The 54,746-nt window shown below is 61.9% G+C and carries 58 protein-coding genes, 1 tRNA gene and 1 pseudogene (2 of these 60 running past the window's edge); 34 read left to right on the forward strand and 26 right to left on the reverse strand.

The window, feature by feature from the left end; genetic code table 11:
- On the forward strand, positions 1–2,047 hold the 3' portion of the coding sequence (locus tag ACS0VV_RS02080) for a S8 family peptidase (RefSeq protein ID WP_483531082.1). Its footprint begins 314 nt before the window's first position; 2,047 of the gene's 2,361 nt are visible here — the last part of the coding sequence; its start codon lies beyond the left edge, outside the window; the stop codon is at positions 2,045–2,047.
- Here the strand turns inward: ACS0VV_RS02080 and gmk are convergent.
- From gmk to ACS0VV_RS02095, 3 genes are read right to left on the reverse strand one after another with little or no spacing between them, the layout of a single operon-like run.
- A complete protein-coding gene (gmk, locus tag ACS0VV_RS02085) occupies positions 2,044–2,694 on the reverse strand; it encodes a guanylate kinase (protein WP_483531083.1) in 651 nt (216 codons plus the stop codon). The two genes, ACS0VV_RS02080 and gmk, sit on opposite strands and share 4 nt — an antisense overlap.
- Positions 2,695–2,744: 50 nt before the next feature.
- Positions 2,745–3,101: a hypothetical protein gene (locus ACS0VV_RS02090; protein ID WP_483531084.1), complete on the reverse strand. Its 357-nt coding sequence runs from the start codon at positions 3,099–3,101 to the stop codon at positions 2,745–2,747.
- A gap of 17 nt (positions 3,102–3,118) precedes the next feature.
- On the reverse strand, positions 3,119–3,631 hold the full coding sequence (locus ACS0VV_RS02095) for an SspB family protein (protein WP_483531085.1): 513 nt from the start codon (positions 3,629–3,631) through the stop codon (positions 3,119–3,121).
- Positions 3,632–3,737: 106 nt separating this feature from the next.
- Here ACS0VV_RS02095 and hisB point away from each other — a divergent pair, with 106 nt between their 5' ends.
- The 14 genes and pseudogenes from hisB to pal all read left to right on the forward strand — a co-directional run bounded on the left by hisB (position 3,738) and on the right by pal (position 12,429).
- The gene (gene hisB, locus ACS0VV_RS02100) at positions 3,738–4,331 is read left to right on the forward strand and encodes an imidazoleglycerol-phosphate dehydratase HisB (protein WP_483531086.1); all 594 of its coding nucleotides are present in this window, start codon (positions 3,738–3,740) and stop codon (positions 4,329–4,331) included.
- Position 4,332: 1 nt separating this feature from the next.
- Positions 4,333–4,962, forward strand: coding sequence for an imidazole glycerol phosphate synthase subunit HisH (hisH, locus tag ACS0VV_RS02105; RefSeq protein WP_483531087.1), 630 nt, complete (start codon positions 4,333–4,335; stop codon positions 4,960–4,962).
- Positions 4,963–5,116: 154 nt separating this feature from the next.
- A complete protein-coding gene (gene hisA, locus ACS0VV_RS02110; protein WP_483531088.1) occupies positions 5,117–5,842 on the forward strand; it encodes a 1-(5-phosphoribosyl)-5-[(5-phosphoribosylamino)methylideneamino]imidazole-4-carboxamide isomerase in 726 nt (241 codons plus the stop codon).
- Complete coding sequence (locus tag ACS0VV_RS02115) at positions 5,842–6,030, forward strand: hypothetical protein (RefSeq protein ID WP_483531089.1); 189 nt, start codon at positions 5,842–5,844, stop codon at positions 6,028–6,030. The genes hisA and ACS0VV_RS02115 overlap by 1 nt, the downstream gene beginning before the upstream one ends.
- On the forward strand, positions 6,027–6,791 hold the full coding sequence (hisF, locus tag ACS0VV_RS02120; protein ID WP_483531090.1) for an imidazole glycerol phosphate synthase subunit HisF: 765 nt from the start codon (positions 6,027–6,029) through the stop codon (positions 6,789–6,791). Before ACS0VV_RS02115 ends, hisF begins: the two co-directional genes overlap by 4 nt.
- Positions 6,792–6,895: 104 nt before the next feature.
- On the forward strand, positions 6,896–7,069 hold the full coding sequence (locus ACS0VV_RS02125; protein WP_483531091.1) for a PEP-CTERM sorting domain-containing protein: 174 nt from the start codon (positions 6,896–6,898) through the stop codon (positions 7,067–7,069).
- Positions 7,070–7,108: 39 nt separating this feature from the next.
- Positions 7,109–7,429, forward strand: coding sequence for a phosphoribosyl-ATP diphosphatase (locus ACS0VV_RS02130; RefSeq protein WP_483531092.1), 321 nt, complete (start codon positions 7,109–7,111; stop codon positions 7,427–7,429).
- Positions 7,426–7,803 (forward strand): histidine triad nucleotide-binding protein, encoded by a 378-nt coding sequence (locus ACS0VV_RS02135; protein ID WP_483531093.1) that lies wholly within the window; start codon positions 7,426–7,428, stop codon positions 7,801–7,803. The genes ACS0VV_RS02130 and ACS0VV_RS02135 overlap by 4 nt, the downstream gene beginning before the upstream one ends.
- A gap of 86 nt (positions 7,804–7,889) precedes the next feature.
- The gene (locus ACS0VV_RS02140; RefSeq protein ID WP_483531094.1) at positions 7,890–8,345 is read left to right on the forward strand and encodes a YbgC/FadM family acyl-CoA thioesterase; all 456 of its coding nucleotides are present in this window, start codon (positions 7,890–7,892) and stop codon (positions 8,343–8,345) included.
- Positions 8,342–9,049 carry a protein TolQ gene (tolQ, locus tag ACS0VV_RS02145; RefSeq protein WP_483531095.1) on the forward strand — a complete coding sequence of 236 codons (708 nt, stop codon included), beginning with the start codon at positions 8,342–8,344 and terminating at the stop codon, positions 9,047–9,049. The genes ACS0VV_RS02140 and tolQ overlap by 4 nt, the downstream gene beginning before the upstream one ends.
- Positions 9,050–9,051: 2 nt before the next feature.
- A pseudogene (locus tag ACS0VV_RS02150) lies at positions 9,052–9,504 on the forward strand (ExbD/TolR family protein); the annotation flags it as partial.
- 82 nt (positions 9,505–9,586) lie between these two features.
- Positions 9,587–10,483, forward strand: coding sequence for an energy transducer TonB (locus ACS0VV_RS02155; RefSeq protein ID WP_483531096.1), 897 nt, complete (start codon positions 9,587–9,589; stop codon positions 10,481–10,483).
- On the forward strand, positions 10,483–11,856 hold the full coding sequence (gene tolB, locus ACS0VV_RS02160) for a Tol-Pal system beta propeller repeat protein TolB (RefSeq protein ID WP_483533480.1): 1,374 nt from the start codon (positions 10,483–10,485) through the stop codon (positions 11,854–11,856). Before ACS0VV_RS02155 ends, tolB begins: the two co-directional genes overlap by 1 nt.
- A gap of 45 nt (positions 11,857–11,901) precedes the next feature.
- On the forward strand, positions 11,902–12,429 hold the full coding sequence (gene pal, locus ACS0VV_RS02165) for a peptidoglycan-associated lipoprotein Pal (RefSeq protein ID WP_483531097.1): 528 nt from the start codon (positions 11,902–11,904) through the stop codon (positions 12,427–12,429).
- Position 12,430: 1 nt separating this feature from the next.
- On the opposite strand, the gene ACS0VV_RS02170 is transcribed toward pal, so the two are convergent.
- A complete protein-coding gene (locus ACS0VV_RS02170; RefSeq protein WP_483531098.1) occupies positions 12,431–12,592 on the reverse strand; it encodes a hypothetical protein in 162 nt (53 codons plus the stop codon).
- A 197-nt stretch (positions 12,593–12,789) separates the two neighbouring features.
- Here ACS0VV_RS02170 and ACS0VV_RS02175 point away from each other — a divergent pair, with 197 nt between their 5' ends.
- Positions 12,790–13,314: a J domain-containing protein gene (locus ACS0VV_RS02175; protein WP_483531099.1), complete on the forward strand. Its 525-nt coding sequence runs from the start codon at positions 12,790–12,792 to the stop codon at positions 13,312–13,314.
- A 22-nt stretch (positions 13,315–13,336) separates the two neighbouring features.
- Here the strand turns inward: ACS0VV_RS02175 and ACS0VV_RS02180 are convergent, their stop codons facing one another.
- From ACS0VV_RS02180 to ACS0VV_RS02195, 4 genes are all read right to left on the reverse strand, one after another.
- Positions 13,337–14,296: a hypothetical protein gene (locus ACS0VV_RS02180; RefSeq protein ID WP_483531100.1), complete on the reverse strand. Its 960-nt coding sequence runs from the start codon at positions 14,294–14,296 to the stop codon at positions 13,337–13,339.
- Between the two features lie 120 nt (positions 14,297–14,416).
- Positions 14,417–15,316: an ATP-grasp domain-containing protein gene (locus tag ACS0VV_RS02185; RefSeq protein WP_483531101.1), complete on the reverse strand. Its 900-nt coding sequence runs from the start codon at positions 15,314–15,316 to the stop codon at positions 14,417–14,419.
- Positions 15,313–16,644, reverse strand: coding sequence for a cystathionine gamma-synthase family protein (locus tag ACS0VV_RS02190; RefSeq protein ID WP_483531102.1), 1,332 nt, complete (start codon positions 16,642–16,644; stop codon positions 15,313–15,315). The genes ACS0VV_RS02185 and ACS0VV_RS02190 overlap by 4 nt, the downstream gene beginning before the upstream one ends.
- A gap of 148 nt (positions 16,645–16,792) precedes the next feature.
- Positions 16,793–18,247: an SLC13 family permease gene (locus tag ACS0VV_RS02195; protein WP_483531103.1), complete on the reverse strand. Its 1,455-nt coding sequence runs from the start codon at positions 18,245–18,247 to the stop codon at positions 16,793–16,795.
- 71 nt (positions 18,248–18,318) lie between these two features.
- Here ACS0VV_RS02195 and ACS0VV_RS02200 point away from each other — a divergent pair, with 71 nt between their 5' ends.
- Genes ACS0VV_RS02200 through ACS0VV_RS02210 form a run of 3 tightly spaced genes read left to right on the forward strand, consistent with a single transcriptional unit; the run spans position 18,319 to position 20,487 of the window.
- Positions 18,319–18,696, forward strand: a complete 378-nt coding sequence (locus ACS0VV_RS02200) for a VOC family protein (RefSeq protein ID WP_483531104.1) — start codon at positions 18,319–18,321, stop codon at positions 18,694–18,696.
- 32 nt (positions 18,697–18,728) lie between these two features.
- Positions 18,729–19,241, forward strand: a complete 513-nt coding sequence (locus ACS0VV_RS02205) for a hypothetical protein (protein WP_483531105.1) — start codon at positions 18,729–18,731, stop codon at positions 19,239–19,241.
- 46 nt (positions 19,242–19,287) lie between these two features.
- The gene (locus tag ACS0VV_RS02210) at positions 19,288–20,487 is read left to right on the forward strand and encodes a pyrophosphate--fructose-6-phosphate 1-phosphotransferase (protein ID WP_483531106.1); all 1,200 of its coding nucleotides are present in this window, start codon (positions 19,288–19,290) and stop codon (positions 20,485–20,487) included.
- 65 nt (positions 20,488–20,552) lie between these two features.
- On the opposite strand, the gene infC is transcribed toward ACS0VV_RS02210, so the two are convergent.
- Both infC and pdeM read right to left on the reverse strand, forming a co-directional pair.
- Positions 20,553–21,071: a translation initiation factor IF-3 gene (gene infC, locus ACS0VV_RS02215; RefSeq protein WP_483531107.1), complete on the reverse strand. Its 519-nt coding sequence runs from the start codon at positions 21,069–21,071 to the stop codon at positions 20,553–20,555.
- A 92-nt stretch (positions 21,072–21,163) separates the two neighbouring features.
- Complete coding sequence (pdeM, locus tag ACS0VV_RS02220; RefSeq protein ID WP_483531108.1) at positions 21,164–21,880, reverse strand: ligase-associated DNA damage response endonuclease PdeM; 717 nt, start codon at positions 21,878–21,880, stop codon at positions 21,164–21,166.
- Positions 21,881–22,037: 157 nt separating this feature from the next.
- Between pdeM and hemF the strand changes: the two genes are divergently transcribed.
- The 3 genes from hemF (at position 22,038) to ACS0VV_RS02235 (ending at position 24,112) form a co-directional block, all read left to right on the forward strand.
- Positions 22,038–22,895, forward strand: a complete 858-nt coding sequence (gene hemF, locus ACS0VV_RS02225; RefSeq protein WP_483531109.1) for an oxygen-dependent coproporphyrinogen oxidase — start codon at positions 22,038–22,040, stop codon at positions 22,893–22,895.
- Between the two features lie 66 nt (positions 22,896–22,961).
- Entirely contained in the window at positions 22,962–23,666 is a 705-nt protein-coding gene (locus ACS0VV_RS02230; RefSeq protein ID WP_483531110.1) for an FRG domain-containing protein, read from the forward strand.
- Between the two features lie 11 nt (positions 23,667–23,677).
- The gene (locus tag ACS0VV_RS02235) at positions 23,678–24,112 is read left to right on the forward strand and encodes a hypothetical protein (protein WP_483531111.1); all 435 of its coding nucleotides are present in this window, start codon (positions 23,678–23,680) and stop codon (positions 24,110–24,112) included.
- Positions 24,113–24,130: 18 nt separating this feature from the next.
- Here ACS0VV_RS02235 and ACS0VV_RS02240 read toward each other — a convergent pair whose 3' ends face one another.
- Entirely contained in the window at positions 24,131–25,063 is a 933-nt protein-coding gene (locus ACS0VV_RS02240) for a glycoside hydrolase family 16 protein (RefSeq protein ID WP_483531112.1), read from the reverse strand.
- Between the two features lie 9 nt (positions 25,064–25,072).
- Positions 25,073–25,984, reverse strand: coding sequence for a hypothetical protein (locus ACS0VV_RS02245; RefSeq protein WP_483531113.1), 912 nt, complete (start codon positions 25,982–25,984; stop codon positions 25,073–25,075).
- A gap of 190 nt (positions 25,985–26,174) precedes the next feature.
- On the opposite strand from ACS0VV_RS02245, the gene ACS0VV_RS02250 reads away from it, so the two are divergent.
- From ACS0VV_RS02250 to ACS0VV_RS02260, 3 genes are all read left to right on the forward strand, one after another.
- Positions 26,175–28,115, forward strand: coding sequence for a M1 family metallopeptidase (locus ACS0VV_RS02250; RefSeq protein ID WP_483531114.1), 1,941 nt, complete (start codon positions 26,175–26,177; stop codon positions 28,113–28,115).
- A complete protein-coding gene (locus ACS0VV_RS02255; protein WP_483531115.1) occupies positions 28,112–28,927 on the forward strand; it encodes a ThuA domain-containing protein in 816 nt (271 codons plus the stop codon). Before ACS0VV_RS02250 ends, ACS0VV_RS02255 begins: the two co-directional genes overlap by 4 nt.
- Before the next feature lie 69 nt (positions 28,928–28,996).
- Positions 28,997–31,078, forward strand: a complete 2,082-nt coding sequence (locus ACS0VV_RS02260; protein WP_483531116.1) for a RelA/SpoT family protein — start codon at positions 28,997–28,999, stop codon at positions 31,076–31,078.
- Positions 31,079–31,113: 35 nt separating this feature from the next.
- Here the strand turns inward: ACS0VV_RS02260 and ACS0VV_RS02265 are convergent, their stop codons facing one another.
- The 3 genes from ACS0VV_RS02265 to ACS0VV_RS02275 form a co-directional block, all read right to left on the reverse strand.
- Entirely contained in the window at positions 31,114–31,443 is a 330-nt protein-coding gene (locus ACS0VV_RS02265; RefSeq protein ID WP_483531117.1) for a DUF1905 domain-containing protein, read from the reverse strand.
- Complete coding sequence (locus ACS0VV_RS02270; RefSeq protein ID WP_483531118.1) at positions 31,440–32,675, reverse strand: peptidylprolyl isomerase; 1,236 nt, start codon at positions 32,673–32,675, stop codon at positions 31,440–31,442. The genes ACS0VV_RS02265 and ACS0VV_RS02270 overlap by 4 nt, the downstream gene beginning before the upstream one ends.
- A gap of 140 nt (positions 32,676–32,815) precedes the next feature.
- Positions 32,816–33,229, reverse strand: coding sequence for a metallopeptidase family protein (locus ACS0VV_RS02275; RefSeq protein WP_483531119.1), 414 nt, complete (start codon positions 33,227–33,229; stop codon positions 32,816–32,818).
- 147 nt (positions 33,230–33,376) lie between these two features.
- Here ACS0VV_RS02275 and ACS0VV_RS02280 point away from each other — a divergent pair.
- Positions 33,377–33,467: transfer RNA gene (locus ACS0VV_RS02280), tRNA-Ser, on the forward strand.
- A gap of 80 nt (positions 33,468–33,547) precedes the next feature.
- On the opposite strand, the gene ACS0VV_RS02285 is transcribed toward ACS0VV_RS02280, so the two are convergent.
- Positions 33,548–34,450, reverse strand: a complete 903-nt coding sequence (locus tag ACS0VV_RS02285) for a hypothetical protein (RefSeq protein ID WP_483531120.1) — start codon at positions 34,448–34,450, stop codon at positions 33,548–33,550.
- Positions 34,408–34,635, reverse strand: a complete 228-nt coding sequence (locus ACS0VV_RS02290) for a DUF6471 domain-containing protein (RefSeq protein WP_483531121.1) — start codon at positions 34,633–34,635, stop codon at positions 34,408–34,410. The genes ACS0VV_RS02285 and ACS0VV_RS02290 overlap by 43 nt, the downstream gene beginning before the upstream one ends.
- A 104-nt stretch (positions 34,636–34,739) precedes the next feature.
- Between ACS0VV_RS02290 and ACS0VV_RS02295 the strand changes: the two genes are divergently transcribed.
- Positions 34,740–35,699, forward strand: coding sequence for an IS1595 family transposase (locus ACS0VV_RS02295; RefSeq protein WP_483531122.1), 960 nt, complete (start codon positions 34,740–34,742; stop codon positions 35,697–35,699).
- 344 nt (positions 35,700–36,043) lie between these two features.
- Positions 36,044–36,283, forward strand: a complete 240-nt coding sequence (locus tag ACS0VV_RS02300; RefSeq protein ID WP_483531123.1) for a hypothetical protein — start codon at positions 36,044–36,046, stop codon at positions 36,281–36,283.
- A gap of 252 nt (positions 36,284–36,535) precedes the next feature.
- Here the strand turns inward: ACS0VV_RS02300 and ACS0VV_RS02305 are convergent, their stop codons facing one another.
- From ACS0VV_RS02305 to ACS0VV_RS02320, 4 genes are all read right to left on the reverse strand, one after another.
- Positions 36,536–37,033: a hypothetical protein gene (locus ACS0VV_RS02305; RefSeq protein WP_483531124.1), complete on the reverse strand. Its 498-nt coding sequence runs from the start codon at positions 37,031–37,033 to the stop codon at positions 36,536–36,538.
- An 89-nt stretch (positions 37,034–37,122) separates the two neighbouring features.
- On the reverse strand, positions 37,123–38,445 hold the full coding sequence (gene xylA / locus ACS0VV_RS02310) for a xylose isomerase (protein WP_483531125.1): 1,323 nt from the start codon (positions 38,443–38,445) through the stop codon (positions 37,123–37,125).
- Positions 38,446–38,456: 11 nt separating this feature from the next.
- Positions 38,457–39,893 carry a xylulokinase gene (gene xylB / locus ACS0VV_RS02315; protein WP_483531126.1) on the reverse strand — a complete coding sequence of 479 codons (1,437 nt, stop codon included), beginning with the start codon at positions 39,891–39,893 and terminating at the stop codon, positions 38,457–38,459.
- Positions 39,894–40,033: 140 nt separating this feature from the next.
- A complete protein-coding gene (locus ACS0VV_RS02320; protein ID WP_483531127.1) occupies positions 40,034–41,692 on the reverse strand; it encodes a solute:sodium symporter family transporter in 1,659 nt (552 codons plus the stop codon).
- A 168-nt stretch (positions 41,693–41,860) separates the two neighbouring features.
- Between ACS0VV_RS02320 and ACS0VV_RS02325 the strand changes: the two genes are divergently transcribed.
- Positions 41,861–42,685: a S1/P1 nuclease gene (locus ACS0VV_RS02325; RefSeq protein ID WP_483531128.1), complete on the forward strand. Its 825-nt coding sequence runs from the start codon at positions 41,861–41,863 to the stop codon at positions 42,683–42,685.
- A 56-nt stretch (positions 42,686–42,741) separates the two neighbouring features.
- Entirely contained in the window at positions 42,742–44,196 is a 1,455-nt protein-coding gene (locus tag ACS0VV_RS02330) for an AMP nucleosidase (RefSeq protein ID WP_483531129.1), read from the forward strand.
- 3 nt (positions 44,197–44,199) lie between these two features.
- On the opposite strand, the gene ACS0VV_RS02335 is transcribed toward ACS0VV_RS02330, so the two are convergent.
- From ACS0VV_RS02335 to ACS0VV_RS02350, 4 genes are all read right to left on the reverse strand, one after another.
- Complete coding sequence (locus ACS0VV_RS02335; protein ID WP_483531130.1) at positions 44,200–45,894, reverse strand: bifunctional metallophosphatase/5'-nucleotidase; 1,695 nt, start codon at positions 45,892–45,894, stop codon at positions 44,200–44,202.
- 94 nt (positions 45,895–45,988) lie between these two features.
- Complete coding sequence (locus ACS0VV_RS02340; RefSeq protein ID WP_483531131.1) at positions 45,989–49,438, reverse strand: TonB-dependent receptor; 3,450 nt, start codon at positions 49,436–49,438, stop codon at positions 45,989–45,991.
- 243 nt (positions 49,439–49,681) lie between these two features.
- The gene (locus ACS0VV_RS02345) at positions 49,682–50,605 is read right to left on the reverse strand and encodes an isopenicillin N synthase family dioxygenase (protein ID WP_483531132.1); all 924 of its coding nucleotides are present in this window, start codon (positions 50,603–50,605) and stop codon (positions 49,682–49,684) included.
- 9 nt (positions 50,606–50,614) lie between these two features.
- Positions 50,615–51,928 carry a NupC/NupG family nucleoside CNT transporter gene (locus tag ACS0VV_RS02350; RefSeq protein WP_483533481.1) on the reverse strand — a complete coding sequence of 438 codons (1,314 nt, stop codon included), beginning with the start codon at positions 51,926–51,928 and terminating at the stop codon, positions 50,615–50,617.
- A gap of 151 nt (positions 51,929–52,079) precedes the next feature.
- Between ACS0VV_RS02350 and ACS0VV_RS02355 the strand changes: the two genes are divergently transcribed.
- The 4 genes from ACS0VV_RS02355 to ACS0VV_RS02370 all read left to right on the forward strand — a co-directional run bounded on the left by ACS0VV_RS02355 (position 52,080) and on the right by ACS0VV_RS02370 (position 54,613).
- Complete coding sequence (locus tag ACS0VV_RS02355) at positions 52,080–52,739, forward strand: queuosine precursor transporter (RefSeq protein ID WP_483531133.1); 660 nt, start codon at positions 52,080–52,082, stop codon at positions 52,737–52,739.
- A complete protein-coding gene (locus ACS0VV_RS02360; protein ID WP_483531134.1) occupies positions 52,736–53,176 on the forward strand; it encodes a cytidine deaminase in 441 nt (146 codons plus the stop codon). Before ACS0VV_RS02355 ends, ACS0VV_RS02360 begins: the two co-directional genes overlap by 4 nt.
- Entirely contained in the window at positions 53,173–53,931 is a 759-nt protein-coding gene (locus ACS0VV_RS02365; protein WP_483531135.1) for an enoyl-CoA hydratase/isomerase family protein, read from the forward strand. The genes ACS0VV_RS02360 and ACS0VV_RS02365 overlap by 4 nt, the downstream gene beginning before the upstream one ends.
- A 166-nt stretch (positions 53,932–54,097) precedes the next feature.
- Positions 54,098–54,613: a c-type cytochrome gene (locus tag ACS0VV_RS02370; protein ID WP_483531136.1), complete on the forward strand. Its 516-nt coding sequence runs from the start codon at positions 54,098–54,100 to the stop codon at positions 54,611–54,613.
- 72 nt (positions 54,614–54,685) lie between these two features.
- Here ACS0VV_RS02370 and hemA read toward each other — a convergent pair whose 3' ends face one another.
- Positions 54,686–54,746, reverse strand: the 3' end of a protein-coding gene (hemA, locus tag ACS0VV_RS02375) for a 5-aminolevulinate synthase (protein ID WP_483531137.1). Its footprint extends 1,160 nt past the window's final position; the window shows 61 of its 1,221 coding nt (coding positions 1,161–1,221); its start codon lies beyond the right edge, outside the window — the gene reads right to left on this strand; it ends in the stop codon at positions 54,686–54,688.

The following is a 54,746-nucleotide window of genomic DNA, read 5'->3' on the forward strand; positions in this document are numbered from 1 at the left end:
GATTGATACCGGGATTGACCCTGACAATCCGGAATTTGCCGGACGCCTCTCCCCCGCCTCGATAGATATTGTGGCGGATCGCGGGCTCGAAGCGCCGGACGATCACGGGACACTCGTATCGCTTGTCGCCGCCGCCGCGCGCGACAATACCGGCATTCTGGGGATCGCTTTCGATGCGACGATCCTCGCCATCCGTGCCGATTCGGTGGGGAGCTGCCAGGAAAACGGGGCATCTTCCGACCTCACATGCTCCTTTTTTGACCGAGATATCGCTGCAGGAATCGACCATGCGGTGGCGAACGGGGCGAAGGTCATCAATATCTCGCTCGGCGGGTCCGACGGGATTTCCGCACAGTTGCGCACCTCGGTCATCAATGCAGTCGATGCCGGTGTCCTGATCGTCGTTGCCTCGGGCAATGACGGGATGGAGGAGCTGGACGGTTTCGGGCGACAATTGGCCGCTGCGGGCGATGGCGGGCTGATCATCGTGGGTTCGGTCGACGAGGACTATTCGGTTTCGGACTTCACCAACCGCGCCGGGCCTGATGCTGACAGGTTCTTGTCCGCCAGAGGCAGCAGCATTTGCTGCGTCTATCAGGACGGCCAGCTGTTCGTGGACGATGAGGGCTTTGTCTTCCTGTTTTCGGGCACCAGCTTCGCCTCCCCGCAAGTTGCCGGTGCCGCCGCCTTGCTGGCGCAGGCGTTTCCGCATCTCACCGGGCGGCAGATTGCCGAGATTCTCCTCGAATCCGCCTTCGATGCGGGCGCAGCGGGGGCCGATCCGGTGTTCGGGCGCGGCATTCTCGACATTGCAGCAGCGTTCCGGCCCTTGGGGGCCACCGCGATTGCTGGGCAGAATGTCGGCCTCGCGTTGCCAGACAGCACGGTGGTCGGCTCGCCCGCAATGGGCGATGCGCTGGCGAGGGCCTCGCTCCCCACGCTGGTGACCGACCGTTACCAGCGGGCGTTTGAGACCGATCTGGGCGGCACGGTGCGCAGCGCGGAACTGCGCCCGCGCCTGCATGGTGCGGTGGGTGGGCAGACGCGCTCGCTATCCGGCAGGGCGGGCGGGGCGAGCCTCGCCTTCACCATCGATGATCGCGGGCCGCAGCCATTACAGCTGACCGGCACCGATGCCGAAACCGCGCGGGTGCTGGCGGCACGGGTTGCGCTGCACCTCGCGCCCGAAACGCAGCTGGCCTTCGGCTACCGGCAGAGCGCGGATGGCGTGGTGGCGGGCTTGCAGGGGCAGGATCGCCCGGCCTTTATGATTGCCGGCTCTCCGCGCGGTGACAGCGGCGGACTGGAAAGCCACGATGCGGCGATTGCTGTGCGCCAGCAGATGGGCCCCTGGGGCCTGACCGTGAGTGCCGAAAGCGGCTCCACCTATACCGCCGCAACCGTGCGGCGCGCGGCGTTGTTACGCGGGCAACGGCTGGACGAGGACATGGCAAGCTTTGGCCTCGCGCTCGACCGTCGGCTGGGCACGCTCGAAACCGCCTTCAGCCTCACCTGGCTCGCCGAAGAGCAGACCGTGCTTGGTGCGCGCTTCCACGAAGGGTTCGGCCTTGCGGGCAGCGACACGCTGTTTGCCGATGCCGATATCGGCTGGCGCATCGATCCGCACTGGCGGCTGGGGGCAAGCTGGCGGCACGGTTTTACGTCGCTGCGCGATGCGCCGCTGGTGGGCGACGGGTCGCGGCTGGCCAGCTATGGCTGGAGCATGGATGTCGAACGTCGGGGCTTCCTAACATCGGACGACACGCTGGCGCTGCGCCTGTCGCAGCCGCTGCGGGTGAGCGATGGCGGTATCAACCTGCTTTTGCCGAGCAGTTTCAGCTACGAAACGCTGCAACCCGATGCCTATACGATCCGCACGCTCAGCCTATCGCCAGACGGGCGCGAGCTGACCGGCGAACTGGCATGGCGCGGACGGTTGCTGGACGGGTTCGGCGGTGCGAGTCTGTTCTACCGCCACCAGCCCGGGCATTTCGCCAGCCAGCCCGACGATATCGGCGTGGCCGTCCGGTGGTCGCGCGCGTTTTAGGCCGAGCGCATCAAATCGCGGGTAAAGTCGACAAGTCCCGTCTGCCGCGCGCGGCGCATCCGCTCGGCTTCGAGGATCATCCGCACCTTGGCGAAGCAGGCGTCGATATCGTCATTGACGACGACATAATCATAGCCGTCCCAATGGCTGATCTCGTTCCTCGCCCGTGCCATCCGGCTTTCGATTACCGCATCGCTATCGGTGGCGCGGCCGCGCAGCCTCTCCTCCAGCTCGTCAATGCTCGGTGGCAGGAGGAACACGCGGACAACATCCGTCTCCATCCGCTGGTACAGCTGTTGGGTGCCCTGCCAGTCGATATCGAAGAGGAAATCGCGGCCTTCCTTCAGGCCTGCCTTGATCTGCGCTTTGGGCGTGCCGTAATTGTTGCCGAAGACTTCGGCCCATTCAACGAGCTCGCCCGCTTCGACCATCCGTTGGAACTCGGCCTCGTCGATAAAGTGGTAATCCACGCCATCCACCTCGCCCGGGCGCGGCGGGCGGGTGGTGACCGATACCGACATGGCGATATCCGCGTCCTCTGCCAGCAGGCGGCGGGCAATCGTCGTCTTGCCAGTCCCCGAAGGCGAGGAGAGGATGAACATCAGTCCGCGGCGTTGAAGATTGTCCGATCGTGCCATTGTCCGCATGTGCCGTATCGTGCGGCCCGAAATCAAGCGCCGTTCGCTGCTATGCGCGGTTAATCGCCGATTTTGGGTATCCGCTTTGCTTTACGCTTGTGCTGGCTGCGATCGAACAGCGTCTTGGCGACAAGGCCGGTTCCCACCAGCGCGAGACCGGGCAATGATCGCGCCGCGAGCCGCGTGGCGGCAAAGCGGGTGACGCGGTGCGCTGTGGAACGGTCTTTCATCGCCTTTTTTGCGAAGGCCTGCGAGTATTGTTGGCCGAGCAAGGCTCGCGCTGCTGCCTCGCGCGATACAAAAGTGACAGCGCCGAGGACGATTTCGGCAATCAGCAGATTGGTGTCCGGATTGGGGCTGGGGCCAAGCGGAGACGCCGTATCGGGCGCATCACGCTGGTCATCCGCACTCGCCATCGCCTTACACTCCGTTGCTACTTCTTCCGCCCGAAATCGACCGTGACGACATTGGAGCCGTCTTCGCTGGTGGCGATATCAGCCAGATCGGGCCCATCCCCATCGCCGGAACCGTCATTGGTTGCATCGTCATGCTCGGCGGGCGTGTCGTCCTCCACCATGGCCTGGAATTGCAGCCCGAAATCGACCGCCGGATCAACGAAAGCAGTGATCGCGGCGAAGGGAATGTTCAGCTTTGACGGGATCTGGTTGAAGCTCAGCCCCACAGAAAATCCGTCTTCGCGCACGTCCAGATCCCAGAACTTGTTCTGCAAAACGATGGTCATTTCATCGGGGAAGCGTTCGCGCAGGGACTTGGGAATATCCACCCCCGGCGCGCCGGTTTTGAAGGTGATGTAGAAATGGTGCGTTCCCGGCAGCGATCCGCCCGTCTCCTGCACCGATCCGAGCACGCGCCCGACCACCGCGCGCAGGGCTTCCTGCACGATCTCGTCATAGGGAATAAGGCTATCGGGCGTGTTGTCGCTCATATGCGCTAGGTGGCGGCGGCGATTGCTCAGGTCAAGCGGCAATCGGCGGTTATGCGGGCTTTCAGATGGCTTGCACGCTGCAAGAGTCGGCCTATAGGCTCTCCCCATGCGAACAGGCCGGATAGAGCGAAAAACCAAGGAAACCGACATCCTCGTCGAGGTCAATCTCGACGGGACGGGGGCCTATGATGTCAGCACGGGCATCGGCTTCCTCGATCATATGGTGGAACAGTTCAGCCGCCATTCGCTGATCGACGTGACCATGAAAGTCGATGGCGACCTGCATATCGACCAGCACCACACGACCGAGGATTCCGCTCTGGCTCTGGGGCAGGCGCTGGCGGCTGCGCTGGGCGACAAGGGCGGCATCGGCCGCTACGGCGAAGCGCATTCGCCGATGGACGAGACCTTGGCGCGCGTCGTGCTCGATATCTCGGGGCGGCCCTATCTGGTGTGGAAAGCCCGCTTCACGCAGGAAAAGCTGGGCGAATGGGACACAGAGCTGATCGAGCACTGGTTCCATTCCGTCGCGCAAACGGCGGGGCTGACGCTGCATTGCCAGCTGCTCTACGGCAGCAACAACCACCACATTTGCGAGGCGATGTATAAAGGCTTTGCCCGCGCGATGCGGCAAGCGGTAGAGCTTGACCCGCGCAAAGGCGGCGCGGTGCCCAGCACCAAAGGTCAACTCGGCGGCTGATATGTCGGAAGCAATTGCGCTTATCGACTACGGCGCGGGTAATTTGCACTCGGTCTACAACGCGCTGAATGCGGCGGGTGCGGGCCATGTGGCGGTCACCGCCGACCCCAAGCTCGTGCGCGGCGCGCAGCGTATCGTGCTCCCCGGAGTGGGAGCTTTCGGCGCGTGCCGCAAGGGCCTTTGGGCGATCCCCGGCATGATCGAGGCGCTGGAAGAGCGGGTCATCGAGAAAGGCGTCCCCTTCCTCGGCATTTGCGTCGGGATGCAGCTGCTCGCCACGCACGGGCTGGAGCATGGGACGCATAAGGGGCTCGGCTGGATTGCGGGCGATGTAAAGCTGATCGAGCGCACCGATCCGCAGATCAAAGTGCCACATATGGGCTGGAACGATGTCGCGCTCACCCCGCACGCGCGGGCGCACCCAGTGATGGAGGCGGGCGAGGCCTATTTCCTCCACTCCTACCACTTCACGCCCGAGGATGGCGGCGATATCGCCGCGATGACCGATCACGGCGGCGGCCTTGTCGCTGCGGTGGCGCGCGACAATATACTCGGCGTGCAGTTCCATCCCGAAAAGAGCCAGCGTTACGGGCTGGATTTGTTGACGCGGTTTCTGGAGTGGCGGCCATGAGGCCCTCTCCAAGCTTCGCTAGCCTGCAAGCAGGCAAGCTGCGCTATCCTCTCCCGAAATGGGAGAGGAGTTGGGCCGCGCTCCTCCTCTCCCAATTCGGGAGAGGATACGAAGGCTTGGCGACGAAGGCGCCTAGCCGCAGTTGGAGAGGGATATGATCGTTTTTCCCGCCATCGACCTCAAGAACGGCGAAGTGGTGCGCCTTGCCGAAGGCGATATGGACCGCGCCACCGTTTACGGGGACGATCCCGCCGCGCAGGCGCTGATCTTTGCCAAGGCGGGGGCGGGGCATCTCCATGTCGTCGATCTCGACGGCAGTTTTGCGGGCGAGACAAAGAACCGCGAGGCGGTGGAGGCGATTGTCAAAGCCTTCCCCGGCTATGTCCAACTGGGCGGCGGCATCCGCAATGCGGAGCAGGTGGAGGCGTGGTTCAATCTCGGCGTGGCGCGCATCGTGATGGGCTCCGCCGCGCTCAAGAACCCCGAATTCGTCAAGGACATGGCGCGCGAATGGGAAGGCGGCATCGTTGTTGCCGTGGATGCGCGCGATGGCATGGTGGCGACCGAGGGCTGGGCCGAAGTTTCAGACGTTCCCGTCACCGACATGGCCCGCCGGTTCGAGGATGCGGGCGTTGCCAGCCTGCTCTTCACCGATATCGGGCGCGACGGGCTGCTGAAAGGCTGCAATGTGCAGGCGACGGTCGATCTGGCACGCAGCGTCGATATTCCGGTGATCGCCAGCGGCGGGGTGAAAGGGCTCGACGACATCCATATGCTCGCGCTGCAAGCCGATCAGGGGATCGAGGGCGTGATTACCGGGCGGGCGCTGTATGAAGGCCGACTCGATCTGGCGACCGCGATTGCGATGGCGAATAGGTGATGTGGCAGGCGCTATTCCATCTCGCGCTTGCCGTCGGCTTTGGTGTGTCAGTGTTTCAGACTTTGAAGACAGGCGTGACCTTCTTCGGAACTCGCGATGAGAGTGCGGGTAAATTCTGGGCAGTGATGTTCGTGTTATCGGTCGTTGCCATAGGCAATGGGTATCTCGCGGCGAGGGCCTTGTTGTGACCGTCCGCATCCGCGTCATCCCCTGCCTCGACGTCGCTGACGGGCGCGTTGTCAAAGGCGTCAACTTCGTCGATCTCAAAGACGCGGGCGATCCTGTCGAGCAGGCGCAGGCCTATGATGCGGCGAGGGCGGATGAACTTTGCTTTCTCGACATTTCCGCCAGCCATGAAGGGCGCGGGACGCTGCTCGATATCGTGCGGCGCACGGCGGAAGTGTGCTTTATGCCGCTGACCGTGGGCGGCGGCGTGTCGAGCGTGGAAGATGCGCGCAAGCTGTTGCTGGCAGGTGCGGACAAGGTCGCGGTGAACTCAGCCGCGGTGAAGCGTCCCGAAATCATGGCCGATATCGCCGACCGGATGGGCAGCCAATGCGCGGTCGCCTCCGTCGATGCGCGTAAGGTCGAGCCAGGTCGCTGGGAAATCTTCACCCATGGCGGGCGGCGCGAGACGGGGATCGATGCGCTTGAACACGCGGTCAGGCTCGCCGAGCTGGGCGCGGGCGAATTGCTTGTCACCAGCATGGATGGCGACGGGACGCAGGCCGGGTACGATCTCGATCTCACCCGCGCAATCGCCGATGCGGTGAGCATTCCGGTGGTCGCGAGCGGCGGCGTCGGCAATCTCCAGCATTTGGTCGACGGCGTCACCGAGGGCGGTGCGAGCGCGGTGCTGGCGGCAAGCATTTTCCACTTCGGAACGTACACAATTGCCGAGGCGCACGCGGCCTTGCGCGCTGCCGGATTGCCAGCGCGAGGCGTCTGATTCGATACGACAATTTACACCTTCGCAGTCTGCCAGTCCCATGGCGGGACAGAGCCCCCGTCGCGCTTGTGCAATGCGGCAAAAAGGCAGATTTTCTGCCACACATGATCCATTGGCTTCCCCCCGCCGCTTTGGTGCTGATCGCTGCCTCCCCCGCAGCTGCGCAGGGCTTTGCACAAATTCCTGAAGCCAACAGCATCACGCTGTTCGCGCTCGGCGTGCTTGGCGTGATTGTCGGGCGGCGTTTGTCAACGCGCCGGTCGGACAGGGACGACTGACCGCTTGACTGTCCGGCGCGCCGTGGCAAGGCCGTGGCCATGGACACTCTCACCCGTTTAGAAGCCATTATCGCAGAGCGCCTCCGCGCCGCGCCCGATGCCAGCTATGTCGCCAGCCTGCACGCCAAGGGCCTGCCCAAAATCGCCGAGAAGCTCGGGGAGGAAGCGACCGAGGCCGTCATCGCGGCACTGGTGGGCAGCGATGCCGATCTGACTGGCGAGGCCGCCGATCTGCTGTTCCACCTGCTGGTGCTGCTCGGCGCAAAAGGGATTGCGCTTAGCGACGTTCTGGCCGAACTGGAGCGCAGAGAAGGCGTTTCCGGCCTCGCCGAGAAAGCCGCAAGGGGGGAAAGCGCATGACTGTCGATCCGGCCAAGCCGTATGATCCGGAGAATATCTTCGCCAAGATCCTGCGCGGGGAGATCCCGTGCAACAAGGTCTATGAGGACGATCACGCGCTCGCCTTCCACGACATCAACCCGCAGGCACCGGTGCATCTGCTGGTGATCCCCAAGGGCGAATATGTCAGCTGGGACGATTTCAGCGCCAAAGCGAGCGAGGCGGAGATCGCCGGTTTCGTGCGCGCGGTGGGCCATGTCGCGCGTGAACAAGGGTTGGTGGTGCGCGGGTACCGGCTGCTCGGCAATATCGGGCGCAATGGCGGGCAGGAAGTGCCGCATCTGCACGTCCACCTGTTCGGCGGCGGCCCGCTGGGGCCGATGCTGGCGGGGTGAGCCTTCCGCCTGCCGCAGCAAAGATTCGCTCTGCCGATTAACCCTCTTTTTTTGCGCCCGACTGCGCTGTAAGCGGGCGTTCAGCAATGAGCGACCAATTGCATCCTCCCACCGGCTTTATCGACGGGGCGCGGCACCTTTATCCGGTGCGCGTTTTCTTTGAGGATACCGATTTGTCCGGCATCGCCTACCACGCCAATTATCTCAAATGGGCAGAGCGCGCGCGCAGCGATCTGTTGCGTGTGCTGGGTATAGACCAGCGCGCGGCGATGGAGGCGGGGGAAGGCTACTACGCTGTCTCCGAAGCCAACATCAAATGGAAGCGTCCGGCTGGCCTTGACGATGTGCTGCGCGTGGAAACGACCTGCACCGATTTGCGCGCCGCTAGCGCCCATATGCTGCAACGTATTCTGCGCGGTGACGAACTGCTCGCCGAAATCCGGATTATTGCCGCCTTCCTCTCTTCCGAAGGGCGCCCGCAGCGTCAGCCCGCTGCGTGGCGCGCGGCCTTCGCAACCTTTGTCCAGAAAGACCCTGAATGAGCCTTCTTGCCAATCTTTCCGCTGCCACCGCTGCCGCCCCGACGCGGCTCGACCCGGTCGAGCTGTTCATGGCTGCCGATATCGTTGTGCAGGCGGTCATCGTCGGTCTTGTCCTCGCCTCGATCTGGGTGTGGGCGATCATTTTCGGCTTCTCGCTGAAAATCGCCAATGTGAAGCGCAAGTGCAATGCGTTCGAAGACGAGTTCTGGAGCGACGCCAATCTCGACGCGCTGCTCGATGGTCGCGGGCGCAAGGATAATCCCTCGGCCCGCATCGCCGCTGCCGGGATCAACGAATTCCGCCGCAGCCACAAGGCGGGTTTGAAAGACCGTGACGCCGCACGCGCGCGCATCGCGCAGGCGATGGACGGGCAGGTGGCATTCGAAGCCGACGCATTGGCGGACCGGCTCGGCTTTCTCGCTACGGTCGGCTCTGTTGCGCCATTTGTCGGCCTGTTCGGCACCGTGTGGGGCATTATGAACAGCTTCTTCCAGATCGGCATCCAGCAGAACAGCTCGCTCGCCGTAGTCGCACCGGGCATTGCCGAGGCGCTGTTTGCGACCGCCATCGGCCTCTTCGCCGCCATTCCGGCGGTGATCGCCTATAACCGCCTCTCGCACACGGTGAACGGCTTTGAAGCGCGGATGACCCGCTTTGCCGACCGCGTGCACGCGCAAGTCAGCCGCGAAATGGAGGCGGTGTAGCCATGGCGATGAGCCTCGCCTCCCCGCGTCGCAGGGGCCGCGCAAGCAAGCGCGCGCCGATGGCGGAAATCAACGTCACCCCGTTTGTGGACGTGATGCTGGTGTTGCTCATCATTTTCATGGTCACCGCGCCGCTGCTGGCTGCCGGGGTGCCGGTGAATCTGCCCGAGAGCCGCGCCAATCCGGTGGATCAGGAGCCTGATCAGGTTAGCGTTACCATCGACCGCGAAGGCTTCATCTACGTGGAGTCCACCGAGATCGAGGGTATGCGGGTCGAAACGGGTTCCTTCCCCGAGTTTCTCGAATCGCTTGTTGCTGGCTCTGGCGGGGAACCGCCGCTGGTCAATCTGCGGGCGGACCGCGAGATTGACTATGGCCGCGTGATGGCGGTGATGGGCGAGCTGAATCGCGCTGGTTTCACCTCGATCTCGATGATTACGACCAGCGCGCCCGAACCTGCGGCGATGCCCGCGGGAGATGCCAGCGAGAGCGGCGACAGCGTTCCGGCAGAGGCCGTCGAAGAAGCCGCTCCGGTCAGTGACGGTTCAGCCGCTGAAAGCCAGCCTGCCGGGTGACATGAGCAATCCAGCGTCCCTTTCCGGCGAAGAAGGCCTTGGCATCGGCGTGGCCGTTGTTGCGCATGGCGCGCTGGCGGCTTTGCTGGTGTGGCACGCGACGCGGGAAGTCGAGCCGATCAAGCCGCCCGAGCGGATCGAGGTTAGTCTGGCGAGTGAAATCAGCCTGGAAAGCACCGCGCCCGATCCCAGCGCCGAGCCTGCCGCCAGCTTCGCGCCGGTGGTGAGCGAATTGCCGGCTCCGCCCGAGCCCGAACTGGCGCCGCCGGAACCTGAAGCGGTGCCTACGCGCACACCGCGCACGACGACACCTCCGCCGCGCCCGACACCCACCGCCAGCCGCACTGCTACGCCGCGACCCACTCCTACGCCGACCCGTTCCAGTGCGCCCCGCCCGACGCCCACGCCGAGCCGCTCATCGGCACCGCGCCCGACTCCTACTCCCACGCCTTCGCGCCGTGCGGGGGGAAGCCGCTTTAATGACGCATTTAGCCCCGGCACGGGGACGAATGACACCAACAACACCGGCCAGCCTGCGGCGACCTTTGGGCCGACCCAGGCGGCGGATTTGCGCTCTGCGATTACTCGCCAGCTTCGCCGCAATTGGAGCGCTCCGCAGGGCGTTGATGCAGAATTGCTTGTGACAACGGTCTCGTGGCGTCTAAACCGCAACGGTTCGGTTGCCGGTACTCCGCGTTGCGTCAACCAATCCGGTATTAACGATTCTAATCGTCCCCAAGCGCAGTTACACTGCGAAAGGGCAATTCGCGCTGTGCAGCTTGGCGATTTCAGCCAACTTCCGCAGGAATTTTACAGTCGATGGGATGACCTCGAATGGACTTTCGACAGAAGGCTTTGATGATGAAAACGATGCTGGCGGCAATCGCCGCATTCTTGCTGTTGCCGATTTCTGCAGTAGCTCAGGACAGCGATCCTTCACAAACGCAGGATCCAGATGATGGCCCCCTGACTGGCACCGTCACCGACGATTCAGCGTGGCAGGACATCGGCATCGCCATCGCCTCCTTCGCCACCAACCGCGACGTCGCCACCCCCGCCAATGCGAACGGCACCGCCGCGCTGGGGTTCGAGCTGGCGAGCGTCGTTTACAACGATCTGCGCTTCAACGGCCTGTTCCGCCCGGTCGGCCCCGATGCGCTGCCGCGCCCGACCTATGCGCAGACGACCGCGCCAGCCTGGAGCACGTGGAGCGGGCGTTCGGCAGAAATGCTCGTCCACGGCTTCGTCCGCGCTAATGACAACGGCAATCTGACGGTCGGGTGCTATCTGTACGACGTCGTTTTGCAGACCGAGCTGGTGCGCGAGGGCTGGGAAGTCGCGCCCGGCGAATGGCGCCGCGCGGCCCACCGCTGCGCCGACCTCGTCTATTCGCGCCTCTCGGGCGAAAGCCCGTTCTTCGACAGCCGCATCGCCTATATTGCCGAGACTGGCCCCAAGGATAACCGCATCAAGCGGCTCGCCATCATGGATAGCGACGGGGCGAACCACCGCTTTATCACAAACGGCCAGTCGACCGCGCTCAGCCCGCGCTACTCGCCCGATTATTCGCGCATTGCCTATCTGTCCTATCAGGACGGCAATCCGCGCATCTATGTCTATGAAATCGACAGCGGGCGGCAGACCTTGGTCACCGAAAGCAGCAATCCGACTTTCGCTCCGCGCTGGAGCCCCGATGGCCGCTACATCCTCTATTCGATGGCGGTAGCGGGCAACACCGACATCTACCGCATCCGCGCCGATGGTTCGGGAACGCCGCTGCGCCTCACCGACAGCCCCTCGATCGAAGTCGGCGGTTCCTTCTCGCCCGATGGCAGCCGCATCGTGTTCGAGAGCGATGCTTCGGGCAGCCAGCAATGCTATGTGATGGATGCCGACGGCACCAACCAGCGGCGCATCAGCTTTTTCGGCGGGCGCTGCGCCAGCCCCGAATGGAGCCCGCGTGGCGACCAGATCGCCTTCACCCACATAGCCGGTAATTTCCGCATCGCGGTGATGACGCCGGATGGGCGCAATATGCGCCAGTTGACCGATGCTTGGCACGATGAAGGCCCCAGCTGGGCGCCCAATGGCCGCATCATCCAGTTTTTTCGCACCGAGCAAGGCTCTGGCGACACGGCAATCTATCAGGTGGATCTCACCGGGGAGAATGAACGTCGCCTGCGCACGCCGGTGGGAGCATCAGATCCGGCCTGGGGACCGGTTCTGAACTAACTGCGTTTTACACCCCAATGGGCCGCATGATCCAAGGAGAGCGATATGAAGAAGCGTAATATGATTGCCTTGTCCCTCACCAGCGCGCTGGCGCTCGCCGCGTGCAGCCGTACGCCGCCCGAAAGCACCCCGCCGGTGCCGCAGGATGTTGCCACCAATACGCCGACTACGCAGCCGACGACACCGATTTCGACGACGCCGCTGCCCGGAAGCCAGGCGCATTTCGCTTCGGCGATGATGGGAGCAGACACGATCTATTTCGACACCGACCGCTTCAATATCGATAGCGAAGATGCTGCGGCCTTGCGCCGACAGGCTGAGTATATGCTGCAATACCCCAGCGCCACGGCGACGGTTGAAGGCCATGCCGACGAACGCGGCACGCGCGATTACAACCTCGCCCTGGGTGAGCGCCGCGCTAATGCGGCGAAGAACTATCTGGTCAGTCTGGGCGTCCCCGAAAGCCGCCTGCGCACGGTGAGCTATGGCGAGGAACGCCCGCGCGCGACCGCTTCGAACGAAGCAGCCTGGGCGCAGAACCGGCGTTCGGTCACGGTGATGATCAGCCGCTGAGCTATTCGCCGAGCACGACAAAGGGCGCGTGGACTTCGGTCTGCGCGCCTTTTTCGTGAGCAGCATAGGCGATGCCGGGTGCAGGCGCGGGCGTAGACAACACGGCAAAGCTCGCCATCGCCATGATTGATGCGGCTGCGGAAATGGCCAGTTGCTTGCTCACGGTTTGTCCTTGTCTTTCACCGCTGCGGCCTAGCGCGCCAGTGCGATGGTGCAATGCAGCATTATGCCAATAGACGTTGCAAACCGATGAACGGTTCCCGCCCATGGACTAAAGTCCAAGCAAGGCAGCAACACGGTTCACCAATCGCTTCGGCTCGCCTATAGGCCTCGCATGAACAGTGTTTCGAGCCTTTCCTGATGGCGCGCTCCAACGATTGGGGCTTCCCGCGCTGGCGCGGTTATGAAGACAGCCGCGACGCTGTCGAAGTGCGCCTGTGCGACCGTTATGGCTGCAGCGAGAAGGGCGATTGCCCCGCTCCCAAAAGTCCCAACAGCAAGGAGCGCTGGTATTTCTGCCAACGCCACGCGGCCGAATACAACAAAGGGTGGGACTATTTCGAAGGGCTCGACAAGGAAGAGGCGAAGGCCCGCGCGAAGGCCGAACAGACCGAAAGCGCAGGCTATGCCGAGGCGCAGCATTACGGCTGGGCGAGCAGCGGCGACGGCTCGCGATCAGCCGATGAAATGCGTGCTCTGGAAGTGCTGGAGCTGGAAGCCGATGCCGATTTCGACGCGATCAAGCGCGAATGGCGCGCGCGGGCCAAGAAGGTGCATCCCGACGTGAAGCCGGGTGACAAGGCCGCGGCGGAGGAATTCCAGAAGCTCCAGCTCGCCTATGAAGTGCTGAAAGCCGCCGAAGAACGCCGCGTATGGAAAGGTTGATCCGGAAGGGCCGGAACGCGCCTTAGCGCGCGCCGATCCACGAACCGACAAAGCGGCGGTTGTCGGTATCGGCAGGGTCATCGTCGGTTACCGAGAACACCAAAAACGCCTCTTCGCGGTTGGGCCCGGCCAGCGCGCCCGCGAACTCGCCATCGAGACCGAAGGTATTGTCGTCAATATCGCCGAAGAACGTGCCATTGGCGGCCACGTCATCGGTCATCACCAGCGTGGCGACGCGGGTCGACACGTTGTTCACCGTTTCGAAGATTTCGATGGTGATGGTCACTGTATCCGCTGCCGTGGCAGTCGCGCCCGGCGTGACAACCAGATTGGTTGCGGTGACGGTCAGTATGCCTGAAGGGGTCACGCCCGGTGCGCCGCCAAATGCCTCTGCCGTTCCGGTGTAGGTGAGCGCTGCGGTGATATCTGCGGTTGTCGTAATCGGATTGAAGAACAAGGACGAACGTCGACTGCGCAGCGTCCCCGCCACGCTGTCACGCGTGAAGGCCTGATCGTCCAGATCATAGGACACGCGCATGATGTGGGTGGCGGGCAGGAACAGGGTGAGCGCCTCGTCTCCGCGCACATAGCGTCGTTCGGTCGCGCTCACGCTGACAAAGTCGGCGGCGGCAAAGACCAGCAGAGCGCTGATATCGGGGAAGCCGAAGCTGACTGTTTCGGGCGATGCGTCGAATTCGATCGAGGCCGAACCATTGACCCGCGCTGCGCTGCTGAACACTTCCGCGGTGCTTCCGTCCGGCGTGAAGAAGCCGACAATAGCATTGGTATTGGCGGCGCCGGCAGCAAAATCCTGCGTCAGCGAAAAAGTGATCCCGCCCGTGGCGGTCGATGTCGGCGTCGGTGTGGGCGTGCTCGTATCCGTGGATGTCGGCGTGGGCGTTGGCGTTTCGTCATCGCCACAAGAGGTAACCAGAACGCCAAGTGAAGCAGCGCCAAGCAATAGACCGATTTTCCGGAGCACGATAATTCCCGTCTGTAACCCGTAGAGCAATGCGACCCTTACGCCGCCGAACCTGTCCCTTAGCTGTCTGGCAGGGCACGGGGCAAGCGGCGTTTACCGCTTAATGCGCCACTTGCCGCGTCAGCCGATCCGCTGGGCGATTCCGGCAGCCAGCATTTCACCCATTCGCGGCCCCTGTTCGGGGTAGAGATAGGGCTCGATCATCTCCACCTCGATCACCGCCATGCGCCCGTCGGTCAGCCGCAGCATATCGACGCGTGCATAGAGCGGGGCGGCGAAGGGCAGTTTGGCCATCACGTCTGCCGCCGCGGCAATCTGCTCTGCATCGGGGGTGATCGCGCGCTCGCTTCCGCCATACATCGACTGGATGCGATATTCGCCCTGCTGTGCCTGTTTGAGGATCGCGTGGCTGAACGCGCCCTCGAAGAAGAGGAACGAATACTCGCCTTCCTCGCGAATGGCGGGCTGGAAGGGCTGGATCATAGCGGGCCGGTCAAAATGCCACCCGCCAGCAGGCAGCGCATCGCGGGAGAATATCTCCTGCCCCAGCGCGCCTGCTCCTACCTGCCGTTTGATGACAAGCTTCTCTGCATCGAAATGTTCGAACGCGCGGGCGATGTCTCCCGGTCCCGCACGATCCAGCCACAGAGTCGGGATTGTCACCGCACCCGCTTCGGCAAGCTCGCGCAAGTAGGACTTCCCGATATTCCAGCGCACCACATCGGGCGGATTGCACACCGCGATGCCGCGCGCGGCCAACGTATCGAGGCGGGTGAGGAATTCCTCCTGCCTGTCCTGATAATTCCACGATGTGCCGATCAGCACCAGCTCGATACCGGCGAAGGTGTCGAGCGGCCCCGCCCAGTCGAGTTCGACCATGCCGATGCCGCGCTCCGCCAAAGCAGGCGCAAGCGCGGCGACTTGCAAATCATGCTCGAACGCATCGCTGCGACGGATGGGAGAGCCGGGCAGGGTGGTCTCGCAGGCGAGGAACCCCACCCGCACCGGCAGTCCGCTCATACCGCGTCCAGGGCCTGCGCGAAGTCGGCGATCAGATCGTCGGCGTCCTCGATCCCTATGGAAATACGCACCAGATTGTCGGTGATCCCCAGCATCGCCTTGCGTTCGTCGGGCACCGAAAGATGCGTCATGCTGGCAGGGTGGCTGGCGAGTGTTTCGGTGCCGCCGAGGCTGACCGCCAGCTTGGCGACTTTGAGTGCGTCGAGGAAGGCGAAACATTCCGCCTCGCCGCCCTTGATGAACACCGAGAAGGTCGAGCCTGCGCCCAGACAATGCCGGTCGTAAATGTCCTGCTGGCGGGCATCGTCGATCATGCCGAGATAGCCGAGGCCTTCCACCTTGGGATGGCTTTTCAAGAATTCGCACACCTTCGCCGCATTCTCGCCCGCGCGCTGCATCCGGAGTTCCACTGTCTCGAGCGAGCGCAGCAGCATCCATGCGGTGTGCGGGTCGGCGATACCGCCCATCGTGTTGCGCAGGGCGCGCACCGCGTTCACCCATTTCTTGCCCCCGGCAATGCTGCCCGCGACCAGATCGGAATGCCCGCCGACATATTTGGTGAGCGAATAGACCACCAGATCGGCGCCGTGCTCAAGCGGGCGCTGCCAGAGGGGGCCTAGAAATGTGTTGTCGATCGCAATCGGGCAGCGATCGGGATCGAAATGCGCATCGCGCGCTTCCTTGACCGCCTCGATATCGACCAGCGCATTGGTCGGGTTGCCAGGGCTTTCGAGATAGATCAGCGGCACTTCGCCGCCTTGCGCTTCGGCCTTGGCCTTGGCTTCCACCATCACCGCGTCCAGCTCCTCCCGCGTCGCACCCGCGGGGAAGGCGATATAGGTAACACCGTATTTCGCCATAACCTTGGCGACGAAGCCTTCGGATGCGGCGTAAAGCGGGCCCGAATGCACGATCACATCGCCCGCATTGCACGCCGCGAGCATCAGCACGGCAATCGCGGTCATCCCGCTGGAGAAGCACAGGGCATCCTCAGCGCCGTCCCAGATGGCGAGCCGGTCTTCGAGGATTTCCTGATTCGGCCCATTGAAGCGCGAATAGACAAGCCCTTCCGCGCCGCCCGGCCGCTTGCCGGTGATGCCTTCGAAATGGCGCTTGCCTGCCGCCGCATTCTCGAACGCGAAAGTGCTGGTGAGGAAGATCGGGGCTTTGAGCGAACCTTCCGACAGCGCCGGATCGAACCCGTGGCCCATCATCAGCGTTGACGGCTTCATCGGGCGGCCGCCAATGGTCGTAACCTTGGGCTTGGGCTTGCGGCGCGGGGTGGGGGGAGTGACGGAACCCAAAGGATCGTCGTGCTGGTCAGCCATAATCTGGCATCCTTCCTAAATCACGCTCCCAGGAAGGCAGGAGCCGGTCGGGGTTTTCAGGCCACCCGCTCCTAACCTCCACAGAAGCGCAACTGCCCGAAATCCGGTTTCACGCGCAATTATCTCCGCACGCGAGTCGAGGCAAGGGTCAGCTCGCCAGCGGCACTATCGCGAAGACCACGCCGACGATCAGGAATGTGCCGAGGACGTCGAGTGTCAGCCCCGCCTTGATCAGGCGGGGGAGGGCGATGCGGCCAGTGCTCCAAGCAATAGCGTTGGGGCCGGTGCCAGCAGGCAGGACAAAGCCCCAGCTTGCCGCCAGTGCGACCGGCATGGCGAGCAGCAGCACGGTCTCCGCATCGCCGCCAATCGCCACCGCGAGCGCCGCGACGACGGGCATGATGCCGCTCGCCGTGGCGACATTGCTCGCAAACTCGGTGATGAGCACGACCATGGCGACCAAAGCCAGAGCGATCACGATGAGTGGAACACCCGCCAGTGGCAAAAGCGCATTGCCCAACCAGTCGGCGAGCCCCGTCCGCGTCATCGCGCCTGCCAGTGCAAGGCCGCCGCCGAACATCAGCAGCACGCCCCACGGTGCGCGGTCGGCCTCGCGCCATTCGAGCATTTTGCGCCCGCTCCCGTCGGGCAGAACGAACAGCGCTAGGCTGGCGGCGATGGCGATCGTGCCATCGGTCACCGCACCTTCGGGTAGGTAGGGCGAGACGAAACTCTGCACCATCCAAGCGACGAAGGTGATGGCGATGACGGGCACCAAACGCCGCTCCGCGCTGCTCCATTCGCCCGGCGGATCAATTGCGGCGCGCGCGGCGGGAATGTCGAAAGGATGCGCGGAAATGCGTTGCACCTTGGCTATGATGAACGCGGCGAGCGGGACTCCGAGGATTACCACCGGCATTCCGTAGAGCGCCCAGGTGGCGAAAGTGATCTCGACACCCGAAATCTCGCGCAGCAAATCCGCGCCGATGGCATTGGTGGGGGAACCGATAATCGTACCGAGGCCGCCGATGCTCGCGGCGAAGGCCAGGCCCATCGGTAGTGCACCAAATAGGCCATCTTGTTGGCCTACCGCTTCGCTACTTGAGGCCGGAGCGCTTGTCGCTGATGTATCCCCGCCCGCCAGTACCGCCAGAACCATCGGCATCATGATCAGCGCGGTCGAAGTGTTGCTGATGATATTCGACAATATCGCCGCCGCCACCATAAAGCCCAGCAGCAAGCCGAACTCGCCCCCGCGCCCGGCGATCCGGTCGAGTATCCACGCCGCAAGCCTTTTGTGCAGCCCCGTCCGCTCGATAGCGAGCGCGATGAAGGCACCGCCCAGCAGCAGGAAGATGATCGGCGAATAATAGTCAGACGCCACCTCGCGCGCGGTTCCGCCGCCGAAGAACGGCGCGGTTATGAAGGGGAGCAGGCCAGTCGCGGGCAATGGCACCGCCTGCGTCATCCACCACGTCGCCATCCAAGCCACCAGACCCGCCGCGTTCCAGGCAGGCGCGCCCATTCCTTCGGGTGCGGACAGTAGCAGGGTGAGCGCAAACAGGGCGGGGCCAAGCCAGAAGCCGATGCGTTCTGCGGTCATGTGCTGCTATCCCTTACCGTGCTTTTGCGATACCTTCTAAGGCATCACACACAGGCGGCAAGGAGGGGCGTATGGCAGAGGGCAAGGTTCTGGGGATTGGCGGGCTGTTCATCCGCTCTTCAGACCCCGCGCGGCTGGCAGCGTGGTATCGCGACCATCTCGGCATCGCGGCGACCGAGAGCGGGCAACCGACGCCGGATGGCGAATGGGTGTGGACGCAGGAAGCGGGGCCGACTGTGTTTGCGGGGTTCAAGGCGGATAGCGATTACTTCGCGGCGGACCGGCAAGTGATGCTCAATTTGCGCGTCGAAGGGCTGGAGGCGCTGCTGGAAAAGCTGGCCGAAGCAGGCGTGGAACACACCCACCGCGAAGGCATGGACGGCGTCGGCGAATTCGCCCGCATCGAGGACTGCGACGGCAATCCGGTGGAGCTGTGGGAGGCGGGGTGATGCGGAACCTTCTTGCTCGCGGGATGGCGCCAGTGGCAATTGTTCTCGCCACGCCAGCGCAGGCGCAGGTGAGTGACGAGCCCTTGGGAAGCAGTCGCTACACTCTGCTGGAAGATTGCACCGAAGCTGCATCGGCTATCGAGCCAGACTTCATATTGAACCGCTGCGAAGGGGTAGACGGTATCCCGATCTGGTGGCGCTATTCGGATTCAGCGCGTCTCTTCGTGGGCTTCGGCGAGGTGCCGCATTCCAGCGGAATGTTCGGAATTGACCGAGACGCAGATTGGCCCATTGAATGGCGCGGCAGCGAGTATATGCTCGAATTCGAACCCTATGCAGTGATCATCAGAATGCGCGAGACGTTTGGCGTTGCAGACGGCGAGCCTGCTTCATTTCTGACCGTGTTCAAACTGAATCGTGATGGCACGTCCTGCATCGTTGAAAGCCAGATCGACGATAATGACCGCGCACGAAGAATTGCAGATCAGGCGCCCTTCCTCGACTGTGGGAGCAGGCCCCAACGGTATTCCGGCATCCGGCAATAGCAATTCCCCCTAGCGTCCCCCCGCATCCCTTGGCAGAACGCTTCCCATGGCTGTCAAAACCGTAGCAATGCTCACCGCCGGGGGTCTTGCCCCCTGTCTCTCCTCCGCTGTCGGCGGGTTGATCGAGCGGTATACCGAGGTCGCTCCCGAAATCCGCCTGATCGCTTACCGCAACGGCTATGCCGGGCTGCTGACCGGTGATTATGTCGAAGTGCCCGACCGCGTGCGCGCGACTGCCGGGCGGCTTCACGCTTTTGGCGGCTCCCCCATTGGCAACAGCCGGGTGAAGCTCACCAATGTCGCCGACTGCGTGAAGCGGGGCCTCGTGAAGGAGGGGCAGAACCCGTTGCAGGTCGCTGCCGAGCAGCTCACCAAAGACGGCGTCGATGTGCTGCACACGATTGGCGGGGACGATACCAATACGGCGGCGGCGGATCTTGCGGCGTTCCTCAAGGCCAATGATTACGACCTCACCGTGGTCGGCCTGCCCAAGACCATCGACAATGACGTGATCCCGATCAAACAATCGCTCGGCGCTTATACGGCGGCGGAGCAAGGGGCGGTCTATGCTCGCAACATCATCGCCGAACATTCGGCCAATCCTCGTATGCTCATCGTGCACGAGGTGATGGGTCGTCACTGCGGCTGGCTGACCGCCGCCACTGCCTTCGCGCATCACAGCTGGGTCAAAAGCGCGCCCTTCGCCGAATGGCCCGAAAACGCCGCCGCCCGCTGGGATGTGCACGGCGTCTATATCCCCGAGCGCCCTTTCGACATCGCTGCCGAGGCCGCGCGGCTGAAGGCCGTGATGGACGCGCAGGACGGGGTGAACCTGTTCATCTCGGAAGGCGCGGGTGTGGAGGAAATCGTCGCCGCGATGGAAGCGGCGGGCGAGGAGGTGCCGCGCGATGCCTTCGGCCATGTGAAATTGGACAAGGTGAACCCCGGCCAATGGTTCGCCACCAAGCTGGCTGAAGCGGTGGGTGCGGAAAAGGTGCTGGTGCAGAAGAGCGGCTATTTCTCCCGCTCCGCCCCCGCCAACGAGGCAGACCTCGCGCTGATCCGCGCCTGCACCGACCACGCCGTCGACGCCGCCTTGCGCGGCGAGTCCGGCGTGGTGGGGCAGGACGAGGAACGCGGCGATGAACTGCGCGCCATCGAATTTGCGCGAATCAAGGGCGGCAAGCATTTCGACCCGTCACAAGAGTGGTTTGTCGAGCTGCTGCGCGATCTCGGGCAGGCGTAAGGAGCCAAACAAAAAGGGGCGCAACCTTGCGGTACGCCCCTTGTTCGAATCACCGAAGCAAACGCCTATTTCGGCGCGAGCACCATCAGCATTTGCCGGCCTTCGAGGCGCGGAAAGGCTTCGACCTTGGCGTCTTCGGCCATATCGTCCTGCACCCGCTTGAGCAGGTCCATGCCCAGATGCTGGTGCGCCATTTCACGTCCGCGGAAGCGCAGGGTGACTTTCACCTTGTCGCCATTGCCGATGAATTTGTGCATCGCCTTCATCTTCACGTCGTAATCGTGATCGTCGATGTTGGGACGCATCTTGATTTCCTTGATGTCCTGCGTCTTTTGCGACTTGCGCGCGGCGTTGGCCTTCTTCTGCGCTTCGTAGCGGTACTTGCCGACATCGAGGAATTTGCACACCGGCGGGTTCGCATTGGGCGAAACCTCGACGAGATTGAGGCCCTTTTCAGCGGCCTGCTCGATCGCCTCTTCGGTGTACATCACGCCGAGATTTTCGCCTTCATCATCGATGACGCGAACCTTCTCTGCCTGGATGAAATAATCGTATTTCGGGCCGGATTTGATCGGCGGTGCCATATTGCGGCGGGGTGGACGTGGTATGAGAGTGCTCCTGTAGCGGTTGGTTTGTGGCGACTATGTAAGACGTAACGCGGGTAAACGCCAGCGTTTCACGCGGCGTTTCTATAGAGCGGGAATCTTGCCAGTTTCTTCCCCGCCGGAACGATGGCGTCCACGGCATTGGCGGGCTGGAGAGCCTTCAGGATCGCCGGATCGGCGGCGTTCATTCCGCCCGTGAGCGCGCCGAAGGCGGGAAGGATCATGCGTCCGGCACCGCCTTCGCTCGAAGACACCACTGCACAGGCGCGGCGAATCCGGCGATTGCGGATTTCCACCTGCACCTTGGGGTGGAAGTGGCCGGAAAGCTCGGGCCGCGTCTCGCCGGGTTTGGCGATATGGCGCAGGACGGTGCCGCCGACTTCCAGTTCCTCGACCACGGTGCCGCCGGACTTTGCTTCCATCTCGGAATCGTGGTTCCCTGTAATCCACACCCAGTCGACCGCGCGGGTGAGGGCGGCGAGCATACCTGCGGCGTGTTCCTCCAGCCGCTGCGACCCGTCCGAATCGTGGAAATTGTCCCCCAGCGTATACAGCCGCCGCGCGCCGGTGATGCGGATGGCGTCGGCCACCCGTTCCAAAGTCTCGCGGCTGTCATAGGGCGGCAGCATCTGCCCGTGGCGCGCATAAAAGCTCGCCTTTTCGAGATGCAGATCGGCCACCAGCAGCGCATTCTCGCGCGGCCAGAACAGCGCCCGCGCACCGCCCGCCTGCGGCACCATGACGAATTCGTCGCCGCAAAAGGGGAAGGTGAACGAAAGGGGAACCATATTCCGCTGATGGCGATCATCGCGGTTTGTTGCAACCTAAAAAACCGCTCATCCTGAGCTTGTCGAAGGATCGCTTTTTCTTCTAGTGCTAGGGACGAACGGAAGGACAACCCTTCGACAAGCTCAGGGTGAGCGGGTTTTGGGTTGTGGAGGGATTATGACGGATTGGACGAACGAGACCCAGCAGGGCCGCACATGGTTCGAAAGCCTGCGGGACCGCATTTGCGAAGCCTTCGAATCGATCGAACGCGATGCCGGCTCTGACGCCGCATTCGAATACACGCCGTGGGACCGCGATACCGAGGACGGCTCGCATGGCGGCGGCGGGGTGCAAGGGTTGATGAAGGGCAAGGTGTTCGAGAAGGTCGGCGTCAACGTCTCCACCGTCTCCGGCACGTTCTCCCCGCAATTTGCCGCACAGGTGAACGGTGCGAGCGAGGAGGAGCCGCATTTCACCGCCACCGGCATTTCGCTCGTCGCGCATATGCGCAATCCGCACGCACCCAATGTGCATATGAACACCCGATTCCTGACGACGCAGAAGGCGTGGTTCGGCGGCGGAGCGGATCTGAACCCCGCGCTGCCCTATGACGAGGATACGCAAGCGTTCCATGCCCGCCTGCGCGCTGCGTGTGCGGCGCACAACCCGACCTATTACGACCGGTTCAAGCAATGGGCGGACGAGTATTTCTTCATCCCCCATCGCGGCGTTGCGCGCGGCGTGGGCGGGATTTTCTACGATCATCTGGAATGCGACGACGATCCGAGCTTCGACCGCAACTTCGCCTTCACCCGCGACGTCGGCGAGGCCTTCCTCGACATTTACCCCAAGCTGGTGCGCGGCCGGATGGAGATGGAATGGAACGACGCGGAAAAGCTGCAACAACTCGAATGGCGTGGGAGGTATGCGGAGTTCAACCTGGTCTATGACCGGGGGACTTTGTTCGGCCTGAAAACCGGTGGCAATATCGACGCTATTTTGATGAGCTTGCCGCCTGAGGCGGTTTGGACGTAAAAATTTCTTCTTGCATAAGGTCAATACCAGATGCAGGCATAGTCATTAAGACTTTGAGGGGGCTTAATGGCGAAAGATTGCTGGACGAGATTTCTAGACTGGGCTGATCTGCATGGAGGAAGCGGTTTTTTGTTTCGCGGTCAAGCAGACGACAGCGAGATTGTTCCTAAGGTTGCTCGCAAGGCTTACAACTATTCGCCCTCGCGTGAGAAGAACCTCTTCAATGCTTTTAAGAGTAGGGCGAGACCTTTTCTATCCGTGGCCGTTGGGTCGAACTGGGAATGGCTGGCTTTGGCGCAGCATCACGGTGCGCCGACCCGTTTGACTGACTGGTCGACTAGTCCGCTGGTGGCTGCTTGGTTTGCTGTCTCGTCTTATCCGCAGGGAACGGATGCGGGCGTTTATGCGCTCGAGATTGAGCGATCTGACATCAAATCACTTGATGCCGCGACCGGGAAGCTCTCGGATGGTACATCTGTCACCGATCCGCACGTCGTAAGTGACGGTTTCTATCTTATGGAAACCAGTCCAGTGAGTACGCGTATTACTACTCAGCGCGGTCTTTTCGTGCTGCACGGCGATCCGACGAAGCCATTATCGATTCCGAAACGGCACAAGTTTACGATCCCTGCGGCAGAACGAGAACTTATCCAGAACCGTCTACTGGACTTCGGGATAGAGGCCTCGCATATTTATCCCGACCTTGACGGTCTCTGCAAATCGTTGGACTGGCGCATGCAAACGAACAAAGGTTTCTTGGCCTTAACGTAAGGAAATGTGAGATGACTGCAGTTGCCAACGGAAAGCGGAAAATTACCCCCATAAGCCGTCGTCGGCGGGCTCAGGGTGTTACTGCGAAGGCGAAGTCTTCATCAGGAAAATTAGCGTTCGGGAAGCTGAAGAAGAAGCCGCTCATCAAAGCTGGGGCGGCGGCGAACATCTCACCCGAAGTGGCCGATGAGGCCTTGCATGCAATCATAAAGCATATTCAACTAAAATATCGTTCGGGGCATCCAGAGGTTAAATCCGTAAGATTTGTTCCATCTACGCGTGCTCCCTTACCGGGCGTAGGTTCCTACGAAGTGCTAGCGAATACAACGATTGAACTTGACGGCCCTGGAGACTCCAAACGGACACGTGTTCTGGAATCGGTGGTCAAATTTCACGACCTTAATGGTTCGCAGGAACTGAGAGACATTTATCTTCCAGGATTGTGAGAATCACAATCCATCTAGTCACTCCCCCGAATAAACCCGCACCCAGTCCACTTCCATGCTGATCTCGCCAGCAGCGATCCGGTCCGCGGTCGCTTGCGGCATTCCCACATAGGGCTCTTCGATGCCGTTGATCTTGTACGGGTAAATCCCGCCCACTGCGAAGTTCAGGATCACATATTGCGGGTTGTCGAACACCCATTCGCCGAAGAATTCGGTGTTGGTCTTGGGCACGCGGAAGGTCAGCACGTCGTCGACATAGAAGCGGATTTCGGTTGGCGTCCATTCGGCGGAATAGACGTGCCAGTCGGTGACGTCGGTGCCTGCGGGGAAGTACTGCCGGTCGGCGATGCCCATATCGCCCGAATAGCCGGGGCCGTGCACAGCGACGCCCGTCCAGTCCGCCTCTCCGATATACTCCATGATGTCGATCTCGCCCTCGCTCGGCCAGGGCGCATCGCCCAGCAGCCAGAAGGCGGGCCACACGCCGGTCGCATCGGGCATACGGATACGCGCCTCGGCGCGGCCATAGGTGAATTCGAAATTGCCGATGCTCTCGATCCGGCCGGAGAGGAAATCGGCATTGCGTTCGGCATTGGTGTCCTGCCCCGGCTGGTAGACCGGGCGCAGCACGAGCACGCCGCCATCCGCGCCTTCTACATTGTCGGCGAACTGGATTGTTTCGAGCGAATCGACATAGGCCTGCTCCTCGCGGTTGACCCAGAACTCCATGCCAACAGGCGTCCATTTGGAGCGGTCGAGCGCGCCGTCATTGAACTCGTCGGAGAAGATCAACTCGCGGTCCGCGCGCAACGAAGGTGAGGCGGCATTACCGCCCGCCGGAGCGGTTGCCTGACAGGCGGTGAGGGTGAGCGCGGAAAGCAGGGCGAGCGAGGATGTGAACGTTCTCATGGTGCCGGTGTAACGCCAGCGCCCGCGCTTGTCACGCGCCATTCGCGCAGCCTACGGCGTTTCAATCGTCTCCATCGCATCGGAGATATTCCCCAGCGCCATGCGCGCCGGCCGTGTTGGGCTGCTGCGGTAAATGGCGCGGAGATACGCGCGGTCGAACGCGGTCATGCGTTCGGGCGCGAATTCGCCCGCTTCACCCGGTGCGAACAGCGTCAGCACGGTCGATACCGGGCCTTCCACCGATGGCGGCTCGGTGTAAGCGAGCAGCCGCATCGTCGCGTAATCGGCCAATGCGGCGCTATCGACACCCGCCAGCGCGGAGCGTTCGACCAACACGACCGACAGTTCGATATCGGTGCGGATGCCCAGATCGAGTCGGGAAATACGGTTCACTTCGTTGACCGGCGGCGGGGTGCCGTTGGTGATCGCTTCCTGAAACGCGCCCGCCAGCTCGAATCCGTCGGGCTGCACGATACCGGTTTCCGGATTGCGGGTGGAAATGATGTTCCAGCCACGCACCGCGCCTTCCTGGTCGCGCACCTTGCGCTCCTGATAGCGGGTAAGATGGCGGGTGAGGAAGGAGTCCTCGTCGCGCAGCCGCTCGAAGGTGGCTTCGGCATCATCGACCACGATTACCCACACATTCGCGCCGCAATCGGGCTCTTCCGCCACCGGAATATCGGCCTGCAACGCGTTGAACACGATCCGGTCAAGCACGGCCTGCGCGTTTTCCTCGGTCAAACCCCAGACACCGGGGCAGACGGGGCGCTGGAACCGGGCAATCGGCACCTGCGCGGAATAGGAACCGATGGTGATATCACGCGCGGTGTTGCGGATATCGGCGGTCTCGATCCGCTCGCCCTGCACGATAATGGCGTCCTGCGCCAGCGCGGGCGCGGCGGCGAAAAGCGGCAGCACGCAGGCGAGGGCAGCACTGCGGCGGAGAAAGCGGTTGAGCGGCATCAGGTCGGGTCTCGCTTCTAGGGGTCGCGCAAGCATTAAGACGCGGCGCTTGCTGGACAATGCCTGAACCATAGCAAAGTTTCCGGCATTAGGCTCTCGTTCAAATGCCCATCATTATCGACGGATGACAGCGCCCTGTTGCCTGCCTATGACAGCGTCATTGCAAAACTGTTTCCCAAGCGGAGTTTTTATGCGTTTTCCTGCCATCCCACTCGCCATAGCCGCCTCGGCGCTCACTCTTACCGGTTGCACCGTCGAAGGGCTGGGTGAGCAGGAGCGCACCGTCGCGCCCATTCTGACGACCGAGCAAGCGTTCGACGAGTTCACCTATGCGCGGCCTTTGGAAGCGCGGGTAACACACGTGGCGCTCGATCTGGCGCTCGATTTCGAAGCCAAGAAAGTCGAGGGCACCGCGACGCTGGACATTCAGGCAGCAGAAGGCGCGAGCGAAATCGTGCTCGACAGCAATGGCCTCGTCATCGGCGGTGTTACCGACGGGAACGGCAATGCGCTCGAATTCACCATCGGCGAGGCGGATGCGGAGAACGCCGAGAAGGGTGAGCCGATCACCGTGCAACTGGGCGAAATGACCGGGCCGGAATTGCAGCAGATCGTCATCACCTATGCGAGCGGGCCGGAAGCTGCCGCGCTGCAATGGCTCGATCCCGAACAGACCGAGGGCGGGGAACATCCCTTCGTCTTCAGCCAGGGGCAGGCGATCCTCAACCGGACCTGGATCCCGACGCAGGACAGCCCGGGCATCCGCCAGACCTGGGAAGCGCGCATCACCGCGCCTGAACCGCTCACCGTGGTGATGTCCGGCATCAGCCGTGGCGATCCCGAAGATACGGGTGAGGGCCAGCGCGCCTTCGAATTCGTGATGGACAACAATGTCCCGCCCTATCTCATCGCGATTGCTGCGGGGAATATCGAATTCGCCGAACTCGGCCCGCGTTCGGGGGTTTGGGCAGAACCCGAAATGCTGGCAGCGGCAGAGCAGGAGCTGGGCGATACCGAGGAACTGATCGATGCCGGGATCGACCTGTTCGGCGAATATCGCTGGGGCCGCTATGACATGATCATCCTGCCGCCCGCCTTTCCCTATGGCGGGATGGAAAATCCGGTGATGACCTTTCTCACGCCGACTTTCATTGCAGGTGACCGTTCGAACAACAGCCTTGTTGCGCATGAGCTGGCGCATAGCTGGTCGGGCAACCTCACCACCTATGCCAGCTGGCGCGATGGCTGGCTGAACGAAGGCGTCACCAGCTACATCGAGAACCGCATCACCGAAGAGGTGTATGGCGAGCTGCGTGCCGAGCAGGAATACACCTTAAGTTACGCTTCGCTGGTGGAAGCTGTCGAAGGCGCAGGGGCGGACAATCCCACCACCGCGATGCGCACGCCCGATGGTACCAGCCCGTTCGATACGGTCGGCCCGGCGATTTACGACAAGGGAACGGTCTTCCTGCGCACTGTCGAGAACATCGTCGGTCGCGAAGAATTCGATGCTTGGCTTACCCAGTGGTTCGACAATCACGCGTTCCAGCCGGTGACGTCCGAAATGATGCTTGCCGATATGCGTGCGAACCTGATCGGCGACAATGCCGAGCTGGAAGAGGCGCTGATGCTCGACGAATGGGTTTATGGCACCGGCATACCGTCCAATGCGCTCGCTCCCGATCCTGCGGCCTTCGCCGATGCCGATGCGGCGGCGGCGGCCTATGCGGCGGACGGCACTTTGCCGGATGCCGAAGCATGGGGCGAATGGACGGCGGCATCGCAGCGCCGCTTCCTCGAAACCCTGCCCGAGGAACTGAGCGACGCGCAGCTTGCTGCGCTCAACGATACGCTAGGCCTGTCGGAAAGCGGCAACAACGAAGTGCTGTTCCTCTGGCTGGAAGCGGCCTTGCGCAATGAATATGAACCCGCCGTCCCTCAGGCGGAGGAATTCCTCGCCCGCGTCGGTCGCAACAAATTCGTCGCGCCGCTGTTCCGTGCGATGTGGGGCACCGGTGCCTGGGGCCAGCCCAAAGCCACCGAGCTCTATGATGAAACCCGTGGCGGCTATCACAGCTACACCCGCGGCAATGTCGACGAGATTGTCGGCTATCAGGCGCAAGGCGAATGATCCGGGCGCTCGCCGGTGTCGCCGCCCTCGTGCTGGCAACGATGGGCAGTCCTGTTGCTGCGCAAATCAACACGCCCAGCCCGGCGATCAACGGAGAGCAGGGCTCGATCCTTGTCTACAGCCGCACCGTCGGTTGGCGCCATGACAGTATCGACGCGGCATGGTCTGCCATCGCCGATATCGCCCACGAACAGGGCTGGAGCGTCACCTTTACCGAGGATGCGCGCTGGCTGGAGGCGGACCGCATCGCCGCCTTCGATACGGTGGTGTTCACGCTGTCATCGGGCAATTCGCTGACTGAAGGCCAGCAGGCGAGTTTCCGCGCTTTCGTAGAGAATGGCGGCGGCTTCGTAGGGCTGCATTCGGCGGGTGATGCCAGCCTCGAATGGGACTGGTTCCAGAGCGAGCTGATCGGCCCGCGATTTATCGGCCACCCGCTCAATCCGGGCGAGCGCACCGGCACCGTGCGGATCGAGGATGGCGATCATCCCGCGATGCAAGGCCTGCCCGAAACATGGTACCGCACCGACGAGTGGTATTCGTTCGATGCCAGCGCGCGCGGCAAGTTCCACGTGCTCGCAACGCTAGACAATAGCAGCTATGTCCGCGGCAGCTGGGTGGACGGCTCGGCTATACCGACGGCGGAAGACCATCCCATCGTCTGGCTGCGCTGTCTCGGTGAAGGCCGAAGCTTCTACAACGCGATGGGCCATACGGCGGAAAGCTATGCCGAAGAAGGAATGCGCAGCTTGATTGCAGGCGGCATCGCGTGGTCAATGGGCGAGGGCGATTGTCCGGACACGGACGGCTAACCCGCCCGCGCTGCCATCGCGTACTTTCCCCTTGCCGAAAGCTTCGCTGCAACGCACATTCGTGAAACGATGCTGCGCCAGTACGAACTTGTTGAACGGGTCAAGGCCTATGATCCCGACGCTGACGAAGCGATGCTCAACCGTGCTTACGTGTACACGGTGCAGAAGCATGGCAGCCAGCTGCGTGCATCGGGCGATCCCTATTTCAGCCATCCGGTCGAAGTTGCGGGGTTGATGACCGATCTGAAGCTCGATCAGGAAACCATCATCACCGCGCTGCTCCACGATACGGTGGAAGACACGCTTGCCACGATCGAGGATGTCGAGAAGAATTTCGGGCCGGAAGTCGCCCGGCTGGTCGATGGCGTCACCAAGCTCTCCAAGATCGAGCAGATGCCGGAGAACGAGCGTGCGGCGGAAAACCTGCGCAAATTCCTGCTCGCCATGTCGGAAGATCTGCGCGTGCTGCTGGTCAAGCTGGCGGACCGGCTGCACAATATGCGCACGCTGCACCACATCAAATCGCTCGAAAAGCGCCAGCGCATCGCCCGCGAAACCATGGATATCTACGCCCCGCTGGCAGAGCGGGTGGGGATGTATGAATATATGCGCGAGATGCAGTTGCTCGCTTTCGAGCAGCTGGAGCCCGAAGCCTACCACACCATCACCAAGCGGCTCGAACAGCTGCGCACCTCAGACACCGGGCAGGTTGACCGGATCGCGCTCGACATCAAGCAGGCGCTGAGCGAGGCGGGCTTGGAAGTCGAAGTCTGGGGGCGGGAAAAGCATCCCTATTCGATCTGGAAGAAAATGGCCGAGCGCCACCTGCCGTTCGAACAGGTGACCGATATCATGGCCTTCCGCGTGGTGGCCCCCAAGGTGGAGGATTGCTACCGCGCGCTGGGCATATTGCACACAACGTTCCAATTCGTGCCGGGGCGCTTCAAGGACTATATCTCCACGCCCAAGAACAATGGCTATCGCAGCCTGCACACGACCCTGTTCTACGACCAGTCGATGCGCGTGGAGGTGCAGATCCGCACCCGCGAGATGAACCAGACCAACGAATTCGGCCTCGCCGCGCACTGGGCGTACAAGCAGGGCGACCGGCCCGACGGCGCGGTGGGTTGGCTGCGCGATCTCATTGAAATTGTCGATGCCAGCCACGATGCGGAAGAGCTGCTCGAACACACCAAGCTGGCGATTTACCAGGACAGGATTTTCGCCTTCACGCCCAAAGGCGCGCTGTTCCAGCTGCCCAAAGGCGCAACGCCGGTCGATTTCGCTTTCGCCGTCCACACCGATCTGGGCGCACAGACGGTGGGGGCGAAGATCAACGGCCGCCATATGCCGCTGCGCACACCGCTGAACAATGGCGATGTGGTGGAGATCATCAAGAGCAAGAATGCCGAGCCGCAATTGTCGTGGCTGGGCTTCGTCGTCACCGGCAAGGCGCGCGCCAGCATCCGCCGCGCGGTGCGGCTGAAAGAGCGCGAGGAAGTCGCCGAAATCGGCCGCAAACTGTTCGACGAGATTGCCGTCCACCTGCCCACAAAAGTCGGCAAAAAGGCCATCCGGCAGGCGGTCGAACGGCTGGAGCTGGAGGAAGAGGAAGACCTGATGTACGCCATCGGCTCTGCCAAACTCTCCGACCGCGAAGTGATGGAAGCGCTGGTGCCCGGCAGCACCGCCGATCTGCCTGAGGAGCCTTCGCAGGAGCGCGCCATTTCGATCAAGGGGCTGACAGCGGGTGTCGGCTTCACGCTGGCAGAATGCTGCCATCCGGTACCCGGCGACCGGATCGTGGGGCTGCGCCGCAAAGGCGTTGGCGTGGAAGTGCACGCGATCGACTGCCTCGATCTCGCCAATGGCGTGGATGCCGACTGGGTCGACCTGTCATGGGGCGAACGCTCGCACGGCGCGGTCGGACGGCTCAGTGTGGTGCTGTATAACCGCCCCGGCACGCTGGCGGAGATGGCGGGGGTCTTCGCCAAGAACAACGCCAATGTGATGAACCTCGAACTGACCCAGCGCGACGATCCGTTCCACACCTATGAGGTCGATCTGGAAGTGCAGGATCTGGCGCATTTGACCCGCATTATGAGCAGCCTGCGCGCGACTGACGCGGTGGCACAGACGGACAGGATTTAGGGCAGTAGGGAGTAGGCAGTAGTGTGGCCTCATCCTCAGATCAAAGCGATCTCCACTGCCACCACGTCGCCCTCGACCAATCCTTCAGCCTTTCGGATCGCGGCCTTTACCGGCAGCAGATAGCCGTCGTGGGGTTTGCTCGGAAAAACCGAGGTGCGCCATGTGGACCCGCCAATACGCGCCTCGACCTTCACCGAACCAAACCCGCGCCCGCTGCCCAACTCCATCCGCTGCATCGCTTCATGCGCCCGGATTGCTTCGCCAGCCGCGCCATCGATGGTGAGGAAATGCCAGCTGCCCGTGCTCTCGGCGGAGCGCCAGACCCACAGTTTTTCACTTACGGTGAGGCGTTCGCCTTCGGTCATTCGGTTACGCGGCGGACCGGCACTGGAACATTGCAGATATCGACGCCGCCAGCAGGCACGCGGTAGAAGGCATCGTTGCGATTGGCGCGCACCTCGACATAGCGGGCGAAGCTCTCGCTGGATGTGTCGAGATATTGGAACGAAGGGGCATCGGGGAGCTCCGAACCCAGCCGCACCGAGAGGATCGGCACGCGCAATTCCGCCTCCTCCTCGGTATAGAACCCCAGCTCGCCAGACCCGCGAGGCAGGCTGGAGAGATGCTCCATCCCCTCGATCACTCTCCCGACGACCGCCAGATTGCGATCCATATGCCGCTGTGGCTGGCCGATGATGGCGTATAGCTCTGCCCCGGTGCCTGTATCAGGCGCATAGCCGCGTCCTACGCCGACATAGCCGTAGCAGTGGATGGGCCAGAATGTGCTGCTTTCGACAATCTTGAAAGGCGGATCAAACTGGTGCGCTGGAAGTCTCCGGCCGGGGTCGGGAACAGGATTGCCATCGAAATCTTCCCAACCAGAGATGATCTCCTCGTTCCCAACGGGCCAACCCTGCCAGAACTCTACCCAAGGTGCAGAGGGGTCTCTGTCGTGCCAACCTTGTTCAGTTAGCCTCGTCTGCGTCGACTGAATCGACAGCATGGCCAGCTCTTCACTTGCTGTCATTTCATGGGGGCCTGCCAATCCAAGGCTGCCTATCAATTCTTCAATGGCCTTGTTGTGCTCTTCGTGAGACGAATTGGGATCTTCGAAAACCCGCCGTATGTGTTCAGGAAGCTCTTCGAATTGCGGAGCGTTAGTGTTCGGCAACTCGGTTGCCCGTGAAAGGGTGTCTACATCGACTTCATAATCCGCCACCGGAGCCACCACCCCATCCGGCAGCGGCTTCTCCTCGGTCACATCGCCCCATTGCGCCACGTAATTGTCCTGCACGCGGTTGACCGAAGTCCCGTCCCACCAGTGCGCGGCAGCGAGCGTGCGGATGTTCTCCACCCATGGCTGGCTGAAAGGTGGCGGGATCAGCTGGATAATGATGGTACGCGGATTGCCTCTCGCATCGGGAGCCAATTCCATCACCAGCAGATCGTCGGGCGCGATGGGGAGCCATTCTTCCGCGCTCGCCGCTGCGACAACCGAGCCGGGCGTGACCGGAGCCTCCTCCTGTGCTGCAGCGGGGGTGGCGAGAGCGAGGGCGGCAAGGGCGGTGAGTGCGGTGAGGGTGATGTGCTTTTTCATGCCAGAAGCTTTGCACGTTTCCCTTCAAAAACAAGCTCCGTTCGTCCTGAGCCTGTCGAAGGACTGCGTTTTCTTCCCACTTGCTCTAAGCTCAAAAGAAAGTGCAGCCCTTCGACAGGCTCAGGGCAGTCGGATTTTGACTAACCCACCATCTCCTCCAGCGCGTGCATATCCTCGTCCGAGAGGCCGAAATGGTGCCCGATTTCGTGCACCACCACATGGGCGACCAGATGCTCCAGCGTCTCGTCCCCCCGCTCGGCCCATTCGTCGAGGATCGGGCGGCGGAACAGGCGCACGCGGTCGGGCAGGGTGCCCGAATGCTCGATGCTGCGTTCGGTGAGCGGCAGGCCTTCATACACACCGGTCAGCTCATAGGGATTGTCGATCCCCAGCTCGGCCAGCGTTTCCTCATCGGGCCAGTCCTCCACCACCAGCACGATCTCGCCCAGTCGCTCGGCAAAAGTAGGCGGCAATTGGCGCAGTGCAGACTCCGCCATGGCCTGCATTTCGGTTATGGACGGTGCGAAGGAGATGATGCGGGTCACGACGCGCATTCTAGGAAGCGAAGCGGTGCTTGTCATCCGCCGCAACCACCGCTAGACGCGCGCCTTCTTGTCGTTCGCCGTCGCGCTCAAGTAGCGCAGCGGTAGCGCAAATGCCGCCGCGCTCAAGTAGCGAAGCGGTAGCGCAAACAAGAATGCGGAGCAGTGGCCGAGTGGTCGAAGGCGCACGCCTGGAAAGTGTGTATACGGTAACCCCGTATCGAGGGTTCGAATCCCTCCTGCTCCGCCACCTTGCCGGCATTATGTAGCAGACGCACCAAGATGAGGGCGTTAATCGCCCTCGTGATGGCGGCTGTCATCGTTTGTGGGTTAGGTGGCATCATTATGCACTGGTGCCATGCCCCACATCATGCGCACTTGCGTCAAACCACTGGGATCGAGAACTTTGGGAATGAGCGGGGTGAGCAAACGATAGCAGAATCTGGTTCTGCGAGGCGTGCCGAAAGTGTCTTTGTAGGAGAACACCCCGTAGGCGCAGAGAAACTTACTCCCCGTTTCTATAGCGGCGAGATCATCTGGGGCTATGTCGGAATAGCTGAAGAAGGATGCCGGTCGAGACTCGCCATTATGAACGACATAAGGTTTAGGCGCACCTATGACTGGGATTTCTTCGGTTTTGCTGAAATACCGGTCGGCCTCTTCTTCACTGAATGCGGCGACGTTCCCGTAGTGAATGCACTCATAGGCTGGCGTTTGACCGCCATTTTTCGCGGCGGTGTATATCTCAATGGTTTTACCCCCTGGGACGGTTTCGGAATCGCCGACATTCATCCCAATCTCGCCGTGAGAAATGTAGGCCCTAAGCTGTCTCCGAGATGTTTGCCTTGTTTCGTGCAAGGTCCAAAGCAGCAGGCCAGTCCCGATAATTGTAGCGAGCGTCGTTGCGGCACTCAAAACGAGCAGCCAAAACGCCCAAACCGACATGGACTCTTGCGCCGCGAGATCGCGCTTTTCGCGTTCATCGGAATTTTGGGGATCGGGATTGCTTGCAATTCTCTCGCTAAAATTGGGAAGTCCGGCTCGATCTCGGTCAATTTGGTGCGGCTGTTCTTGTTCGCCGTGGGTTCTCTCGTAGGGGGTGGGGCCGCTCTGTTCGCTGTAATGGCTTCCGTATAAGGCACCGAAATACGCGCCCGTCCCAAGCGCCGTTATCGCGAGTGCGACAATAGCTAGTCCAGCCGCAACGTTTCGACTCCTATTGCTGTCAGACATTGAACGAAGAACACCGCCGTGAATTTGCCACGGCTGATCTTGTTCCTGATATTTGGCTCAGAGTCCATAACGCCTTGATCTGCCAGCAAGCCGACTAGCTGCGCATAGGTGATGCCCTTGCGCGCCAGCTCCGCTTTCAGGATTCCCTTAACGCGGTTTTCCCATTCCTTTTCTTTGACTGGCATTATCGCTTCCTTTGATGCTTTTTGTCATCATAAACGATACATTTGCCATTGAAAAGAGTGTGTCACATCATCATAAAGAGTGCATAAGCACTGGAAACGATGATATGGCACAACACTTTCTCCTCTCGGCAGCAGCCCGCACTCTCTCGCTCAAGAAGGTTTTTCGTATGGGCGAGGACGAGGCTTACGGCCTGTTCTGCGAAATGCGTTGGCCGGAAACCAATGGTGAGCCTGTTTGCCCGCGTTGCGGCTGTGCTGATGCCTATTTCCTGCGCAGCCGCCGCAAATACAAGTGCACGGCTTGCTACCACCAATACAGCGTCACCAGCGGCACGATCTTCGCCTCGCGCAAACTGTCGTTCACTGACTTGCTCGCTGCAATCGTGATCTTCGTGAACGGCGCTAAGGGCATTTCCGCCCTGCAAGCCTCGCGTGATCTGGACGTGCAATACAAGACCGCCTTCGTGCTGTTTCACAAGCTGCGCGAAGCGATGGCGCGTGAGTTTGCCGAGACGAAGCTCTCCGGCACTGTCGAAGTCGATGGCGGCTATTTCGGCGGGCACGTTCGCCCTGCCAATCACAAAGAAGACCGCAAAGACCGCCGCCTCGCTGCCAACCAGTCCGGCAAGCGCAAGTGCGTCGTTATCATGCGTGAGCGCAAGGGCCGCTCGCTTCCCTTCGTTGTGCGTCACGAAGGCGATGCAGTGCCTCTGGTGCGCGATCATGTGGACACGCTGGCAATCGTCCATGCGGACGAAGCGTCAAGCTGGGATGCCCTGCACGCCGGTTGGCAGACTTGGCGCGTCAATCACTCGCTCGCCTATTCGCAGGACGGTGCCTGCACCAATCAGGCCGAAAGTTACTTCTCGCGCCTTCGCCGGATGGAAGTTGGCACGCACCACCATATCGCAGGGCCGTATCTCTACAGCTATGCTGGCGAAGCGGCTTGGCGTGAGGATACCCGCCGTATCTCGAACGGTGAGCAAGCGATGACGCTGACTGGTGCTGCTATGGCATCGCGCCAGAGCCGTAGCTGGACGGGCTACTGGCAGCGGGCTGCGTAAGAACGCAGAGTGAACATTAACCAATCTGGAAGAATACGACCTAGGGTCATTGTGCAATTTGTCCGTCAGGGCGGCGCTAATGCCCCTAGAAATGACGCAAGACATCAACGGCACCCCATAACGGCATTTCTGACAATAGGTGCTCCATTGGACACTAGAGGCCGCTTAGGGGTTGTTTTGAAACCCGCATCGTCATAAACAAAAACCGCCAGACGTTGGAGCGTCTGGCGGTTCGAGAAACCCGCATGGTGGCGGGATGGTGATTGCTATAGCGAGAGCACTATTAGCCCTCGTTACCTAGCACCGTCAACCCGTCATCACGCCAAGAAGAAGGTGTGGTTTTGATGTTGCAGTTTTCCAAGATTAGAGAGCAAGGCGTTACCTTCGTCACAGTGGTGGTGAAGGATCACGTTATCAATTGTCGTTCGGATGCGGACGAACTCGTGACTCACTACAGCCATAAGTTTGGCTGTCCTGTTGTCCTGCTGGGGGCAAATCGGCACCGAACCTATGGTCGCCGTGATCTTGCGCAGTTTGTAGCCAACAACTGGCGGCGCTTCCCGTGGAAAAAGATGGCAGGGTAACTTCCCCTTCCACCATAGACAGGATTTCGCGGAGCGTGTCGGCCACGATGGCGCGCTCCGCGTTCTCCATTGGCAGGATGACATACCCGTCCGAGAACTGACGGAATAACACCTGCTGACCGCAAGAAACTGTGATTGGCGGAAATGCCATTTGTAAAGCTATGCTCTCATATCGGTTAAAATCAAGTTCTGATCGACTAGCATGAAAACAACGAAAGCGCAGCATAGGCCCTGTAGGACAGAACTTTTTCGCTACGCCTCAAACGCGACATCATCCCGACCTATCGTGCGCCACTGCGCCGGATAGCTTCCCGATGACTCGACGCTTACCCCTCTGTGGTTGCGGAGCGAAGAATCCACCGCGTTCTGCGTGCGCTGCATCGTTTGCCTGTCGGGTTCAATTACTCCGATCTCGCGCAAGACCTCCAATGTGATCTCGCGCACCGTCATGGCCTTTTCAGCCTTGCGAAGAACATCAAGGGCGCGCCGTCCGCAAGTCCCGAGAGGCGTGGGAAGCGAATGCGACCAAGGCCTAACAGGCGGACTGTCTTCCGGCTCCCAGCCATCGCCGTCTTCTTCCAGCAGCATTGCCACGCTTTGTGCCAGTGACTCCAACTTGACAACACGCGCTTCCAATTCGGGAAGTTCGGCTTGCTCAAGGCGAATGCGCTCTATCCGTTCTTGAAGCACCTCTTGCTCGCCAGTTAGGGCCGAATACTTCTTACGGAGGGCGTGCTGATAATTGGTCATCCCCATATGCGATACATACCGCTCACCTGCGATTATGTCCGCCACTCATTTGGTGCGCTTGCTACATAATGCCGCACCTTGCTTGCAGTCTAGCGTGTCCCCATCGCGCGGTTCACCACATTCTCGCACCATTCCTGACGGCCCGATACGCCTTGCGGGGAGCTGTTTGCGCTGATCGCGTGTTCGGCGACATCGGCCAATGTGGTGCCTTCCGCGTGAATGCTCTTGCCGAATTCGCCCTGCCATCCGGCGTAGCGGTTGCTGCGGAAATTCTCCAGCGTCCCCTCCTCGATCAGCGCGGCGGCGTTGAGCAGGCCTTGCGCGATCACGTCGATCGCGCCGACATGGCCGTGGAACAGATCGGCGGCGTCGATTGATTGGCGGCGCACCTTGGCGTCGAAATTGAAGCCGCCGGTCTCGAACCCGCCCGCGCGCAGGAATTCGAACATGGCGAGCGTCCATTCCTCTGCCGAATTGGGGAATTGGTCGGTATCCCAGCCATTCTGCGGATCGCCGCGATTGGCATCGACCGAGCCGAGGATACCCAGCGCCCGCGCCATCGCCAGCTCATGTTCGACCGCATGGCCTGAAAGCGTCGCGTGGTTGGCTTCGATATTGACCTTTATTTCCTTCTCCAGCCCGTAACGCTGGAGGAAAGCGAAGACCGATTGCGTGTCGAAATCATACTGGTGCTTGGTCGGCTCATGCGGCTTGGGCTCGATCAGGATCGTGCCGGTAAAGCCGATGCGGTGCTTGTGATCGACCACCAGCGAGAGGAAGCGCCCGAAATTGTCCATCTCGGTGCCGATTTCGGTGTTGAGGATGGAGTCATAGCCTTCGCGCCCGCCCCACAGCACGTAATTCGCGCCGCCGAGCCGGTGCGTCGCTTCCAGCGCATCGCGCACCTGCATAGCCGCCCAGGCATAGATTTCCGGGTCAGGATTGGTCGCCGCGCCGGCCATATAGCGCGGATGGCTGAAGAGGTTCGCCGTGCCCCAAAGGAGCTTGCGCCCGTGCGCGGCCTGCAATTCCTCCAGATGGTCGACCGCTTCGGCGAAGCTGGCGCGGAAGTCCTGCGCGGTGTTAGCATCGGCCATCACATCGACATCGTGGAAACAGTAATAGGGCACGTCCAGCTTCTCGACAAAAGCGAGTGCGGCTTCGCGCTTGGCCTTGGCCGCTGCCGCATCGTTTGGCCCGGCGAGCCACGGGCGATTGAACGTCCCGCCGCCAAATACGTCGCTGCCCGGCCAGCAGAAATTGTGCCAGAAGCAGACGGCAAAGCGCAGATGGTCTTCCATCCGCTTGCCCATCACCATGCGATCCTTGTCATACACGCGGTAGGCGAGATCGTCCGGGGAGTCGGGATCGAATTTGACGGTGTCGAAAGCGGCGAAATAGTCGGCAGACATGGGGCAGTTCCTTACTGTGATTGCATCGCGCGAATGGCCGCCTGATAGCGGGCGCGTTTGGTGGAAAGACGCTCGGCAAGCGCGGGATCGGGTGAAGTCGTGGCGGTCACGGCAGGCCGCTTGGCAACCGCTTCGACCGCTTCGCCGGTCAGCGCGAGCCGCGCCAGATGCGCAGCGCCCAAAGCGGGGCCGACCGTGCCGCCATCGATGTAATCGAGCTCTACATCGAGCGCGGAGGCGATAATCGTGCCCCAGAAGGTCGAGCGCGAACCGCCGCCGATCATCGACAGGCGATCAACGCCGGTTCCCGCAGCGCGCAGCGCGTCGCAGCCATCGGCATGGGCGAAGGCCACGCCTTCAAGCACGGCGCGCGCGAGATGCGCGGGTGTGGTGGCGGCATCGCAGCCGAACCATCCGGCGCGCAGATCGGGATCATTGTGCGGGGTGCGCTCGCCCGAAAGGAAGGGAAGGAAGACAACATCGCTCTCCTCCGCCGCTTCGGCCAGTGCGAAAAAGGCCGGAACATCGGCAAGGCCAAGCTGGCGCACCGCCCAGTCGACGCAGGATGCGGCGGAGAGGTGGACGCTCATCTGGTGCCATGTCTCGGGCAAGGCATGGCAGAAGGCATGAACGGCGCTCTCGGGATTGGGGCGAAAACCATCGGTTGCCACAAAGGTCACACCTGACGTGCCGAGCGAGAGAAACGCCTCGCCATCGCGCAGCACGCCAACGCCGATAGCGCCTGCCGCCTGATCACCCGCTCCGGCGGCGACGGGCACTTGTTCCATGCCCCAAGCGGCAGCGATTGCGGGGAGCAGCTTTCCGGTGGCCTCGCTGCCTTCGAAGAGTTCGGGCATATGCGGCAGGCCCAGCCCGCTCGCCGCGAGCATTGATTCCGACCATTGCCGCTTGCCGGTATCGAGCCACAACGTGCCCGCGCTGTCCGACATGTCGGAGGCCTTGTCGCCCGTCATCAGCAGGCGGATATAGTCCTTTGGCAGCAGCACACTGCGGATTTGTGCGAAGCATTCGGGCTCATGCTCGGCGAGCCAGAGCAGCTTGGGCGCGGTGAAGCCGGGCATGGCGATATTGCCGGTGATCTGGCGGCTATCGGGCACACGGCGCTCCAGCTCGGCGCATTGCGCGGGCGAGCGGCCATCATTCCACAGGATTGCGGGGCGCAGCGGCGTGTTATTGGCATCGAGGACGGTTGCGCCGTGCATTTGTCCGCTGAGACCAATGGCCTGCACGGTTTTGCGTGCCTTGGATGGAAGTTGCAGCACGGCGTCGCACGTCGCCAGCCACCAGCTATCGGGTTCCTGTTCGGAGTGGCTGGGATACGGTGTCTGCACCGTGAGCGCGCTCGTCGCCTGCGCGACAAGGGCACCGGTGTCATTGACAATAACCGCTTTGACCCCCGAAGTGCCGAGATCAATTCCCAGAAACATCCTCTTCCTCCCTCGGATCGGAAGGAATAGCGCCTTATGTCAACGTTGTCACCAGCAGACTACCTACTGGAGAATACGAGTGAACGTTTGCGTTATGGGAGATCGCAATACTCTGCGACCCGGAAGTTGACGCTATCTGCTCAGGCGCGTGCCCGCCGCTGCACAGCCATCGCCCAGACCACTGCGTTCGCCGCCGTCAGTGCTGCCATCAGCACCGCGAAGGTCGTCCCCGCGCCGCTCGCGCTGGCATAACCGACAGGCGAAAATACCAGATAGAGACCCACAACGCAGGAAAGCAGCGTGAAAGCGGTGGGGCGGGCAAAGCGCCATTCCGTCATATCGACTTCGTGCCGGTCTGCCGGAACATAGGCCTCGGCGCGCGGACGCCAGTATCCTGCCGCCAGCATGATGCCGATCTCGATCACGAACAGCACCGCATATTGGTGGATGAAGTGCAGCGTCACCACGTCATCAAAGACGAAGCGCAGCAGGCCATAGGTGACGACGTGGAACACGATCACCAGCTTCGCCCCCAACGCCGGCACGCGCGTGGTGAACAGGCCCATGATGACAATCACAACTGTGGGAATGTTGTAGAAGCCGGTGAAGACCCGCACCACCTGCCACAGGCCTTCTTCGGCAAAGTACAGGAGCGGTGCCACGGCAAAGGAAAACAGCGCGATCACAACGCTCGCAATCTTCGCTACCCGCACCAGATGCGCGTCGCTTGGCGGATTGCGCAAGGCGGGCGCGTAAATGTCGAGCGTAAACAGCGTCGCCGCGCTGTTTAGCAGCGAGTTGAACGAACTGAACACCGCGCCCAGCAGTACGGCGAGGAAAATCCCGCCCAGATACGCCGGCAGCAGATCGGCGACCAATCGCGGATAGGCCTCGTCAATCGAGGCAAAGCCGGGGCCGTAGAGGTGGAAAGCGATCACCCCGGGGATCATCATCATGAACGGCACCAGCACTTTGAAAAAGCCCGATGCAAGCACGCCCTTTTGCCCCGCCGCCAGCGACTGCGCACCCAGCGCCCGCTGGATCACATACTGGTTGGTGCACCAGTAAAACAGGTTGGCGAAGATCATCCCGGTAAAGATCGTGCCGAATGGCGTGGGATCATCCGCGCTGCCAATCGCGTTCAGTTTTTCCGGATGATCGACCAGCAGACGGTTGAACCCCTCGGCAAGGCTGCCTTCGCCCAGAGCGATCAGCCCGAGAATGGGCACCAGCGAGCCGATCACCAGCAGGCCGATGCCGTTCAGCGTATCGGACACCGCCACTGCGCGCAGCCCGCCGAACACGGCGTAGGCCGCGCCGGTCACGCCGATCACCACCACGGTCGCCACCAGCGCGGGGAACAGGTCGAGCCCGGTCATTGCCGGCACATCGAAAAAGCGCATCACCGCCAGCGAGCCCGAATAAAGCACCGATGGGATGGTGACGAAGCCGTAGCCGAGCATGAACAGCAGCACCGACATCCGCCGCACGCTCGCATCGAAACGTTCGGCTAGGAATTCGGGCAGGGTGGTGAAGGCACCTGCGAGATATTTGGGCAGGAACAGAAACGCCATCGCCACCGTCGCGACCGCAGCGGTGACTTCCCACGCCATGCTCGACAGATTGTAACCATAGGCCGAGCCGTTGAGGCCGATGAGCTGCTCTGCCGAAAGGTTTGTCAGCAACAGCGATCCGGCGATGAACCCCGCCGTCAGCCCGCGCCCGGCAAGAAAGTAACCGTCGCGCGTCTCGGCCCCTCCGCGCGTTTTCAGCCAACTGATCCAAGCAATAGCGGCCATCACCGCGATGCAGGTAACGAGAGTAAAAGTGATCGATCCGCCCATAAGGCTGGTGTTATCGCATTATGACAGCGCTGGACATACCCTTTTTTAAGCCCGCCATGAGTGTTCTCACATGGCCAATTTCGCGCTTCACACGGGCGTCATCACGCGCCAATAGGGGGGATGATGACCAAGACATTCGCGCTCTCGCTCGCCGCCGCATCCATGGCGCTTTCCGCTCCCGCACAGGCTTGGGGGCCTACCGGCCACCGCATCACTTCGGAAATTGCCGAGGCGAACATTTCGGGCCGTACGCGGGCGGAAATCCGCCGCATTCTGGGGCATGAGAGCCTTGCCGAGGCGGGCACCTGGCCGGACGAGCAGCGCAGCAATCCGCTCGATTTCTGGCAGCAGGAGGCTGGGCCGTATCACTATGTGACGCTGCCCGAAGGCCGCACCATCGATCAGCTGGAGCATCCGCCCGAAGGCGATGCAGCAAGCGCGCTCGAACGCTTTACCGCAACCTTGCGTGATCCCGATGCGTCGCAGGAAGACAAGGCGCTGGCGCTGCGCTTTATCGTCCACATCGTGTCCGATTTGCATATGCCGTTGCACGTCGGCAATGGCAGCGACCGCGGCGGGAATGATTTTGTCGTCGACTGGTTCGACGAGGTAACAAACCTGCACTGGGTGTGGGACGAGGGGATGCTGCTGCGCCAGCAATTGTCTTACAGCGAATACGCCGCGCGGCTGCAAACACGCATTGGGCCGGAAGAGACCTTGCTGTGGTGGGATGCCAATCCCGATACATGGATGGCCGAAAGCGCGGCTCTGCGTGACCGGATCTATCCCGCCACGGGCGAGGAATTCGGCTTCGGGACAGCGGAATCGCCGCGCGTCCTGCGCTTCCGCTATCAGTGGGAATGGATCGGCACTGCAGAGGAACGGCTGGCGCAATCGGGCATCCGGCTGGCCGCCTATCTCGACCATGTGTTTGCCGGGCAGGCCTGACAGGCCCGCCGGATTGGGCTAGGGGCGCCAAAAGAACAACAACAAACGGAGCATATGTGACAACTTCTATCGACGATATTGACGGCATTCTGGATCAGCTGGAGGCCATTTCGGACACGTCCCGCAACAATCTCGTCGAAGCTCTGGCTGCCTACAAGAAGGATGGCACCGTCCCCAGCCCGTCGGCGCGCAAGGAAGGGTGCTTCGCCTATCCTCAACTGACCTTGAGGTATCAGAGCGACCGGCCGATTGCCCACCCGGCGCGCTCTTATGCGCGGCTCAACCAGGAAGGCACCTATTGCAGCTCGATCGCCGAGCCGGGATTGTTCCGCCCTTATCTGAAAGAGCAGCTGACGCATCTGGTGCGCGACTATCCGGTCGATTTGTCGGTCAGCCGGTCGGGCGATGAGATCCCCTACCAGTATATCCTTGATGGCACAGGCAAGGATGTGGAGGGCGTCAGCAGCGCTGAGCTGACGCGGCATTTCCCCGCGTCCGATCTGGTGAAGATCGGCGACGAAGTGGTCGATGGCACATGGATGGGCGATGGCAGCGAGCGCCGCCCGCTGGCCTTGTTTGACGCGCTGCGCACCGATTTCAGTCTCGCGCGGTTACGGCATTATTCGGGAACGCCTGCCGAGCATTTCCAGAAATACGTGCTGTTCACCAACTATATCCGTTATGTCGAGGAATTCATCGATGTGTCGTTGGCGGCGCTCGCCGATCCGGACAGCCCCTACACGCATTTCTCCGGCCCCGGCGCGGTGATCGAAAAGGGCGATCTGGAAGGCGCGCGCGAGAAAGTGTCCGAAGGCACGTGGCGCAAGCACCAGATGCCCGCCTATCACCTTGTCGGTCCGGATAATTCGGGGATCACGCTGGTCAATATCGGCGTCGGCCCGTCGAACGCGAAGACGATTTGCGACCATATCGCGGTGTTGCGCCCCGAAGTGTGGCTGATGATCGGCCATTGCGGCGGTTTGCGGCCGAGCCAGACCATCGGCGATTACGTGCTCGCCCACGCATACTTGCGCGACGATCATGTGCTCGACACCGAGATCCCGCCCGAAATCCCGATCCCGCCGATTGCCGAAGTGCAGACCGCAATGTTCGAGGCCGCGCTCAATGTCACCGGCGATGGCGAGGAGGCGCTGAAGCGGCGACTGCGTACCGGCACAGTGGTGACGACAGACGACCGCAACTGGGAACTGCACTACACCCGCTCCGCCTTGCGCTTTAACCAGAGCCGCGCGGTGGCGATCGATATGGAATCGGCAACCGTTGCCGCGCAGGGCTATCGCTTCCGCGTGCCTTACGGGACGCTGCTCTGCGTCAGCGACAAGCCGCTGCATGGCGAGATCAAGCTGCCGGGGCAGGCGAATGCCTTCTACGAACGCTCGATCAGCCAGCATTTGCGCATCGGCATCGAAACGCTCGCGCTGCTGAGCCAGGAAGGCGACAGCTTCCACAGCCGCAAGCTGCGCAGCTTTGACGAGCCGCCGCTGCGCTAGCGATCAATCGACCGGCGCGATCCCGCGCACGCGGCCGCAAACCGGCACGCTCAGGTTACCGCGCGCGACATAGGCTTCCAGCCCGTCCAGATCGAAGCCGCTATTGGCGATGGTATCGGCCTGCGCGAAGCGGGTGAAACCGTCCCCGCCGCTGGCCAGGAAATTGTTGGTGGCGATGCGGTACGTCGCATTATCGTCGAGCGGCGCGCCATTGAGCGCCAGATCGGTTACATTGTCTCCCAGCGGACGGCCAAGATCGACGCGGTAGGAGAGGTTTGCCGAGGGCACGAGGATCGAATCGCACACGCCCACCGCTCCATTCGCTTCGCAGAATTGCTGTTCCAGCACCGCTTCTATCTCCGCACCGGTCATTTCCAGCACCAGCACGCTGTTGCCGAAGGGGGCCATCGCGGCAAGCTCGCCATATGTCAGCACGCCGTCCGACGCGCCCGAAAGATCGGTGCGCACACCGCCCGAATTGACCAGCGCTAGGTCGACATTCCCGCCCATCGCGGCATCGGCCTGCGCCAGATAGGCATCGGCAACCAGCCCGTCTGCCGGGCGATCCCCGCAATCCTCGCCGATCTCGCCGCTATCGGTGATAACGCCCACCGCGCGATTGGCGACCGGCCCTGCTGCTTGGGCATAGCGCGCGACATAGGCGGCCATTGCTGCATCTTCGCCTTGGCTGCCATCGACAGGCACATTGCGCGCTTCCAGCGCCACCACGCGGTCGCTCGCCGGATCGATCACCATGTCGATTTCGGTGACAAAGCCGCCATAGCGCCCGCCCGATGTCAGCAGCACTTCGCTCCCTTGGGCGGTGGCGACATTGCAGACATAGGCCTGATGCGTGTGGCCGGAAACGACGACGGATATGGCCGGATCGAGCGCTTCGATAATCGGCACGATGGGTCCGCTGAGGCCGGGGCATCCTTCGATATTGAAGCGCGGATCAACATCGCCGCCTTCGTGGACTAGCAGCACAACCGTATCCGCTCCGTCGCCCAACAGGCTGCGTGCGGCGGCGTTGGCGGTGTCCGCCTCGTCAAGAAAACTGTATCCTGCGGTTGCCTGCTCGGCGACGAGGTTGGGAGTCCCCTCCAGCGTCATGCCGACAAAGCCGATCACCACGTCGCCAAACCGGCGCAATTCGGTTCCGGGGAAGAGCGTGGTGGCGTTTTCATCAACCACATTGGCCGCAAGATAGCGGAATCCCGCCCCCATAAACGGTTCAACCGCGCAAGGCTCGCGTCGCGTGTGCTGTTCGCAGCCGCCATCTTGGATGCGTCGCAATTCGGCAATGCCGCGATCGAATTCGTGATTGCCTACCGCTGCGATATCGAGCCCCATTGTTGAGAGCGCGCTGATCGAGGGTTCGTCGAGGAAGAGCGAGGAGACGAGCGGGCTCGCGCCGATCAGATCTCCTGCTGCGACGGTGACACTGTTTCCGTCGCGCAGCCGTGCGAGAGTTGCTGCCAAGGCGCCCGCTCCGCCTAGCCGCGTGCTCTGCTCCGCCCCGTTGTCGAGATAGCGGGTGGGGCTTTGCGGGGTTTCCAGGTTGCCGTGGAAATCATTGATCGCGAGAATCTGCACTTCCACCATTGCCGGAGCGGAGGCGGTTGGGGGCGCAGGCGTGGTGGCGCAGGCGGCGAGCGAGACGCTGGCGAGCACGGCGAAAAGGACGGTACGGTTCATGCCGTGCAGTCTTACCCGCGATGATGACAAAAGAAAGGCGGCGACGCTCTTTCGAACGCCGCCGCCTGATTGTTCCGGTTGTCCGGGAGCCCGATTAGAACTCGTAACGGACACCCACCTGAATGCGCCAGATCGAAGCCGAGAGGCCGATCGATTCTTGGTCATTCGGGTTGAAGTTGCGCAGGATGTAACGGCCCTGCGAATCAACACCACCCGCATCGATCAGTTCGACAGTCTGCTGGAACCCGCCGCGACGCGCCGCAATGTTGGCACCATCATCGATGAAGTTCAGGAAGTTGTCGAAATCGAAGAAGGCTTCGATGCGATCGTCAACCAGACCGGTCAGCGAACCAAGGAACGGCAGTTCCTGGCTGAAACGCAGATCCAGATCGTACGACCAGTCATTGCGGCAGGTATTGCGTTCAATGGTCTGGCCCAGTTCGAAATCGCACTGCGCGCCAACTTCGCTGGTGTTCAGATAGTTCAGCAGCGCGGTGACCGATGCCATGTCCGAATTCGGCGCCAGGTTGGGATCGGTGATGCCCGTCGGGATGTAGAGCAGCGCGTTGTCGTTACCCGACGCGCTGTCGTTGAACACACCGCCATTGTTGAAGGTGAGGCTGTACGGACGGCCTGCACGTGCATTGAAGAAGATGCCAATGCCCGTGTCATACCCGTCGAAGAACTCCTCACGCAGCGACAGCGCAACGGTGATGTTGTGACGGCTTTCGTAGTTGCTGGTCGAAACAGCCGGGTTCTGGCGGTCGAAGGCTGCGGTCACGTCGTAAGACGAGGTCGCGGTCGACGAACCGTTGTTCCGGTTGTTCTGCGCGTCGGTGTAGGCATAGCCGACATTGAAACGCACGCTGCCGCCATCGGTGATCAGGCCGCCGTCAAACGTCTTCGACAGGATCGCCGAGAACGAGTGGCTTTCGTAGGACGGGCCGTTGGTCAGCTGGATTTCGTCATCGCGGCCGATGCGGTTGAAGCAGGCCGTGGTGACGTTGTTCCACACCGGCGGGGTGCCGCCAGCATAGACCAGATTGGCGTTACAACCCACAGCGTCCGAATCGGTCGGGTCGATCGCCTGATAGATCGGGCGGCCGTCAACGGTGAAGCCGTTGAGGCCCCGGCCGACATGCGGCGTCTGCGACAGGTCGACGAAGTTCAGCGTGTCGACATAGCGGCTGTAGATGTAGTCGAGGTTCAGACGCCAGTCGCTGAAGAACCCGCCTTCGGTGCCGAAATCGGTCGCGATGCCAAGGTTGGCACGCCACACGCTCGGAATATTGAACTCCGGATCGGTCGACTGGGTGTCGGCAAGGCCACGCGCAGCCTGGTTCGAGCCTGCGTCAGTGACGCACTGCGGGAAGCCGGTGAACTGGCCGTTCACGACGACATCCGTCGGCCGCACAGCGCAATCGAGCGAGGTGCCAAGACCGGTCGAGAAACCGTTGTTCGAGAAGGCGTTGGAGAAATACACCACCGGATCGCCGCCAGCAAAGCGACCGACACCGCCGGTGATGCTCGTGCCCGAGAAGAACCCGTCATTGTCGAATTCGTAGGTTGCCGACAGACGCGGGAGGAACAGCGGATCGAGATCGCTGAACGAGAACGCGTTGGAGAAACCGTAACGGTTGATGAATTCGGGGTTTTCGCGCGGCGCATCGCCATCATAGAACTGGTAGCGCAGGCCGGCGAGCAGCGTCAGCTGGTCGGTCGCCTGGAACTCGTCCTGGATGTAGAGCGAATAGATGCGACGGTTGAAGGTCGCGGCCGCTTCGTTGATGTCGCCCGTCGGCGTGGCGTTGATGTCCGCACCGGCAGCAGCGCCCGATCCGATCTGGCCGGCATTCGGGAACAGCGTGGTGCCGTTGGACAAAATGCCTTCGCGGAAATCATTGAGGTTGCGGAAGTACAGCGTACCGGTCGCGTTCACGGCGAACAGGTTGTACACTTCCAGATCGTTGACTTCGGCGCCGAACTTGATCGTGTGGCGATCAAGATCAAGATTTGCCTGAGCGCGGATCTGGTCGATGTTCGTGTTCAGCGCATTGGCCGAACGGAAGATGCCGGGGCCGGTCGAGAGGATACCGGCACGGTCATCGGCGTTGCCGAGGATTCCGTCATTGCCGGGGCCGGTCACACCGACAGCCAGACGCACAATCGGGCTGTCCGACTGCGCTTCACCGCCGCCGACCGGGCCCTGCACGTCGGCAACGTCGGCTCGGCTCAGGCGGATTTCGGTCGAAAGCACATCGCTCCACTGAGAATACAGGCGCAGCGCGTAGTAATCGGAAACCGTGCCTTCATCTTCGAAGGAGTTGAGACCGGTCAGGTTGTCACCGCCGAAATCGCTTTCGACATTGGTTTCTTCCAGGCGCTGGTAGGTCGCTTCCAGACGGTGGTCGTCGGTGATGTAGGCATCGAGACGGCCGAAATAGCGCACCGAGCTTTGCGGCAGGTTGCGCGGATAACCGCCGGTGTCCTGACCGTACACGCTCGAAGCGATCTGCGAGAACTCGTCAAACTGCGCCTGCGTGGCGAAGGTTGCTTCGTTGGGGAAGTTGCCGCCGGCAGGACCGAAATCATTGGCGCTGCCCAGATCGGTTTCTTCATAACCGGCGAAGAAGAACAGGCGATCGGGGATGATCGGGCCGCCCAGCGTCGCACCCCAGCGCTTTTCCTGGAACGGATCGACCGAGAAGTCGTCGCCATTGATCGAGTCGCCGCGCAGCGCCGAATCGCGGTAGGAGAAGAAGGCCGAGCCGGAGAAGCGGTTCGTGCCCGACTTGGTGACAACGTTCACCAAGCAGCCGGTGAAGTCCGAATATTCGACATCGAACGGCGCGAATTCCACCGAGGTTTCGCGGATCGTGTCGAACGGCAGCGGCAGCGCGTTACGCGCGGCGAACGGCGTGCCGTTCAGGCCGAAGACGTCGGCCTGGATGGTGCCGTCAACGGTGAAGGTGTTGCCGCGATCATTGCCGCCGAGGCAGGAGATACGGTCAACTTCGTTGTCGCGGTCAAGGCTGACGCGCGGGTCGATACGGATGATGTCGCGCACGTCGCGGGTGATCGAGGGGAAGTCTTCCAGCACTTGCTGGCCGAAGGCGGTGCCCGGGCCGACAGCGAGTTGCTGCGCACCGGCACGCGCGCCGGTCACAACGATCACGTTGGTGTTGCCGGCAACCGCAGCCGAGGTCAGCTGGAAGCTGTAGCTGGTGTTACCCGAAATGTTGATGAACTGGTTTTCCACCGACTGGCCTTCGAAGCCGGGGGCGGTCACAGTAACGGTGTAGGGACCGCCGGAAACCAGGTTGGTGAAGCGGAACGCGCCGCTGCTGTCTGCGGCCGCGGTGCGGCTGGCATCGGTACGCGTGTCGGTTACCGTAACGGTAGCACCGGGCAGGACATTGCCGTCCACATCGGTGACGGTACCCTGGATGCCCGAGGTAATCTGCTGCGCATGAACAACAGCAGGCAGGGCAGCCACGCCAGCAATGCTGGCAACGCTGGCTGCAAGGAGATACTTGATTTTCATGTCCCTGGTTTCCTTCGTGGACGTGAGTTGAGAGAAGTGAACAAATCGCAGTTCCGCGCGGAAAGAATCGTCTTTGCGGAGCTCACCCGCGCCTGTAGGCGCTTTTCGGGACAGTTTTGTTTCAAGTAAATGTCAGACGGACACGAAGTTGACATAATTCGGGCATGAACCGGAGATGAAGGCTGGTTTTTCGGAGTCTGTTGCTGCAACGCAACAAGACTCGCGGTACTGCGCTTGGTGCGCTCAGGCGAGGCCGATTTCGCGCAGCCGCTGTTGCAGGAAATCATGTGCCGTAATCGGCTCCGGCGGGGTGTCGCCTTCGGCCACGCATTGCGGCAGCGGTTCGATCAGGAAATCGGGCCGGAAATGCAGGAAGAACGGCATCGAATAGCGCGAATGCCGCCCCCGCTCGCCCGCCGGATTGACCACGCGGTGGGTGGTCGACCGCAAACGGCTGTTGGTCAGCCGGTCGAGCATATCGCCTACATTCACCGCCAGCGCGCCCTTGGGCGGGGATACGGGCACCCATTCACCCTGGGTGTTGAGCAGTTCCAGCCCGGCCTCTTCCGCACCCAATAACAGGGTGATGGTATTGATATCGCCATGCGCTGCCGCGCGCACCGCGCCTGCGGGGGCATCATCGCCGAGCGGCGGATAATGCAGCAGGCGCATCACCGAATTGCCGTCTTCCACCGTGCTGGCGAACCAGTCTTCAGGCAGGTTCAGGTGTAGCGCGATAGCGCGCAGGATGCGGTCGCCCGCAATTTCGAATTCGCGGTAGAGTGCTTCGAACGTCTCGCGGAAACCGTCAATCTCGGCGGGCCAAAGATTGGGCGCCATGACCTCCGAAAGCGGATGCCCGTCGGGCAGGCTGCGGCCGACGTGCCAGAATTCCTTCAGATCGTGGACGAGCGCATCCTTGGCGATTTCCTTGCCGAACGGCGTGTATCCGCGCGCGCCGCCGCCGCCTGCGACGATGTAGGACCGCTTCACCTCCTCGGGCAGCGCGAAGAAGGCCTTCGCCATCGCCTCCGCACGGTCGATCAGATCCTGCGGAATGCCGTGATCGCGCACGATGGCAAAGCCGAATTCGGCGAAGCTGCGGCCCAGCTCGTCAGAGATTTCGGGCAGCGGGCGGGCGAGCGAAATGGAAGCGAGTTCTGACATACGGGCCCCTTAAACCGGCAGAATGAGTCCCGCCAGAGCCGCGCTCATCAAATTGGCGAGAGAACCCGCTGCCAGCGCGCGCAGGCCGAGCTTGGCAATCACCGGACGCTGGTTGGGGGCGAGGCCGCCGGTCACTGCCATCTGGATCGCGATCGAGCTGAAATTGGCAAAGCCGCATAGCGCAAAGGTAACAATCGCGGCGGTGCGGGTGGAGAACGTGCCTTGCTCCAGCGCGCCCAGTTCGATGAAGGCGACAAATTCGTTGAGAACGATCTTGGTGCCGAACAGTCCGCCCGCGATGTCAGCTTCGCCCCATGGCACGCCGATCAGGAACATCACCGGCTGGAAGACATAGCCGAGCAATTGCTGGAAAGTCAGGTCAGGATAGCCGACCCAGCCGCCAACGCCGCCGAGAATGCCGTTCGCCAGCGCCACCAGCGCCACGAACACCATCACCATCGCGCCGACCGCCACCGCCAGCTTCACACCGGTCTGCGTGCCTTGCGCGGCAGCTTCGATCACATTGGCGGGCTTGTGTCCTTCCTCGAAGGTCTCGGCCATCTGCACCTCATGCGCCTTGCCGCCTTCGGTGATCGCCGCAGGGCCTTCGGCGCTGATGCGCGCATCGGGAAGCTTAATCTCGGCCATTCCCGCCGCATCGCGGGCGAGGTCGCTTTCATCATCGGGCATGATGATCTTCGCCATCAGGATACCGCCCGGTGCCGACATGAAGGCGGCCGCGAGCAGGATCGGCACCGCCTCTTCGCCGATAAAACTGGCATAGGCGGCAAGAATAGTGCCCGCGACACCCGCCATACCCACCGTCATCAAAGTGAACAGCCGACTGGGCGACAGGCTGGCAAGATAGGGACGGACGACCAGCGGGCTTTCCGACTGGCCGACAAAGATATTCGCCGCGCTGCCCAAGGCCTCGACCTTGCTGATGCCGGTAATCCAGCCAATCGCGCCGCCGACCCAGCGCACCAGCCGCTGCATCACGCCCCAGTGATAGAGGATCGACACAATAGCCGCGAAGAACACGATCACCGGCAACGCCGCGATCACGAAAGTGTTGGTGAAAGGGTTGGCGTCCATCGAGCCGAACACCGCCTCTATCCCGACCTTGGAATAGTCGAGCAGCGCAATCACGCCGTTGGAGAGGAACTGAATCGCGCTCTGCCCCCACGGGACATACAGCACCAGCACCGCCATCGCCGCCTGCAACGCAAAGGCTGCGCCGACGACGCGGGGCCTAATCCGCTTCTTGCCCGTCGAAAGCAGGAAAGCGATAAGCAGGATTACGACAATCCCGGCGAGAGACATCAATTGCGGGGGCACGGCAGCTCCTGAATAGTAGACCGTGGGCGTGTCTTGCCGATTCACGGGCAGCAATCAACGCTTTTGCCGATTCTATTCCCAGCCACGCGCATTAGGAGGCTTGCCAATATCGGTAATTCTTTCCTAGCCATCGGCCATGACAGACACCGCTCCTCCGGCTCCGGCCGTTCCCATCGCCCGCTCCATGTTCGTGCTGACCCTGCTTTATGGGGGGATGACCGTGATTGCGGGCGTTCTCGCGTTCAAGCAATTCGGTATCGGCCCGCTAAAAGTAGAGGCAGGAATTCTGGCTTTCCTGTTGCTGGTGGTGATTTCCAGCGCGATTGCGCAGATCCACGGCAAGGCAGCGGCGGACCGGCTGGTGCTGTGGGGTTTCCTTCCGCTCGCCTTTTCCATCGTGCTGGTCGGCATCGTACTGGCGCTGCCCGCTTCGCCCGATATGCCCGCCGAAAACCTCGCTGCTTTTGAGAGGGTGCACGGACAGACCCCGCGCATCATGGCGGCCGGGCCGGTGGCCTATGGTGTGTCATTGTTGCTCAATGTGTGGATTTTCAACAAATTGCGCGGCACGGGCGACGGTGGCGGTTTCTGGTTAATGGCGCGCGGCGCGATTGCTTCTGCGATCAGCCAGGCGATCGATACGGTGATCTTTATTACGCTCGCTTTCTATGGCGAGTTTCCGATTGGCGACCTGCTGGTTGGCCAAGCCATCGCCAAGATTGTGCTGTCCTTCGTGCTGGTGCCGTTCCTGATTGCGGGCGCGGTGGCGCTGGCCAAGCGGCTCGACCGGCCATGAGCGAAGACGCTCTGGTAGCAGCCGCCAAGGCCGCGCGGATGCGGGCGCACGCGCCGTATTCGCAATTCTATGTCGGCGCGGCGGTGGAGAGCACCAGCGGCGAAATCGCGGTTGGCGCGAACATGGAAAACGCCTGCTACCGGCTGGGCGTATGCGCCGAGCAGTCTGCGCTCACCGCGGCGCAGCATGCCTTCGGGCTGGAGAATGTCGCACGAATCGCCGTGGTTGGCGGTCACAAGAGCGACACCACCGGCGGCAATGGGGCGATCACGCCGTGCGGCGGGTGCCGTCAGGCGATTTCCGAAGCGGCGGAGATGGCGAAGGCCGATATCGCGGTGATCTGCTGCGACGCTGCGGGCGGCGCGCGCGCGCATTACACTATCGCAGAACTGCTCCCCGCCAGCTTCGCGCTCGATCCCGAGACCCCCGGCGAATGAGCTTGCGCGTCGCGCGCGAGGGCGATGTCGCCCATCTGCTGATCGACCGCGCCGCCAAGCGCAACGCCTTCACCCGCGCCATGTGGGAAGCAGTGCCGGGCCTGCTCGGCGAAGTTGAAGCAATGAAGGGCGTGCGCGTGCTGCTCGTCCGTTCGGCTGCGCCCGGAGGCGTGTTCTGCGCCGGAGCGGACATTGCCGAAATGGCTCAGAACGCAGCCGACTCCGACTGGTGCGCAGGCCAGCAGGCGGCGATTAATGCGGCTCAATTTGCACTCGCCCGCTTTCCGCTGCCCACCATCGCCTTTGTCGAAGGCGACGCGATTGGCGGGGGCTGCGCGCTTTCCATGGCCTGCGATATTCGCGTGGCGACGGCACAGGCGCGGTTCGGCATTACCCCGTCGCGGCTGGGGCTCGCCTATCCGCTGCACGATGTGAAGCTGCTGGTCGATCTGGTCGGGCCGGGGCAGGCCAAGAGGTTGCTGTTCACCGGAAGCCTGGTCGATGCGGAGGAGGCGCTGCGTATCGGACTGGTCGAGGAGCTGGCGGATAGTCCCACCGCGCTGGTCGAGCGCATATTGGCGGGCAGCCCGCAATCGATCCGCGTGCTCAAGGATTTTGTGCGCCGCGTTGAGGGCGGTCAGGTGTTGGACGATGCCGACACGCTGGAACAATTTGCGCAAATGTTCAGCGGCGCCGATTTCGCCGAGGGCACCGCTGCCTTTCGCGAGCGGCGAAAGCCCGATTTCCGCGGCTAGGTGCGTAAAGGCGATCCTAGTCCAAAGACCAAGTTTCGCTGATGCCGGACAAGATTGTAGAAAAATCTTCTATGGCGGGCACCGTTTGCGATATAGAGCGTTCCGGTGCTTCATGGTGTTGTCATTTTCGCCGTGGATGGACAAAAAAAGAAGGGGTTTGGATCACATGAAAATCCGTTTGCAGTATCTTTCGCTTGTTGCAGGTGTCAGCCTGCTTGCCGCTTGCGGTGGTTCGGACACTCCGGCCCCCGCCAATGAAGGCGATGCGCCGGCTGCCGATGGCGCCGCAGCCGACACCGCTGCTGCCGCAGCTCCCGAAGCACCCGCAGCTGACGATGTTGCCACTGTCGATGGCAGCGTGTTTGCCGATTTCACCGGCGACGCTGCGAATGGTGAAACCGTGTTCGCACAGTGCTCCGCCTGCCACGTTGTGGAACCCGGCGTGAACCGCACTGGCCCGTCGCTCGCGGGTATCGTTGGCCGCGCGGCCGGTTCGGTCGAAGGCTACAACTACACGCCTGCCAACGCCAATAGCGGCATCACCTGGACTTCCGAGAAGTTGTTCCAGTATCTGGAAAATCCGGCCCGCGTCGTGCCCGGCACGAAGATGGCGTTCGCCGGTCTGCCCAACCCGCAGGACCGTGCAGACGTGATTGCTTATCTCGCCTCGACCGGCCAGTAAGCTCCGGCTTTAGCCAAACAAAGGGGGCGCGAACTATCCGGTTCGCGCCCCTTTTTGAGTCTGGCGAAGATGTCAGGCGGCGATCTGGCCGCGCGCCAGTTCGCATTGCGACCAGATGTCGCTCAGCGCGTGG

This window comes from Aurantiacibacter sp. KMU-128, from assembly GCF_056933515.1.

Excerpts from the sequence above, each read along its gene's own strand:
- gmk (WP_483531083.1), bottom strand. The coding sequence starts at position 2,694 with ATGCGGACAATGGCACGATCGGACAATCTTCAACGCCGCGGACTGATG.
- ACS0VV_RS02090 (WP_483531084.1), bottom strand. The coding sequence starts at position 3,101 with ATGGCGAGTGCGGATGACCAGCGTGATGCGCCCGATACGGCGTCTCCG.
- ACS0VV_RS02095 (WP_483531085.1), bottom strand. The coding sequence starts at position 3,631 with ATGAGCGACAACACGCCCGATAGCCTTATTCCCTATGACGAGATCGTG.
- hisB (WP_483531086.1), top strand. The coding sequence starts at position 3,738 with ATGCGAACAGGCCGGATAGAGCGAAAAACCAAGGAAACCGACATCCTC.
- hisH (WP_483531087.1), top strand. The coding sequence starts at position 4,333 with ATGTCGGAAGCAATTGCGCTTATCGACTACGGCGCGGGTAATTTGCAC.
- hisA (WP_483531088.1), top strand. The coding sequence starts at position 5,117 with ATGATCGTTTTTCCCGCCATCGACCTCAAGAACGGCGAAGTGGTGCGC.
- ACS0VV_RS02115 (WP_483531089.1), top strand. The coding sequence starts at position 5,842 with ATGTGGCAGGCGCTATTCCATCTCGCGCTTGCCGTCGGCTTTGGTGTG.
- ACS0VV_RS02125 (WP_483531091.1), top strand. The coding sequence starts at position 6,896 with ATGATCCATTGGCTTCCCCCCGCCGCTTTGGTGCTGATCGCTGCCTCC.
- ACS0VV_RS02130 (WP_483531092.1), top strand. The coding sequence starts at position 7,109 with ATGGACACTCTCACCCGTTTAGAAGCCATTATCGCAGAGCGCCTCCGC.
- ACS0VV_RS02135 (WP_483531093.1), top strand. The coding sequence starts at position 7,426 with ATGACTGTCGATCCGGCCAAGCCGTATGATCCGGAGAATATCTTCGCC.
- ACS0VV_RS02140 (WP_483531094.1), top strand. The coding sequence starts at position 7,890 with ATGAGCGACCAATTGCATCCTCCCACCGGCTTTATCGACGGGGCGCGG.
- tolQ (WP_483531095.1), top strand. The coding sequence starts at position 8,342 with ATGAGCCTTCTTGCCAATCTTTCCGCTGCCACCGCTGCCGCCCCGACG.
- tolB (WP_483533480.1), top strand. The coding sequence starts at position 10,483 with ATGATGAAAACGATGCTGGCGGCAATCGCCGCATTCTTGCTGTTGCCG.
- pal (WP_483531097.1), top strand. The coding sequence starts at position 11,902 with ATGAAGAAGCGTAATATGATTGCCTTGTCCCTCACCAGCGCGCTGGCG.
- ACS0VV_RS02175 (WP_483531099.1), top strand. The coding sequence starts at position 12,790 with ATGGCGCGCTCCAACGATTGGGGCTTCCCGCGCTGGCGCGGTTATGAA.
- ACS0VV_RS02185 (WP_483531101.1), bottom strand. The coding sequence starts at position 15,316 with ATGAGCGGACTGCCGGTGCGGGTGGGGTTCCTCGCCTGCGAGACCACC.
- ACS0VV_RS02190 (WP_483531102.1), bottom strand. The coding sequence starts at position 16,644 with ATGGCTGACCAGCACGACGATCCTTTGGGTTCCGTCACTCCCCCCACC.
- ACS0VV_RS02195 (WP_483531103.1), bottom strand. The coding sequence starts at position 18,247 with ATGACCGCAGAACGCATCGGCTTCTGGCTTGGCCCCGCCCTGTTTGCG.
- ACS0VV_RS02200 (WP_483531104.1), top strand. The coding sequence starts at position 18,319 with ATGGCAGAGGGCAAGGTTCTGGGGATTGGCGGGCTGTTCATCCGCTCT.
- ACS0VV_RS02210 (WP_483531106.1), top strand. The coding sequence starts at position 19,288 with ATGGCTGTCAAAACCGTAGCAATGCTCACCGCCGGGGGTCTTGCCCCC.
- infC (WP_483531107.1), bottom strand. The coding sequence starts at position 21,071 with ATGGCACCGCCGATCAAATCCGGCCCGAAATACGATTATTTCATCCAG.
- pdeM (WP_483531108.1), bottom strand. The coding sequence starts at position 21,880 with ATGGTTCCCCTTTCGTTCACCTTCCCCTTTTGCGGCGACGAATTCGTC.
- hemF (WP_483531109.1), top strand. The coding sequence starts at position 22,038 with ATGACGGATTGGACGAACGAGACCCAGCAGGGCCGCACATGGTTCGAA.
- ACS0VV_RS02230 (WP_483531110.1), top strand. The coding sequence starts at position 22,962 with ATGGCGAAAGATTGCTGGACGAGATTTCTAGACTGGGCTGATCTGCAT.
- ACS0VV_RS02235 (WP_483531111.1), top strand. The coding sequence starts at position 23,678 with ATGACTGCAGTTGCCAACGGAAAGCGGAAAATTACCCCCATAAGCCGT.
- ACS0VV_RS02240 (WP_483531112.1), bottom strand. The coding sequence starts at position 25,063 with ATGGCGCGTGACAAGCGCGGGCGCTGGCGTTACACCGGCACCATGAGA.
- ACS0VV_RS02245 (WP_483531113.1), bottom strand. The coding sequence starts at position 25,984 with ATGCCGCTCAACCGCTTTCTCCGCCGCAGTGCTGCCCTCGCCTGCGTG.
- ACS0VV_RS02250 (WP_483531114.1), top strand. The coding sequence starts at position 26,175 with ATGCGTTTTCCTGCCATCCCACTCGCCATAGCCGCCTCGGCGCTCACT.
- ACS0VV_RS02255 (WP_483531115.1), top strand. The coding sequence starts at position 28,112 with ATGATCCGGGCGCTCGCCGGTGTCGCCGCCCTCGTGCTGGCAACGATG.
- ACS0VV_RS02260 (WP_483531116.1), top strand. The coding sequence starts at position 28,997 with ATGCTGCGCCAGTACGAACTTGTTGAACGGGTCAAGGCCTATGATCCC.
- ACS0VV_RS02265 (WP_483531117.1), bottom strand. The coding sequence starts at position 31,443 with ATGACCGAAGGCGAACGCCTCACCGTAAGTGAAAAACTGTGGGTCTGG.
- ACS0VV_RS02270 (WP_483531118.1), bottom strand. The coding sequence starts at position 32,675 with ATGAAAAAGCACATCACCCTCACCGCACTCACCGCCCTTGCCGCCCTC.
- ACS0VV_RS02275 (WP_483531119.1), bottom strand. The coding sequence starts at position 33,229 with ATGCGCGTCGTGACCCGCATCATCTCCTTCGCACCGTCCATAACCGAA.
- ACS0VV_RS02285 (WP_483531120.1), bottom strand. The coding sequence starts at position 34,450 with ATGTCTGACAGCAATAGGAGTCGAAACGTTGCGGCTGGACTAGCTATT.
- ACS0VV_RS02290 (WP_483531121.1), bottom strand. The coding sequence starts at position 34,635 with ATGCCAGTCAAAGAAAAGGAATGGGAAAACCGCGTTAAGGGAATCCTG.
- ACS0VV_RS02295 (WP_483531122.1), top strand. The coding sequence starts at position 34,740 with ATGGCACAACACTTTCTCCTCTCGGCAGCAGCCCGCACTCTCTCGCTC.
- ACS0VV_RS02300 (WP_483531123.1), top strand. The coding sequence starts at position 36,044 with ATGTTGCAGTTTTCCAAGATTAGAGAGCAAGGCGTTACCTTCGTCACA.
- ACS0VV_RS02305 (WP_483531124.1), bottom strand. The coding sequence starts at position 37,033 with ATGACCAATTATCAGCACGCCCTCCGTAAGAAGTATTCGGCCCTAACT.
- xylA (WP_483531125.1), bottom strand. The coding sequence starts at position 38,445 with ATGTCTGCCGACTATTTCGCCGCTTTCGACACCGTCAAATTCGATCCC.
- xylB (WP_483531126.1), bottom strand. The coding sequence starts at position 39,893 with ATGTTTCTGGGAATTGATCTCGGCACTTCGGGGGTCAAAGCGGTTATT.
- ACS0VV_RS02320 (WP_483531127.1), bottom strand. The coding sequence starts at position 41,692 with ATGGCCGCTATTGCTTGGATCAGTTGGCTGAAAACGCGCGGAGGGGCC.
- ACS0VV_RS02325 (WP_483531128.1), top strand. The coding sequence starts at position 41,861 with ATGACCAAGACATTCGCGCTCTCGCTCGCCGCCGCATCCATGGCGCTT.
- ACS0VV_RS02335 (WP_483531130.1), bottom strand. The coding sequence starts at position 45,894 with ATGAACCGTACCGTCCTTTTCGCCGTGCTCGCCAGCGTCTCGCTCGCC.
- ACS0VV_RS02340 (WP_483531131.1), bottom strand. The coding sequence starts at position 49,438 with ATGAAAATCAAGTATCTCCTTGCAGCCAGCGTTGCCAGCATTGCTGGC.
- ACS0VV_RS02345 (WP_483531132.1), bottom strand. The coding sequence starts at position 50,605 with ATGTCAGAACTCGCTTCCATTTCGCTCGCCCGCCCGCTGCCCGAAATC.
- ACS0VV_RS02350 (WP_483533481.1), bottom strand. The coding sequence starts at position 51,928 with ATGTCTCTCGCCGGGATTGTCGTAATCCTGCTTATCGCTTTCCTGCTT.
- ACS0VV_RS02355 (WP_483531133.1), top strand. The coding sequence starts at position 52,080 with ATGACAGACACCGCTCCTCCGGCTCCGGCCGTTCCCATCGCCCGCTCC.
- ACS0VV_RS02360 (WP_483531134.1), top strand. The coding sequence starts at position 52,736 with ATGAGCGAAGACGCTCTGGTAGCAGCCGCCAAGGCCGCGCGGATGCGG.
- ACS0VV_RS02365 (WP_483531135.1), top strand. The coding sequence starts at position 53,173 with ATGAGCTTGCGCGTCGCGCGCGAGGGCGATGTCGCCCATCTGCTGATC.
- ACS0VV_RS02370 (WP_483531136.1), top strand. The coding sequence starts at position 54,098 with ATGAAAATCCGTTTGCAGTATCTTTCGCTTGTTGCAGGTGTCAGCCTG.